This is a genomic window from Capnocytophaga genosp. AHN8471 (assembly GCF_016806945.1).
GTDB lineage: Bacteria > Bacteroidota > Bacteroidia > Flavobacteriales > Flavobacteriaceae > Capnocytophaga > Capnocytophaga periodontitidis.
This window is the reverse complement of sequence record NZ_JAESPJ010000004.1, coordinates 115,343-173,013: the sequence shown is the minus strand read 5'-3', so window position 1 is coordinate 173,013 and position 57,671 is coordinate 115,343. Positions and strand designations below refer to the sequence as shown.

The window sequence follows — 57,671 nt, the reverse complement described above, 5'->3', positions numbered from 1 at the left end:
GGGCATTGCTTGGCTTTCTATTCTTATAAAGATGTAGAAAAACTCGAAAAATTTATGATAGGCAAGCCTATAGCCGAGCAGGAAATAGGACAAGCGCTCTTGCAGGACATCGTAGCTTACGCCGAAACCTCTAGTTCACGTCGTAAATTTATCTTGCATTACTTTGGCGAAGAGTTTGACGAGGTAAATGGTGAAGGTGCCAATATGGACGACAATGTGCGTTTTCCTAAAGAGAAGAAGGAAGCTAAAGATGATGTAGTAAAATTGCTCAACGTGATTATTGCTACCAAACAAAAGTTCAAAGCTAAAGAAATTGTAAATACACTTATCGGTAAAGTGAGTGCTCTTATCAAAGCGCATCGTATTGATGAACAAGAGTTCTTTGGCATTGGTAAAGATAAAGACGATGCTTATTGGATGGCTCTCCTTCGTCAGGTAATGGTAAACGGACTCATACGCAAGGATATAGAAACTTACGGAGTAATGTTTATCACCGATAAAGGAAAGGAATTCTTAAAAGAAGTGCCTTCATTTATGATGACTGAAGACCATAGTTATGAAGAAGAACCGGAAGATATCAATAGTGCTAATGCTGTAGCTGCAGACCCTGTACTTCTTGATATGTTAAAAGATTTGCGCAAAAAGGTAGCCAAACAGAAAGGGGTGCCTCCGTTTGTGGTATTCCAAGACCCTTCACTCGAAGATATGGCACTCAAATACCCTATTACCATTCAAGAACTTACCAATGTACACGGGATTGGAGAAGGCAAAGCTAAAAAATACGGTAGTGAGTTTGTAAAACTCATCGAGCGTTATGTAGAGGAAAATGATATTGTACGCGCTGAAGATTTAATTGTAAAAACTACAGGGTCTAACTCGGCTCTAAAATTGTTTATCATTCAGAATATAGACCGCAAATTGCCATTGCCCGACATTGCCCAAGCCAAAGGGTTGGAGATGGACGAATTTCTCAAAGAAATGGAACAAATCGTATACAGCGGTACCAAGCTAAATATTGATTATTGGGTAAACGAAATCTTTGATGAAGAACAACAAGAAGAGCTTCACGAATACTTTATGGAAGCTGAAAGTGACAAAATATCTTTAGCTTCTAAAGAATTTGCCGGTGAATACGAAGATGATGAACTAAGAATCTACCGATTGAAATTTATCAGTGAAGTAGCAAATTAACAGAAGTACACATAAAATAAAAAAAGAGAATTAGGCAAAAATGCTTAATTCTCTTTTTTATCGTTACACTTTGCCAAAGTTTAAAATTGTCTGTGCGAATCGCACCTTTGGCAAAACCCATTAATTTGATTATCAATAATTTTTGTAGTATGTTATGGGGCGTTTTGCAAACGCCCACATAAATAAAACTTTTTGGACACCCTCTTTTTTATATCTTATAAAAACAATAAATGTAGTGGTTTACAAGGCAATCCAAACCATTCTGAAACAGTACTATGGGTAAGGATTCCGTGGTAAGAATAAAGTCCGTTTCTAAAACCTTTATCTATTTGTAAGAGGTTTTCTACTCCTCCCTCCTCTCCTATTTTCAGCAGGTAAGGCAATAAAATATTACTCAACGACGTTGAAGCTGTACGGGCATAACGTGAAGAAAGATTAGGTACCCCGCAATGTACAACTTCGTATTTAGTGAAGGTGAGTTGTTCTAAAGTTGTAAGTCCGCTTGTTTCCACACAACCTCCATTGCCTATACTTGTATCTACAATCACAGCGCCTCGTGACATCTGTTGTACCATATCTTCTGTAACAACTATAGGTGAGCGATGAGTTCCCGTCATAGCTCCTATAAGTACGTTACAACGCTTCAAGGATTCACAAAGTAATTGAGGTTGTAAGGTTGCGGTATATACTGAGGGAGGTAAATGTGTGCGTAGTTTCCTTAAATCGGTGAGGGAGGAAGCAAATATCTTTACATTAGCACCTAATCCTAAGGCAGCTTTAGCAGCAGCTTCTGTGATATTATTAGCTCCCAAAAGTACCACCTCTATAGGAGGTACTCCTGTAATATTTCCAAATAGAAGTCGATTTTCTTCTGTGATGAGTTCTGAAGCAGTAAGCACAGCAGCTATACCCGTAAGCTCATCCACCGATTGTTGTATAGGATAGTTTTCAGCCTCATCTTTGATATATTCAAAAGCTAAAGCAGTAATCTGCTTTTGTGTAAGCATCTCAAAATAGGATATATCTTGTGTATTGAGTTGTAAAGTTGAAAACAATACTGTTTGAGGATTGAAGTAAGCGAGTTCTTCAGTAGTAGGAGGCTCAACCTTCAGTACCATTGGACAAGCAAAAACTGCTTCGGTATCATACACAATTTCGGCACCTGCCTCGCTGTAATCAGCATCAGGAAAGTGAGCTTCTTCACCTGCCCCAGCCTCTACGAGAATTTGGTGACCATTAGTTACTAATACCGCCACTTCATCAGGCGTTAAGCAAATTCGTTTCTCTTGAAAAGTGCGTTCTTTAGGAAGTCCTATTTTCAACGATTGTTGCTCATTGCTCACCGCTAAGCGTTCTTCTTGTGGTAATAGTTGAGATATGGTTTGCATTAGTCTGAGAATTTAGTTTCTAAATCACTCACATATTTCTTGAAAGCGCGATCGGTTTCTATTAAGTTTTCCACTGTTTTGCAAGCGTGTAGCACTGTGGCGTGATCACGTTGCCCTATCTGGCTTCCAATGGTAGAAAGTGAGTTTTTAGTGTATTTCTTCGAGAAAAACATTGCCAATTGTCGAGCTTGTACTACATTGCGTTTACGGGTCTTGGAATGTAGTGATTCGATATCTAAATTGAAGTAATCGGCTATAATTTGCTGAATGTGGTCAATAGTCAAATCGTTTTTATTATTTTTCACCGATTTATCGATAATGCTTTGTGCGAGTTCTATAGAATATTCTTTGCGATTAAACGCTGCTTGTGCAATCAATGAGTTGCTCACCCCTTCTAATTCACGTACATTCGTACGTATATTTTCAGCCAAATAAGCAATTATATCTTCTCCTATTTCGGCTCCATCATTATAGAATTTATTTTCTAAAATCTTGTAACGTGTTTCGTAATCAGGAGTTTGTAATTCAGCCGAAAGCCCCCATTTAAAACGAGAAAGAAGACGTTGTTCTATATCAAATAAATCTACAGGAGCTTTATCCGAAGTGAGGATTACCTGCTTGCCGTTTTGGTGTAGGTGATTGAAGATATGAAAGAAAGCATCTTGAGTTTTCACCTTCCCCGAAAGGAATTGAATATCATCTACGATAAGTACATCGATGAGCTGATAGAAGTGAATAAAGTCGTTAAGAGTATTTTTATCCTTGTCTTTAGCTGTAGAAGCACTGATAAACTGTTGAGTAAACTTTTCAGCAGAAACATAAAGCACTTTTTTCTTGGGGTATTTTTCTTTAATATCCACCCCTATAGCGTGAGCTAAGTGAGTTTTTCCTAAGCCTACCCCTCCAAAAATAAATAGTGGATTAAAAGCCGTTCCACCAGGTTTATTGGCTACTGCCATACCTGCAGAACGTGCCAAACGATTAGAAGCACCTTCTACAAAATTATCAAAGTTTTGATGTAAATTGAGTTGAGGATCAACAGTTATCTCACGAATTCCAGGTATTACAAAAGGATTTTTAAGCCCAGGGTCTTTGGTCTCAGTAGCTAAAGTCAAAGTCTGTTTTGCTAATTCTGGACGATTTGTACTTGGAAGTTGTTCTTTAGTAAGTGGATTATCAACAATATACACAAGGCGGGAGTTTACTCCCAAAGTAAATGTCATTGCCGATTTGAGAAGAGAAATAAAATTTTCTTCTAACCATTCATAAAAGAATCTACTTGGAACTTTGATTTTCAAAGCATTTCCTTCTAATTCAACAGGGACAATAGGAACAAACCAAGTATTAAATTGTTGCTCAGTGATGTTGTCTTTTATAAATTCAAGACACTTACTCCAAACTTTTTCAGCTGCTTCTTTCATTTTTTAGGGTGCTACTTTTTAGCTAAAAATTTGATTATTAGATTTTTTTACTAATTTTGCCGGTGATAAAACTGTTCTTTTTTCAGTCAGCAAAATTGTGAATAATTTTTGAATAAAAAAAATATTTAACATTTGTTTTTCTGAATTTATTTTATAAGGGAACGATGTTAATCTTTTGTTAATGTTTATATCTATCTAATTATGAAAGAATTATACTTCGATTATGTACTGCGTACTCGCTATGCAGAAACCGACCAAATGGGGGTAGTGTATTATGGAAATTATCCTCAATACCTCGAATTGGGAAGAGTGGAATGGTTGCGCTCTATTGGTTTTACCTATAAAGCAATGGAAGAAGAAGGAGTTATGATGCCTGTGGTTTCTTTGCAAATTCAATATAAAAAACCAGCCCTATATGATGAGTTGATTACCATTCGCACCAAACTAAAAGAATTGCCTTCTACAAAAATTGAGTTTGATTATGAAATTCTTAATGAAAGAGGAGAGTTACTTTCCACAGCTAACACCATATTAGTATTTGTAGATGCAAAAACTTTTAGACCAGTGCGCTGTCCTGAAAAGGTATTAAAATTAATTGAAGAGAAGATGAGTAATTAGTCACTAATAATGAATCGTTAGTCGTTAGTATCTCACTACTAACGACTAACGACTAAAAAGCTAAAGACTATCTGTAGTTTTTAATGAGATTTTTCACTAAAAGAATTACATTAGGCATAGCTATATTTGCTGCGTTAAGTACTTCTTCGTGTGATACATCTGGTGAGATTTCTGGACCTCCTAAATCGGTGATTACTGAAAGGGCACACACCTCCATATTTTGATGACGTGCTACAATCACTTCAGGCACAGTACTCATCCCTACTGCATCACCTCCTAAAATACGCACCATACCATATTCGGCTGGCGTTTCAAACGAAGGTCCTTGCAACCCTACATACACGCCTTTTTGAAGTTTGATATTGTGCTCTTTAGCTATTTTTTCTAATTCAGCTATCATAGCGTGATTATAAGGTTTGCTCATATCGGGAAAACGCGCCCCAAACTGGTCTAAGTTCTTACCACGCAAAGGGTGTTCTGGAAACATATTGATATGATCGCGAATCACCATTACATCTCCTATAGAAAAATTAGGATTCACACCTCCTGAAGCATTAGAAACGATGAGACGCTTGATACCTAATTGTGCAAACACACGTATCGGAAAAGTTACCTCTTGCATTGTATAGCCTTCGTAATAGTGCACACGCCCTGCCATCATCAACACATAACGGTTCTCTATTTTGCCATAGATAAGTTTGCCTTTGTGTCCAGCTACAGTCGATTTAGGAAAGTTGGGAATATTGTTATATTTAATTTCCGAAATCACTTCCACTTCATCTTCTAATTTGTGAAGTCCAGACCCTAAAATAATAGCAAACTCTGGAGTGTGTTCTGTAATGTACGACTGTATGATGCGAGCCGTCTCGTTAATTTTGTCGTAAATTTGTTGCATATTTCTTTATTTTTTTGTCGATTTTGTAGATTGTCTGCCTTTGGAGGAATGGGAACTATTGATAAATTTACTAATTATTGAAAATTAGTAACACCAAATTTAGCAGCTTCTGCTCTTGCTTTAGGCACTAAGGCGGTAAGATTTTTAATCCGTGAAGCATCAGAAGGGTGCGTACTAAGTAACGAACTGGTTGATTTACCTCCTTTTAATGCTGCCATACGTTTCCATAACTCAGGAGCTTCAGAAGGATCATAGCCTGCAATTGCCATAATTTGAATACCTATAGCATCAGCCTCTGTTTCATTGGAACGGCTGAAAGGCAACATCACTCCTAAATTAGAACCTAAGCCATAAGCCAGCATAAACTGGTCGGTATAAGCGGCATATTTGCTACTTTGTAAAGCTATAGAACCTGCTATAGCTCCTATCTGCTGCAAGGTAGAGGCACTCATACGTTGTGCACCGTGATCAGCTAAAGCATGTGCTACCTCGTGCCCCATAACCACGGCTAAACCTGCTTCAGTTTTTGTTACAGGTAAAATCCCTGTATAAACTACAATCTTGCCCCCTGGCATACACCAAGCGTTTACTTCAGGACTATCTACTAAGTTGTACTCCCAGCGATAATCATCTAAATAACCTTGATAACCATTGGTATCGAGCCATAATTTGGCTGCTTTGGCTATACGTTCCCCCACTCGCTTTACCATAGCAGCATCATTAGTGCCTTTCAACACCTTATTTGAATTTAAAAAGGTGGAATATTGACTAAATGCCATTGGAAAAACTTTGCTATTAGGCATAAAGTTAAGGGTACTCTTCCCTGTAAAAGGATTTGTTTTACAAGAAGAGATCATCAAAAGTAATGTAATTAAAATTAATTTCTTCATAAAATTTTATTTGAGGGCAAAGATAATAATAATTTAATAATTGACAATCACCGATTAACATTATTTAACAATATTGTAAATTATTCTATTCCCTATCCCTATCTCCCAATCCCTAATTTTTGTCCATTGTTACTTGCTAATTGTTAATTAATTTGTACCTTTGCACGCAAATTAAATAGAAATGGCAAATACCAAATATATATTTGTAACTGGAGGGGTAACCTCTTCTTTAGGAAAAGGCATCATTGCAGCTTCACTTGCTAAACTCTTGCAAGCTCGTGGCTATAGGGTAACCATACAAAAGTTCGACCCTTATATCAATGTCGACCCTGGTACTCTTAACCCTTATGAACACGGCGAGTGCTTTGTGACTGAAGACGGAGCTGAAACTGACCTCGACTTAGGTCATTACGAACGTTTCCTAAATGTATACACTTCTCAAGCAAACAATGTAACTACTGGACGCGTTTACCAAAGTGTAATTGAAAAAGAACGCCGCGGTGAATTCTTAGGCAAAACAGTACAAGTAATCCCACATATTACCAACGAAATTAAAGAACGTATTCAGATACTTGGCAAAACAGGTGAGTATGATATTGTGATTACAGAAATTGGAGGCACAGTGGGTGATATAGAATCTTTGCCTTATATAGAGTCTGTACGTCAACTTTTATGGGATTTAGGAGAACATAATGGTATCGTGATACATCTCACTTTAGTACCTTATCTCGCAGCTGCAGGTGAACTCAAAACCAAACCTACGCAACACAGTGTAAAAACCTTGATGGAAAGCGGTATCCAAGCCGATATATTAGTTTGTCGTACTGAGCACGAACTCTCCGATGACCTTCGTTATAAGTTAGCGCTCTTCTGTAATGTAAAACGTGAGGCTGTAATCCAATCTATTGATGTACCTACAATCTATGATGTACCAAATGTAATGCTCTTAGAAGGCTTGGATAAAGTAGCTCTCAAGAAGTTAGACCTCCCTTGTAAAAACGAACCCGACCTCACCCAATGGAACACTTTTTTGCAACGTTACAAGAATCCTAAACACCGCATAAAAGTAGGGTTAGTAGGTAAATATGTAGAATTACAAGATGCTTATAAATCTATTTTAGAAGCTTTTATACACGCTGGAGCTGCTAACGAAGTGCGTGTAGATGTAGAGAGTATTCATTCCGAACATCTCAACGAAGAGAATATTGAAGCTAAATTAGGTCATTTAGATGCTGTACTCGTCGCTCCCGGTTTTGGCGGTCGTGGTATTGAAGGTAAAATAAAAGCTATTGAGTATGTACGCAAGCATAACATTCCTTTCTTGGGTATTTGCCTTGGAATGCAAATGGCAGTCATTGAATTTGCACGCCACGTAGCAGGACTTAAAGACGCCAACTCTACCGAAATGAACGAACAAACGCCTTACCCTGTGATTAGTCTGATGGAAAGTCAGAAGGAGATTACTCATAAAGGTGGCACTATGCGCTTGGGCGCTTGGGATTGTGAACTTACCAAAGGTAGCAAGATATACGAAGCCTATGGTAAAAAAGATATTTCTGAACGCCACCGTCACCGCTATGAATTTAATAACGACTACAAAGAACAACTTGAGAAAGCAGGTTTACAATGCACCGGTATCAATCCTGATACAGGTTTAGTGGAGGTAGTAGAATTACCTAATCACCCTTGGTTTGTAGGGGTACAATACCACCCTGAATACAAAAGTACTGTTGCCAATCCTCACCCACTATTTGTGGCTTTTGTAAAAGCTGCTTTGAACAATAAACTAAAAAAGAACTAAATAACAGATAAAAACAATTATATGGACGAAAGAAAATTCGATGTAAAGAGTATTATAGGTTTTGCCTTAATTTTTGTACTCTTAATGTGGTTTATGAACAATAATAAACCTTCTCAAGAAGAATTAGCTAAGCACAAAACTCAACAAGAACAACAAGCTAATAAAACTGCTGCCAATACTCAAAATAATACTTCTACTGTTCAACCTACTGATTTAGGAAACTTTGCCTATTCAACTACCTTGCCTTCTGCTAAAAATGAGGTAACTGTATTAGAAAATAAAGACCTTAAAATCACTATCAGTAACCGTGGCGGACAGCTTAAAGAGGTGTTGCTCAAAGAATTCAAAACCTATGATTCTTTGCCTGTTTACTTAGTAAAAGATTGGAATGCTACTTTTAGTCTTAACTTCACTACTGCTCAGGACAAAAAATTAAACACCAAAGATTTGTATTTTGAGCCTACCCTAAGTGAAAACAATGGTAGACAAGTGCTTTCTATGAAGCTTAAAACTTCCGAAAATACTTATTTAGAATACGTATACACCTTGCCTAAAGAAGGATATATGCTCGATTTAGTAGTGCGTTCTCAAGGTTTAGCTGGAGCTGTAAACACTTCTAAACCTATGAACATCGATTGGAAATTACAAGCTCGCCGTATGGAGAAAAGTGTAACCTATGAAAACCGTTATACTCAAGCTGCTATACAATATGAAGGTGACCGTATCAATCGTATGAGCCAAGCTGGTAACGACGAACAAAAAGAAGAAAAAGTTAGTTGGGTGGCTTATAAACAACACTTGTTTACTTCTGTTCTTATCTCCGACAATCCGTTTGAGAAAGGTGATTTCGTTTCTCACAATATTGCTATGAATGAAGGAAAAGAAGTAAAATACACTAAAAACTTCCTTACTTCTTTACCTGTAAAAGCTAAAAGTGGAGAATTGAGTGAATCACTGCACTTCTATTTCGGACCTAGTGATTACAACGTACTCAAACAATATAACAATAAATACGAACTTACTGAGCTCATTCCGTTAGGTTGGGGTATCTTCGGTTGGTTGAACAAATGGTTGTTTATTCCTCTTTATAATTTCCTTGCTGATTATTTTTCCGTAGGATTGGTGATCATCTTGATGACCTTTATCGTGCGTATATTGCTATCACCTATCGTTTATAAATCGTATGTTTCTCAAGCTAAAATGAAGGTATTACGCCCTGAAATTGACGAAATCAATAAAAAATACGACGAACCTATGAAACGCCAACAAGAAACTATGGCTCTGTATAGCAAAGCAGGAGTGAACCCACTCAGTGGTTGTATTCCAGCCCTCTTACAATTGCCTGTGTTTTTAGCGCTCTTCAACTTCTTCCCTACCGAATTTGGATTGAGACAAAAGAGTTTTTTATGGGCTCACGACCTATCGTCTTACGATGCTATCTTTGAACTTCCTTTCTCTATACCGTTCTACGGAAGTCACGTAAGTTTGTTCCCTTTGTTGGCTTCTATCGCTATTTTCATCTACTCAATGATGACAATGGCACAGACTGCACAACCTCAGCAACCTGGTATGCCTAATATGAAGTTCCTCATCTATCTATCTCCTATAATGATGTTGTTCTTCTTCAACAACTACGCCAGCGGACTCAGTTTATACTACTTTATATCTAACTTATTGACTATAGGCATTATGTTAGCTATCAAGTATTGGATTATAGACGAGAAGAAGATTCACGCTCAAATACAAGAAAACAAGAAAAAACCTAAAAAAGAAAGTAAATTCCAAGCTAAAATGCGTGAGATGATGGAACAAGCTGAAGCGCAACGCAAAGCTCAACAAAATAAACGTTAGCCTATAGATTTAACAACTAAAAAACAAATACACTTTGCCAAAGTTCTCTATTGCTATTGCACTACGATCTTTGGCAAAGTTTTTATATAAAACTATATAATGGCATAGTTTTTGCTGCTAATGTTTTCAAACTATGAAAAGAAAATTTATCAACATATTATTATCTGCACTCATCTTGTTCTCTAATTCAGGATGGGCTATTTCTTTTCATTATTGTCAAGACCACTTATCGTCAGTTTCTTTAGAATATATCACTTCTTCTGTAGATGAAGAAGTAAGTGATTGTGCTGATATGGACTCTTGTTGTGCTTCTGAGGACGACGATAGTGATGAGAGTAAAACAGAAACTTCACATAAAAAATGCTGTGACAATACAGCTATATCATCTTCTATTTCTGATAGTACTTCAGTAGTAAAAGCGTTGGAACTGCAACTACAACCTTTTGTAGTAAATTCTTTGGTTTTTCCTACTTTGGAAGTGGTAAGTATTCCTCAGACTGTAAAGAAAGCCATTACGAGAGATTTCTTTTTGCAGTTGAATGCGCCTCCTCTGTATGAATTGTACTGCCAGAGGGTGTTTTATTCAGGTAAGAGATAAGAGGTAAGAAATATACCTCTGTTTTCCAATCCTTAAATTCTAATTTCTAAACTGAATAAAACAAGACAATAATGTACAAAAAATATATCTTTTTAATAGGGCTGTTGTTGCCCTTGTCTGTCTTTGCTCAACATTTTAGCAAAGGGAAAGTGGTAGACGAAAACAACGCACCTCTTATAGGGGCAGATGTGTATTGGGAGGGTACTGAAATAGGTGTATCTACTGATAATGAAGGAGCTTTCACGCTGAAACGCACAGATGCTTCTAATACTTTGGCAGTAAGCTATATTGGTTATAAAAAGAAAACTGTAAAAGTAAGCGGTAATGCGTCTTTACATATTCAATTGGAACCAGAAGCGGCTTTGGGAGAGGTGGTAGTAAGCCAGAAGCGTGCTAACACGATGAAATCGCAATGGCAAGTAGCTGATGTGCACACAATGAGTAGTGGGGAATTACTGAAAGCAGCTTGTTGCAACCTATCGGAGAGTTTTTCTACTAACCCATCAATTGATGTGAACTTCTCGGATGCTGTTACGGGTAACAAACAGATAAAGATGCTGGGGTTAACCAGTCCGTACATACTAATGGCAGAAGAGAATATCCCTACAATGCGGGGCGCTTCGCAAGCCTACGGACTCTCATTTGTACCAGGTACGTGGATTGAGAGCATCCAGATAACCAAAGGAGCAGGGAGTGTGATTAATGGGTATGAGAGTATTTCGGGGCAAATCAACTATGAGATAGAAAAGCCTATCAGTAGTCGTCCTTTCTTCTTAAACTTGTATGCTTCAGAAGATAATCGTTATGAACTCAATGCTCATACCAATCAAAAATTATCTGATAAGTGGGCGACTACTCTTTTTGCACACGGCAATGTACGTCAGCAGAAAGCCGACCACAATCACGATGGTTTTATAGATAACCCCATAGGTAATCAAATCAACTTGTTGAATCGTTGGCAGTATGCGAATGCAGAAAAAGGGTGGGTAGGTTTTTTGAATCTTCACTATATGAAAGATGAGCGCCAAGCAGGAGAGTTGCGTTTTAATCGGCTAACGGACAAAGGAACTACCAATGCGTGGGGTAGTGAAGTAAACTCCGAACGTTTTAGTGCTTCAAATAAAATAGGGTATGTATTTCCTGACACACCTTATAAGAGTATAGGGTTGCAGAACTCTTTTCAGTCGCATCGTCAAGATTCTTATTTTGGGTTGAACCGCTATGATATACAGCAAAAGAGTTGGTATGGTAATTTGATATACAATTCTATCATCACCGATACCAAACACAAATTTGCCACAGGACTCAACGGAACTTATGACGATTATAATGAGGTGCTCACTACTTCGGCTCTTGCGGGAGATTTCTCGCGTGTAGATCGCTCCATAGGTGCCTTCTTTGAATATACTTATGACAATTTGAGTAACTTCAGTTTTGTGGCAGGAGTACGCGCTGATAGTCATAATCATTTAGGAAACTTCATTACGCCACGTTTACACGTGCGTTATAATCCTTGGAAACAAGCGACTTTCAGAGTATCGGCAGGGCGAGGCAAACGCGCTGCTAATGTGATAGCAGAGAACCAACAACTCTTGGCATCCGCACGCAAGCTTGCTATTATAGGAGGTGATGGAGGCAAGCTCTATGGTTTGAATCCCGAAATTGCTTGGAACTACGGAGTGAGCTTTTTGCAAGCGTTTAAAGTATTCGGTAAAAGTGCAGAGTTCTCGGTAGATTTCTACCGCACAGATTTTGATAATCAAGTAGTAGTAGATTTGGATAACTCACCCCAACAAGCCTTGTTTTACAACCTCAATGGGAATAGTTTTGCGAACTCTCTACAAGCGGAATTTAGTATTACTCCTGCCAAAGGGTTGGACTTCAAGGCTGCCTATAAGTATTATGATGTGCAAACGCAGTTTACTAAAGGACAAATGGAGAAGACCCTTACCCCAAAGCATCGCTGGTTTGCCAATGTAGCTTACGAGACTCCTGAGCGCCACGAGAACAAGAATTCTCAATGGAAGTTTGATGTAACCTTCAACTGGTTAGGAGAACAACGCTTGCCTACAACCGCTACGAACCCTATAGCCTATAGGTTAGACGATTATGCGCCATCATTTACTACACTCAATGCTCAAATCACCAAAGTATTTTCTAAGACATTTGAGGTATATATAGGAGGTGAAAACATCACCAATTATAAACAAGAGAATGGTATTTTGGCAGCCAACAATCCTTTTGGCGCATATTTTGATAGTACAATGCAGTACGCTCCTGCCTTTGGACAGATGTATTATGCAGGATTAAGATTTAAATTATTATAAAATGAAAACACGTATTTTATTATGGATAGCTTTGAGTTTTTTTGGACTCACTATCGCAAGTGCACAACAAGCACCTAACAAAAGTAAGAAAGTAGAGTTTGCTGTAGGAGGCAACTGTGAACAGTGTAAGGCGCGTATAGAAAAAGCGGCTTATAGCGTAAAGGGCGTAAAGAGCGCTAATTGGAATATCAAGAGTGGCAATATGACCCTTATTTTTGACGAGCGTAAATGTAGTGAAAGCGATGTGCAGAAAGCTATCGCCAAAGTAGGACACGACGCTGGCAAAGAACGCGCTGACGATGAAGTGTATAAAAACTTACACCACTGCTGTTTATACGAAAGATTACCTTAAAATATAGGGAAGTCTAAAAAGCTTTTTGAAAATATGATTAAGGTATACTGATAATCAGATACTTTTAGTGATGTTGTAGAGGGGATTTATAAATCACTTTTACAACATCACTTTTTTAGATAGCCTCATTTCGGTATAGATTTTGCTGTTAAGAAAGAAACACTAAATCACAACAAAATGAAAAAGATAACTATTCTACTAATGTTAGCAGTAGCTTTGGGGCTTAGTTCTTGTGCGAGCATTTATGTAGCTACTGATTATGATCGTCAAGCCGATTTTTCAGCGATGAAATCTTTTGCTTTTTTTAAAGAAGGTATTGATAAAGTACAAATATCCGACTTGGATAAGAAACGTATTTTACGTGCTATAGAGCAAAATCTTACTACTAAAGGGCTAACACTTTCTGAGAACCCTGATTTTTTAGTAAACATATTCACTCGTGACCGAGAGAATGTAGATGTGTATGACAACAGTCCTTATTATTGGGGCTGGGGAATGGGTTGGGGTCCATTTTGGGGAGGCGCCACTTATAATGTAAGCCGAAATACTGAGGGTACTCTTTACATTGAGATTATTGATGCGAAGAAGCGTGAATTGGTATGGCAAGGAAAAGGCACAGGCTATTTGCCACAATCGATGGATAAGAAGGAAGAGGCTATCAAAAATTTTGTAAACAAGATATTAGAACAATATCCTCCTTCAGCAGATAAAAAATAACAATCACTAACTTTGTCAGAGTCTAATGACCCCGACAAAGTTTTAATTTTTCATATAGTAATTTGTAACCTATGTTTAAAAACCCTTTTTCTTTTGATGGACGTATCAGGCGTACTGAATTTGGACTCTCCCTTATCATTTTCTATATAATTTTCAATTTTTTAGATGAAGTGTTCAATTTTAATCGTTCATTTTCATTAATCTTTTTTATTCCTATTTTCATCTTCTATTTTGCACAATCAGCAAAGCGTAGTCACGATATAGGTGAAAGTGGATGGCTATCTTTGATCCCTTTATATAACCCTTTTCTTTTGTTATTTAAAGAAGGAAGTGCAGGAGAAAATGTGTATGGTGGAGATCCTAAAAAACGTGTAAATAACACATTTTTCAATAATCCTTCTACAACTACCCCTCCACCCATTATATTTTCTCCCATACAAGTAACTCCTTCTGTTCATACCGAGAAGAAAATCACCCAACAATATCTTCTCAGCGAGGATGGCAAAACTTTACTAAAATGGTTTGATACTCAAGTTACTGCTATAGATATGCAAGCTGATCCCATTTTGAGAAATGTTACAACCATAGGCAGAGATGCTTTCTACAATTGCAACAAACTCAGCAAAATAAACTTCAATGGACAGCTCACTACCATACAAAAAGCCGCCTTTGAAGATTGTGACCAATTGCGCCACCTTAGCTTCCCAAGCCGTGTGAGCTTTATAGGTGAATTCCTCTTTGGTAAAAATTGTATTGAGTCTATAAGTATTGAAAGTGAAATACCTCCACGATTAGAAGGTGACTTTTCCTACAACGACGAAAAACTACAAGCTATTTATGTTGCCACAAGTGATATAAGTTTGTATCGCAATAGTGAAAATTGGAGAAAATATGTACACCTTATAAAATAAAACATACTGATTATCAGATATATAAAAAGTTACACAGAAATATTTTTACAAAAACTTTTGGCTATTTAGAAGATTATCACTACATTTGCCACGATTTTAGGGGAGATAGAGTATTTATTTTATCAATTAAGTTTAACTCTTTCCTATAGTAATCCTCTTATATAATACTCTAATTACTATCAGGAAATACAAATTTTATCATCAGCAAATGGCTGAAAACACTCAAAATCCAGAAGAATTTTTACAAAACTTCAACTGGGAAAAATACCAAGAAGGTATTGACAGCGTACAAGAAGACCAATTAAAAAACTTCGAAGAATTGGTTAAAAACAATTTCGTTGACACTCAAGACAATGAAGTAGTAGAAGGTGTTGTAACTCGTATTACCGACAGAGAAGCAATTATCGACATCAACGCTAAATCTGAAGGCGTTATCTCTCTCAACGAGTTCCGCTACAACCCTAACCTCAAAGTAGGTGACAAAGTAGAAGTGCTTATTGATATCCGCGAGGACAAAAACGGTCAGTTAGTACTTTCACACCGCAAAGCACGTACGCTTAAGGCTTGGGATAGAATCAACTTAGCACACGAAAACGGCGAAATCGTAAATGGTTTCGTAAAAAGCCGTACCAAAGGCGGTATGATTGTAGATGTATTTGGCATCGAAGCATTCCTCCCTGGTTCTCAAATCGATGTGAAACCTATCCGCGATTACGAGCAATTCGTAAACAAAACAATGGAATTCAAGATTGTGAAAGTAAATCACGAGTTCAAAAACGTAGTGGTTTCTCACAAAGCGCTCATCGAAGCAGATATCGAAGAACAAAAGAAAGAAATCATCAGCCAACTCGAAAAAGGTCAAGTACTCGAAGGTGTTGTGAAAAACATCACTTCTTATGGCGTATTTGTAGACCTTGGTGGCGTAGACGGATTGATTCACATCACCGACCTTTCTTGGGCTCGTATCAACCACCCAAGCGAAGTGGTTTCTGTAGATCAAAAATTAAACGTAGTAATCCTCGATTTCGACGACAACAAATCTCGTATCCAATTAGGCTTGAAACAGCTTAGCAAACATCCTTGGGATGCTTTAGCCGACGATCTTAAAGTCGGTGATAAAGTAAAGGGTAAAGTTGTTGTTATTGCCGATTATGGTGCTTTTGTAGAAATCGCTGATGGCGTTGAAGGTCTTATCCACGTTTCTGAAATGTCTTGGAGTACTCACTTGCGTTCTGCTCAAGATTTCGTAAAACTCGGTGACGAAGTAGAAGCTGTTATCTTGACTCTCGACCGCAACGAACGCAAAATGTCTTTGGGTATCAAACAACTTACCCCAGATCCTTGGATCAATATCACTGAAAAATATCCAGTAGGTTCTAAACACACAGGTACTGTTCGTAACTTCACTAACTTTGGTGTATTCGTAGAACTCGAAGAAGGTATTGATGGTCTTATCCACATCACCGACCTTTCTTGGACTAAGAAAATCAAACACCCATCAGAATTTGTAAACTCTGGTGATAAAATTGAAGTAGTAGTACTCGAATTGGATGCTGAAGGACACAAGTTGTCATTAGGCCACAAACAAACCACTCCTAACCCTTGGGACAAATACGAAGCTGAATTTGCCGTAGGCACTGTACACACTGGTACCATTTCTAAAATGGTAGATAAAGGTGCTACCGTTCCTTTCAACGACGATATTTTAGCCTTTGTTCCTTCACGTCACTTAGAAAAAGAAGACGGAAAAAAATTAGGCAAAGGAGATACTGCTGAGTTCAAAGTAATTGAGTTCAACAAAGAATTTAAACGCGTGGTAGCTTCTCACACCGCTATCTTCAAAGAAGAAGAAGAAAAAATAGCTAAAGAAGCTGCTGTAAGCACCAATTCATCTACTGTTGAAAAATCAACCCTTGGAGACCTTGAAGTATTACAAGAGTTGAAAGACAAGATGGAAAAATAGAAGTAATTTAGTTTTTTTCATAATTTTTTGTTTTAATGAGGAAAAGTCGTTGCTGGGAAGTAACGACTTTTTTTATTTAGCAAGCTGACTCCTCAAAAAAGCAATCTCCTCTTCTTTCATAGCAATAATACGCTCATACAACTTCCTCTCTTCTTCAAATCCTTTGTTATTACAAATGAGATTTCCTCCCTTATTCTTTGTAGCTGTATCATTAAAGTTATTATGAAGTACACTACCTCCTTCATATTCAAAAATTTCAGGTAAAGAAGTGTCTAATATCTTTATAATTTCAAACAAACGTTCTACAGTAAGTTGTGTTTGTCCATTCTCAATACTACTATAAGCGCGCTGAGAAATATTTAGTTTCATTGCCATAAACTCTTGCTTGTAGTCTTTAGCTTCTCTAATTCTTCTTATTTTATCGTGATAATTATACATATAGAAATATTTTTTCTGCAAATGTACGAAATATTTCTAACATAGAAGAAAAGTATACTAAATATTTGCAAAAAATATAGTTACTTTGTCCCCAGAAAAAATAGTATAAATTTTTCTTGTAATAGGACACACTTTGTCCTCTACTCATAGTATTTTTGCAATGTAAATAACAATCAATAATTTTTATCAAAACAAATGAAGAAAATAATTTTAATGGCAGTAGCAGTGCTGGGAGCATTAGCTATAAACAGTTGTAGAAAAGAAACTGAAACAATTATCGAAAGAGTGGAGGTTCAAAAAGGCAATCAAATCCTTTCTGGAATAGGAGCGCCTACAGAAACTCTTGGAAATGTAGGTGATTACTATCTAGACCTTTCTAATAGCAATCTCTATGGAGCTAAAACTGCACAAGGTTGGGGAAATCCTATCAGCCTAAAAGGTATACAAGGAGATAAGGGAGAGAAAGGCGATACTGGTGCTACTGGACAAAAAGGAGACAAAGGTGATACTGGTGCTACTGAACAAAAAGGAGACAAAGGTAATACCGGTGCCACTGGACAAAAAGGAGACAAAGGTGATACTGGCACTCCGGGTCAAAATGGCTCTAAAATCTATGCAGGAATAGGAGCCCCTACTATTAATATAGGTGTAGTAGGAGATTGGTATATCGATAGCCAAAACAAACGTCTTTATGGACCTAAAGAAACAAGTGGCTGGAGCAATGAATATATATCTTTATTTTCATCTTACACATTAAGTGAAGATAAAAAAACTCTATTGCAGTGGAATGATATGAGTTATACATCTATCAATATGAATGACTTTAAAGAACTCAAAGATGTTACCATTATTGGACCAGAGGCTTTTAGCGGAAATAAAATCTTAACTTCTATTGTTATAGGAAATAAAGTTAAAAGAATTAGCAATAAAGCATTTGAAAATTGTAAACGCCTAAAATTTACTACCCTTCCTAATGGTATAGAACGTATAGGTGAATATTCTTTTGCAGGTTGTATAAGTTTAGAATCCTTAACTGTACCAAGTAGTATTATTTCATTTGCTACAGGTACCTTTGAGAATTGTCCTAAACTAAAAACTCTTATCATTGAGAAACAAACCCCTCCTACTTATAGACGTTTCATTGGTGATAATGGTTCAAGTTACTATGTTTTTGAAAGTAATTTATTTACAGATAATAAAACTACAAATATTTTAGTTCCATTAAACAGTATTGAAACATACAAAAAGACTGAAGATTGGAAACAATATGCTAATAAAATTCAAGCTATACCTTAAAATTAAACTAAAGGCGGAACCCGAAAAGCCTATAACAGAGTAGGGATAATATCTGTTAATAAGCTCAATAATAATGAAAAGTATTAAAATCCTAATTACATTATTAATGATGTGTTTTGTTACTAATATTTTAGGGCAAACTAAAGCACCCCATACCTATAAAGCTTTTGAAATAAAAAAACAAGCTATTGAAAATAAAGCTTTACAAAAATTAGGTATTTCTCTTGCTGAAATCAATAAGCTGAGAAAAGATAAGTCTGGAGAATCTCTTTATAAAGCTAAAGAAAATGCTAAAAAATCCTACATAAAAAAGAAAGGAGAGATTAAACTTTCCTTTGATGTATTGATAGATGAATTTAGCGCAAAAAACGACGCTATAAATAAGTACAAAGATGTCATCATCAAGAAAATATGTAAAGACTTAACTGAGTTAGAAAGAGCTAAATTGTGCATAGAAGTTTCTTTTAAAAAATGGGCTGAAAAAGGTGAATATGAGAAAAAAGAAGAATACGAGGCTCGAATGGCTAATAAGTACAAAATGTTAGAAAAAATTAGTCAGAACATCATCTTAAGTTTTGTAAATAAAGAAGTAATACTCAAAACAGGAAAATATAATATTGATAAAGAAATATATAATATTTCCTTAATGAAAAGGTACCCCTTCTACTTGTTCAATACAAGAAATGCTTTATTAAACGAAGTTTATACTTATCATAATACAATATTTAAGGATCTCTATCCAAATGACCAAGCAGACTCAGAAATCCAAGAATCGTACGAAAAAAAAACTCGGAACTATTCTTTACAAAAGGACTTTTTAGGAGAATATGTTATAAAATTCCCTACTTATATAAAGAAAATAGGAAGAGACATTGCTAAACATTATAAAACTGAAGAAGAAATTTATTCAGATGAATTTTGGAATGGAGAAGCATATGTTACCACCTTTGATAATTGTATAGTGTATGAAGGATATTTTCTACCTAATAAAATAGAAATAGAAGGACAATTATACGAAACAGGATTGTTTGATACATATATTAGTGATTGGACTTTAAACAAAGAAGAAGTACAAATCATTGCTAAAATGCAAAAAAAAGCTAATTTAAAGTATCCAACTGTAAGTGAACTTAATTTTAACACCAATGAGTTAGGACTTTCAAAATATTTCCCAGAAAACTATACTTTTAAAATAACAAATAATTAAAATGAAAGTAATTTTTTAGTATTCTAAAATAAGACTATCTAATAAAACAGATAAATGTCTATTGCAAAATATTTTTACTCTATATCCTAAAATCTATATACAATTGATAATCTAATAGTACTTCTTTTTCATCAGGATACACTTTTTTTATACAAAGCTAGCTGAAAAAGAAATTATTATAAGAACTAACAATTAACAAATATTGTACTTACTTTAAAAACTAAAGGCAGATCCGAAAAGCCTATAACAGAGTAGGAAAAACTTAAATTATTTAAACAATGGCACAAGAAATTAACTTTGGTACCAAATTCATTAGAATTTGCCCTACCGACAACAACAAAATTGAACATTCCAGTAATGGAAAAAGCTGGTCTACAAGCTATAAAGGCTCTTCATATGGTTGCTTTTATGACTTAGCTGTTTTTGGAGGTGAAATTTTTGCTATTACCTCTAAAGGAATTTATGCCTCTAAAAATGGAGGAAGTAGCTGGTCTACTCGTTATACAGGTTCATCCTATGGTGAATTTGAATCTATCCAAGTAATTGGAACAGAACTCATTGCCCACACCTCTAAAGGTACCTATGTTTCTAAAAACGAAGGTCGTAGTTGGTCAAAAAGGAATTAACCTACAGAATGAGGCTGTCCGAAAAGTCTCAAAATCACTTTTGCGTTGCTACACTTTGCCAAAGTTTCAGACTTTAGCAAAGTTGATTATACTGATAATCAATAACTTTTGTAGTATATTATGTAGGAAAGCCAGCGATAGCTGGGTATATGCTGCAAACGCCCACATCAATAGAACTTTTTGGACACCCTCATTCTCTAAATAAAAAAATAAATGTCAAGAAAAATATATATTGCCTTAGGAGCTTTGTTTGTAATCTCTCTTAGTATTTTTATCTTTAATACTATTTACCAAAATCAGCTCCCTAAAATTGTTGAAGAAATTAATAACTCAGCTATTGGAGCTATACTCACAGCTATTGTTACCGTTTTCCTTTTGCAAGGACAAACTGCCACTGAAGAAGAACGCGAGAGAAATCTTTCTGTATTCGAGAAAAAACAAGAAGTATTTCATAACTTCTTAGAAAAACTCAAAGAAATAGTACAAGATGGTAAAATTACTATTGCAATGCGTGATGATGCACAAGGAGGTGAAAATGTAGATGAACTCAAAGAACTACTCTTTCAGCTCTCATACATTCAAATGCACACACACGAAGACAATACCGATAAAATCTTCAAACACATTGCAAATATCATACAGCGAATGAATGAATTTGAAACAGCTGGCAATGACAAACAAGCCTTAATGGCTGAGTTTTATACTAATTTTTCACAAGAGTTATTTGGTATCATCACTGTACTAAAAAGTGACTTGTACAAAGTAGACTCTAAACCTATCCCCCCTGAAAATATTAAAAGCATTTTAGAAAAATGTAATTTATTCGTTGAAGGTGGCGAAATAGATAAATACGAAATGCAAAACTACTTTTGGAATGAACTACAAAATGAACTTATAGCAAAAGGTTATAAGTTTGAAAAATTCAATTTTGAACAAGACGTAAATAAGTATTACAGGGGAACTAGGAACAGACATAAATGGTTTGGATTTACTATTCCTATTTATACCACTCAAACTAATGAAGAAGTTAACTTTGATATCGAATTAGAAAATGATTATTATTTTGGTTTTCATAAAAATGGGAACCCTAGTAGTGAGTTATTTGTAAAATGTGTTAGAGAAACTTATGCAGGTTTCAAAGAAAGTAATAGTTGGTACGGTTGGACATATTCAACACGATACAATTTAGACTTCTGGAATTTAAATAGTCCAAGTTTTGAATCGTTAAAACACCCTCAACGACGAAAATTACTCATAGAAAACATAGCCCGTGAAATGGATACTTATATTCAGATTTTTATTAGAGTAGCCCACGAAAACAATTTGTAGCTATAACTTTTCATCAAAAAATACCATAAAAAACAGGTTATCCTAACAACCTGTTTTTTTTATTTGCTTTTCTTTTTGATTTACTATATCTTTGCCCTCTGAAATACAAAATCTGTATTTAACTACTCCGTGAATTCTAACAGCGTTAGTTACAAATCCGTACGTATCACAACTACTAATAGAGATTTATCCGTATTAAACCTGTGAGATCTGTGCGAGACTTTTGTAGCGGAGTTGTCTAATCATTAATCATTTTATCACTAACCGTTTTTCAAAATGCTTAGAATAGAAAATATCAGTAAACAATACGGCAACTACACCGCGCTCAACGATGTATCGCTACACATCCCTAAAGGCAGCATCTTTGGATTGCTCGGGCCTAATGGGGCAGGAAAAACTTCTCTTATACGTATTATTAATCAAATTGTACTGCCCGATGCAGGGCAAGTTTTTTTTGACGGTGAACCTTTGCAACCCAAGCATACAGCTCAAATAGGCTATTTGCCCGAAGAACGCGGTTTATATAAATCGATGAAAGTGGGCGAACAAGCCTTGTATTTAGCACAACTCAAAGGATTGAGCAAAGCTGAAGCTAAGGAACGACTTAAATTTTGGTTCGAACGCCTCGATATTGGCGATTGGTGGAACAAAAAAGTACAAGAACTCTCCAAAGGGATGGCTCAAAAAATACAGTTTTTAGTAACCGTACTCCACAACCCCAAACTATTGATATTTGATGAGCCTTTCAGCGGATTCGACCCCATCAATGCCAATGTTATCAAGGACGAAATTCTCTACTTGCGTGACCAAGGCGCTACCATTATCTTCTCTACTCACCGAATGGAATCGGTAGAGGAACTGTGTGACCATATTGCACTCATCAATAAATCACGTAAAATATTAGATGGTAAACTTATTGATATCAAACGTGCTTATAAAAACAATTCTTACGAAGTAGGTTTAAAATTGCCTGAAGACCAGAAACCTGCTCTCTTGAACGAACTGAAAATGCATTTTGAACTAAGTGAAGCGCATTTCAAAACATTGTACGACGAATTAAAACTGCATATCAAGCAAAAAGAAGGACAAACCGCTAACGATTTGTTGCAATACCTTATAACTCGTGCCGAGGTAACTCATTTTGTAGAGGCTATCCCTACCGTTGATGAGATTTTTATCTCAACCATTAATAAATTGTCAAACTAAAAACTGCCCGTGAGGCTCATATTATGAAACATTTAGGAATTATTATTCAAAGAGAATACTTAAATAAAATACGTAATAGGTCATTTGTGATAATGACGTTCGTAAGTCCACTTATATTCGTTTTGTTTGCTTTTATCATTGGCTTTTTAAGTGATATGAACCGAAAGAGCAAGGCTAAGGATATTGTGATTGTAGATGAAAGCGGACTCTATGCTAATACTTTTGAGAATACCGAGACAACTCAGTTTCAATACCTCAATAATATTTCACTCAAAGATGCCAAAGCTAATGTATTAGAAAAAGGTCAATATGGATTGTTATACATTCCCGCTAAAGGTGACCAAAATATTGCTTTTTATAGTGAAGAATCACCCTCCTTATCACTTACTAATGAGATGACAGCTGCAATGGAGCGCACTCTTTTCCAACATAATCTCACTCAAAAAGGGATTGACAAAAAGGAAATAGACGCAGCTAAAGCTCATATTGATATCGAGTTACAGAATTTCACAGGGGAAAAGAGCTCCGAATTTGACAGTGTGATGAAAATAAGCATTGGAGGAATTGCTGGTTATCTAATTTTTATGTTTATCATCATCTATGGCAATATGATTATGCGCAGCGTAATAGAAGAAAAAACCAATCGAATTATAGAAATTATCATTTCATCTGTCAAACCTTTTGAACTGATGTTAGGAAAGATTTTAGGTACTTCGTTAGCGGGCATCACTCAATTTGTAATATGGGTTGCTATAGGGGGGATATTGTTAGCATTAGCTCCTTCTTTTTTTGATGTAAACACTTCTACACAAGCAGTACAAGGAGCAGGTAACTTATCGGATATCAACAATATAGTAAATTCTTTATATCATTTCCCTTTTGCCGAAACCTTCGTAGTCTTCCTCTTGTTCTTCATAGGAGGCTACTTGCTATATAGTTCGCTTTATGCAATGATTGGCGCAATGGTTGATAACGAAACCGACACTCAGCAGTTTATGATGCCTATATTAGTCCCTTTAATGTTAGGCTTCTATGTAGGAATGTTCTCTGTAATCGAAGAGCCCCACGGCACCATTTCGGTAGTGTTTTCGTACATTCCTCTCACTTCACCTATAGTAATGCTAATGCGCATACCATTTGGGGTAGCGTGGTGGGAAGTAGCAATTTCCCTTGTTATTCTGTATCTTTCTTTCTTCGGAATTATCAAATTGGCAGCCAAAATATACCGCATTGGAATCTTGATGTACGGCAAAAAACCTACTTATAAAGAACTGTGGAAATGGCTTAAAATGAAATAAAATGAAAACAGAAAATCAATATATCAACCGCGAATTGAGTTGGCTCAGATTCAATGCTCGCGTACTCCAAGAGGCTGCCGATGAACGCGTGCCTCTATTAGAGCGCTTGCGCTTTGCGGGTATTTTTTCTAACAACTTAGATGAGTTCTTCAAAGTGCGTTACGCTACAGTGAAACGTGTTGTTATGAACGAAACTTCCGACAAAGAATTAGGAGTACACGCTAAAGAGCTTTTAGAAGAAATTACTAAAGAGGTAATTCTTTTGCAAGATGAAAGTTTGAAAATCATTGACTCTATCACCAAAGAATTAGAGAAAGAGCAAATTTTTATAGTAGATGAAAAGACCTTATTACCTGAGCACGAAGCCTTTGTAAATACGTATTTCTACGACAAAGTGCGTCCTGCCCTCTTTACTATTATCCTCAACGATTTGGAGATGTTTCCTCAACTGAAAGATGATGTGGCGTATTTGGCAGTAAAAATGACACTAAAGGAAGAGGACGAGAAAGCTTCAGGTGTAGAAAAATTCTTTTCATCACGTGTCTACAAAGAAAAAATACAATATGCACTGATTGAGTTACCTACTACTCTCGACCGCTTTATAGAACTACCTCAGATAGGTGACAAACACTATATCATTATGCTGGATGATGTAATTCGTTTCTGTTTGCACAAAATATTCAACATCTTCAATTACGAATCGCTTACAGCAAATATGATTAAAATCACCCGTGATGCCGAATTAGACATCGACGATGATTTGAGCAAAAGTTTCATCGAAAAAATCTCTACCAGTGTGGAAGACCGGCGCAAAGGGGAACCAGTGCGTTTTGTATACGACAAGATGATTGATAAGGACACCTTACAATTCTTATTCGAGAAGATGGGGATTGCAAAAACTGATAGTGTAATACCTGGAGGGCGTTACCACAACCGTCGCGACTTTATGAGCTTTCCCAGCTTAGGCCGTAAGGATTTGACCTATGCTCCTATACAACCTCTACCCGTACAAGGACTTACCTCTGAAGAGAGTTTACTAAAGAAAATTGCCGAAAAGGACTATTTACAATACACACCTTACCATACTTTTTCTAACATTATATGGTTTTTGAGAGAAGCTGCCCTTGACCCCAAAGTGAAGTCGGTAAAAATAACCATTTATCGTTTGGCAAAGAACTCGCAAGTAGTCAATTCACTCATCAATGCAGTGAAAAACGGTAAACAAGTAACCGTTCAGATAGAACTGCAAGCACGCTTTGATGAGGAATCAAATATACGATATGCTGAACAACTAAAAGCAGAAGGTGTAAAACTCATTTTTGGCGTACGCGGACTCAAAGTGCATAGTAAAATATGCGTAATTGAACGCAAAGAAGGTAAAGAACTGAAACGTTATGGTTTTATCAGTACGGGTAACTTCAACGAAAGTACAGCTAAAATCTATACTGATTATACACTGTTTACTGCAAATCAAGAGATTCTCAAAGAGGTAAACAAAGTGTTCAACTTCTTTGACACCAACTATAATGTGCAAAAATTCAAGCATTTAATAGTCTCTCCTCACTATACCAAAAAACAACTTAAACACCTGATAGATGAGGAAATCAAGAATGCTAAAGCGGGCAAAGAGGCATATATCAAGCTAAAGATGAACAACATCACCAGCTACAAGATGATTGATAAACTATACGAAGCCAGCCGTGCAGGAGTAAAAATACAAATGATTGTACGCGGCATTTGTTGCTTAGTACCTGGTATTGAAGGAATGAGCGAGAATATTGAGGTAATTAGTATCGTCGATAAGTTCTTAGAACACCCACGTTTGTTTATATTTGGCAATGGAGGTACCCCTAAAGTATATATCTCCTCAGCCGACTGGATGACGCGCAACATTTCTTTCAGAGTAGAAGTAGGTTGCCCTATTTACGATAAATCAATACAGCAAGAGTTGATAGATACCTTCGAAATAAGTTGGGCTGATAATGTAAAGGCGCGTATCATCAACAAAGAGCAAGACAATACTTATCGTCCTCACACCACTCCTGCCTTGCGCTCTCAAGTAGCCCTATATGAGTATTATCAGCATAAAAACAAGCTCACCGAATAGATGAAAAGACCACAAATTAAACTAGCTCAACACGTAATAGAAGCCTGTAAAGCCAAACAAATAAAACACATTGTCATCTCTCCTGGGTCGCGTAATGCCCCTCTAACCATTGGTTTCGCCAATGATCCTTATTTTAACTGTTATAGTATTGTAGATGAGCGTTGCGCCGCTTTCTTTGCCTTAGGCATTGCTCAACAACGGCGTGAGCCTGTGGCAGTAGTATGTACTTCAGGATCTGCTTTACTCAATTACTATCCTGCTTTTTCAGAGGCTTTTTACAGTAATATCCCTTTGGTAGTTATCTCTGCCGACCGCCCATCAAGCAAAATAGATATAGGTGACGGACAAACCATACGTCAGGTGAATGTACTGGCAAACCACAGTGCCTACAATGCCAATCTATCAGATGAAACGCATAGCGATAAAAGCAACTTTTATGAACTAAACAGAGCGTTGAATACAGCTATAGAGGAGCAATTACCAGTGCATATCAACGTACCTTTTGAAGAACCCTTATATCTCACTACCGAAGAACAGTATCCTTTTGAGAACATCGTTGCAGAAATCAAAAATCCTATTATTAATGAGGATAAAGCTATTAATTTCGTGAAACATTGGAACTCTTCGGCTAAAAAAATGGTATTAGTAGGGGTATTAACACCCAATAGTGTAGAATCTCAATATGTTGAATGGCTTGCCAAAGACCCCTCCGTAGTGGTACTCACTGAAACTACATCGAACTTGCACCATTCGCATTTTATTCCTTATATCGATAAATTACTCACTTATACCGAAAAAGACCCTACTCTAAAAGAAGCCTTACGCCCTGATCTATTACTTACTTTTGGTGGTCTGGTAGTTTCCAAAAAGATAAAACAGTTCTTGCGTTCTTATCAACCTGCCTATCACTATAATGTAGATTTACACAAAGATTATAATTCATATTTCTGTTTAACAGCTCATTTTAAAGCAGATATCAATACTTTTCTGAAAGAGGTTACCCCTAAATTAATGAGTGTGTCTTCTAACTATCAACAACAGTGGTTGGGGGTAAAAAACGAGATACAACAAACTCATTTAGAGTATATCAATCAAACCCCTTTCTCCGATTTAAAAGTGTATTGTGAAGTATTTAAGAGTATCCCTAATGATTATATTGTGCAAATAAGCAATAGTTCAGCTATCAGATATGCCCAACTGATGAAAGCACACCCTTCTTGGAAAGTGTTTTGCAACCGTGGCACCAGCGGTATTGATGGTAGTATGAGCACAGCTATTGGGGCTGCTGTCGGGAGTGCATCGCCTACCGTTTTTATCACGGGTGATTTAAGTTTTTTCTACGATAGTAATGCACTTTGGAACAAGTATATTCCACAAGACTTCAGAATAATTCTTCTCAACAATCAAGGGGGAGGTATCTTTAGGATACTCCCTGGTGATAAAACTGATCCTAACTTTGAATATTTCTTTGAGACACCTCACAAACTCACAGCCGAGCATTTTTGTGAAATGTACAACATCAATTATCAGTTAGCTACCAATATCACTGATTTACAACGAAAAATAAGTGATTTTTATGAAAAATCGGATGTACCTAAGCTCTTAGAAGTACATACACCACGAAAAATAAATGATAAAGTTTTGTTAAAATATTTTGAGGTATTGAAAAAATAACTACCTTTACCGCATTAATAATTTTAAATATAAAAAATTATGAGTAAACGTGATGATTTAATCGCTTTGTACACCCAAGATTTGAAAGAAAAATGTGGTGAAAAGAACCCAGATGTAGAGTTCTTAACAAAAGTAACGGTAGGCTTAGGCCCTTCTATCTACAACAACGATGCTTCTAAAGTATCTGGCTCTGACCAAACTGAGTTAGACCGTGTAAAACAAAATTTCCTAATCAAAAAATTAGGCTTGAAAGATGGTCCTGAGTTAGACAAAGCTATTGATGCTGTACTTGAAAAGTATGGAAAATCTAACAGAAATAAGTACCGTGCAGTTGTGTATTATTTGTTAGCTAAACACTTCAAAAAAGAAAGCGTTTATAACAAATAAAAAATCAAAAAAGGCTGTTCATCTATTGAGCAGCCTTTTTTATCAGATAACAAGTAATAGAATAAATGGAGGATAAAAAAAGAAAACTACAACACCACAAGAATATAGCTACGGGGCTCTTTGTTTTGATGCTCATCATTTATATGGTAATGGTGGTATGGCATAAAAAAGATCCCGAACTCACTTTTATAGGTTATATAAAGGCTTTTTCTGAAGCTGCTATGGTAGGAGCGCTTGCCGATTGGTTTGCAGTAACAGCGCTCTTTCACAAGCCTTTAGGATTAAACATTCCTCATACTAACCTCATTGAGGAACGAAAAAATGATATAGGTGAAAACTTAGGTGATTTTGTAGTGGAGAACTTTTTGAAACCTAAACAAATACGTCCTTATATTACCAATATTAAAGTCTCTACCTTTATAATAGAACAACTTTCAAAAGAAAGTACACTAACTAAGATTAAATCTTTTGTAAAGGACATTCCTCTCAATAAAAAAGTAAGTGAAGCTCTAATTTCCTTTTTAGATGAAAATAAACACCAAGAATTTCTCCAATATGTTTTTGAGAAAATAGCTACATATCTCTTTGAAAATGAAGAACTCATACATCAAGAAATCAAAGAACAGTTTTCTTCTCTTACTCCTTCATTTCTAAAAAACAAAATTGCTAAAAAAGTTGCCAATGGACTTTACTTATTAGCTTTAAAAGCATCGGAAGATGAAACACACCCTATCAGGGCTGAAATTACAGCGCAATTATATGAATTTGCTGAAAAACTCAATACTCCTGAGTGGGAACAACATCTTGCAAAGCTACTGCGTACCGCTACGGAGCGCCTCACCGATGAACTCCGCCAAAATGCCCAGCTGCAACACCAAATAGACGCTTGGGTACAGAAAACTGCCTATCAGTTTGTGCTAAAAAACAAAGAGGAAGTGGGAAAACTCATCAGTCATACGGTGGAGAACTGGGAGGGACGCGAATTGAGTGAAAAACTTGAATTGGAAGTAGGTAAAGACCTTCAATTTATCCGTATCAATGGCACTTTGGTAGGCGGATTAGTCGGTTTGGCTATTTACGCCTTTACTCAGTTATTCTGAAAGAGATATTAGCCTATTTGCTAACTTTTCTAATTTGTTAATTTGCTAATTCTTCCCTACCTTTGCGCCCGAAAATGTTTCAACTATGGATTTTGAAATACTAAAAACAGACGAACATACTAAAGCACGTGCTGGGAAGATTACTACCAGCCACGGCGTGATTGAAACCCCCATTTTTATGCCTGTGGGAACGGTGGGAAGCGTGAAAGGAGTGCACCAACGCGAACTGAAAGACGATATTAATGCCGATATTATCTTGGGGAACACCTATCACCTCTATTTGCGACCTCAAACACCCATTTTGGGAAAAGCAGGAGGCTTACATAAGTTTATTAATTGGGATAGAAACATACTTACCGATAGCGGTGGTTATCAAGTATATTCATTGGCTGCCAACCGAAAGATAAAAGAAGAAGGTGTAAAGTTCAAAAGCCATATCGATGGCTCTTTTCACGTCTTTTCACCCGAAAAAGTAATGGAAATAGAGCGCAGTATAGGTGCTGATATTATGATGGCTTTTGATGAATGCACGCCTTACCCTTGTGAATATGGTTATGCAAAACGTTCAATGCATCTTACACATAGGTGGCTCGATAGATGCATTGCTCACCTCGAAAAAGTACCTCCTAAATACGGTTATCATCAAAGTTTATTCCCGATAGTACAAGGGTCAGTCTATAAAGACCTTCGTACACAGTCTGCCGAATATATTGCAAGCAAAAATGCCGACGGAAACGCTATCGGGGGGCTATCAGTAGGCGAACCCGTAGAACAAATGTATGAAATAACCGAACTTGTATGCGATATTCTCCCCAAAGACAGGCCCCGATACCTTATGGGAGTGGGTACACCCGTTAATATATTGGAAAATATTGCTTTGGGAGTAGATATGATGGATTGTGTAATGCCCACACGCAATGCTCGCAACGGAATGCTCTTTACTGCAAAAGGAATTATCAATATTAAAAACAAAAAATGGGAAGATGATTTCTCGCCCATAGACCCTGATGGGCATACTTACGTAGATACCTATTACACGAAAGCCTATTTACGTCATTTATTCGCTGCTAACGAGTTTTTGGGCAAACAAATCGCTTCAATTCACAATCTTGGTTTCTATTTATGGCTTGTGAGAGAAGCTCGCCGACAAATTGTAGCGGGTACTTTCCTTACGTGGAAGACAAAAATGGTTGCTGATATGTCAAATCGTTTATAAAAAAAACAAAAAAATGAAAATACTCGACTGGTACATCTTAAAACGTTATCTTCTTACCTTCTTTATGATGATAATTCTCTTTATTCCTATCGGAATTATCGTAGATTTATCTGAAAAAGTAGATAAGATGATACAAAAAGGCGCCCCGATGAACGAAATACTGTGGTATTACCTCAGTTTTATCGTTTATTTTGCCAATATATTGTTTCCCATCTTGCTATTCCTCTCCATCATCTGGTTTACATCAAAGTTAGCCAATAATACCGAGATAATCGCTATCCAGAGCTCAGGTGTATCGTATATGCGCTTCTTGCGTCCGTATATCGTGGGTGCGAGTATCATTTCGGTGATAGTGTTTTTTATGGGAATGTTTATTGTACCCGCTGCCAGCACTGTGTATAATGATTTTTGGAATAAGTATATACGTTCTTCGAAGGTGGAAAGCGTTTCAGACCTCTACAATCAGTTTTCTGATAACGATTACCTTTATGTAAGCTCGTTTAACTACCAAGACAAACGCGGGTATAACTTTTCAGTAGAACATTTTGATGGTATTAAGATGACGGAAAAGATAAATGCCGAAACGATTCAGTGGATAGACAGCACGAAAACCTATCGGCTTACCAATTACTCCAAAAGAAAGATAGGGGAGGGCGACGATGTGATAGTGAAACGCGACCAGTTAGACACGATATTCAATTTCAAGCCTGATGACCTAATGCCGATGGAATATACAGCGGAAAATAAGAACTTGTTTGAGCTAAACAAGTTCATTGAACGCGAAAAGATGAAAGGTTCGCCCAATTTAAATATGTATCTATTGGTAAAATACCGCCGTTGGGGCGCAATAAGTACTGCCTTTATCCTTACGCTTATCGGCGTGGCTGTTTCATCGGTGAAAAAGCGCGGAGGAATGGGAATCAACTTAATGGTGGGGGTAGTTGTAGGGTTTAGCTTTGTGTTCTTCGACCGTGTGTTTGGAACCCTTGCCCAAACCTCAGGAGGCTTATCTCCATTGATGGCTGTCATCTTGCCTAACCTTATTTTCCTTACCTTAGCTATTTTGTTACTCCGAAAAGTAAGAAGTTAGATTTATGGAATTAGTAAAAGCAAAAAAACATTTAGGGCAACATTTCTTAAAGGATTTAAACATCGCTCAAAAAATAGCAGATACACTATCACTAAAAGGTTATAATAAAGTGATAGAAATAGGGGCAGGAATGGGAGTACTCACTCAGTTTTTACTCAAAAAAGATGTTGATGTACACATCGTTGAAATTGATAAAGAATCAGTAGCTTATTTAGAAACGCATTACCCTGAGCTCAAAGGAAAAATCATTGCCGATGATTTCTTGAAATACAATATAACTGATTATATAGGGGAGCCCTTCGCTATTATTGGTAATTTCCCATACAATATTTCTACTCAAATTGTTTTTAAATTGCTTGAATTGCGAGAGTATGTTCCTGAGTTTAGTGGAATGTTTCAAAAAGAAGTAGCTGAACGTATATGTGAACACGAAGGTAGCAAAACGTATGGTATCTTATCAGTTTTAGTACAAGCCTTCTACGATGCTTACTACTTATTCACTGTTTCTGAAGGAGTTTTCAACCCTCCTCCAAAAGTAAAAAGTGGAGTGATACGATTAGTACGCAAAACTGACTTTCATTTAGATTGTGATGAAAGTTTGTTCTTTACGGTGGTAAAAACAGCATTTAATCAAAGGCGAAAAACCCTTCGCAATAGTCTAAAATCACTGCTTATAGATGAGAATTTAAAACAAGACTCTATATTTGATAAACGCCCTGAACAATTGCCTTGGCAAGATTTTGTGCGTATTACTAAAGTAATAAGTGAGCAACATTAATTTGTTAGCTCACTTTTTTTGCCAAATCTCCCACGATTTTTCAGCTTGTAACACTAACATCTGCAAACCATTACAAATGGTAGCCCCTCGCTGTTTCCCTTTTTGTAAAAAAGTAGTTTCTGCAGGATTATAGATGAGATCGTAGAGCAAGTGTTGTGGAGTGAGATATTCATAAGGAATTGGAGGACAATCTGTAATATTTGGAAAAGTTCCTAAGGGAGTACAATTTACAATCAAAGTATACTTTTGAAAAAGTTCAGGGGTAAGTTCATCATAAGCTAACTGACCTTCTTTAGGAGTACGGGATATAAATTGAGCTCTAATTCTTAATTGCTTAAGAGCGTACGCTACAGCACTTGAAGCCCCTCCTGTACCCAATATAAGAGCAAAAGTGTGATGGGGTTGTAAGAGCGGACGTAATGATTCTCGAAAGCCATAACAATCAGTATTGTAGCCTATAAGTCCTTTAGGCGTTACTTGTATGGTATTTACAGCTCCTATATCATAAGCAGTAGGATCTACCGCTATTAGGAACTTCATAATATCACGCTTATAAGGAATGGTTACATTCATCCCTCTTAAATTAGGTGTAGCACGCAATAAATCTGTCAGTTCATCAATATTTTGGATGTCAAAATTCACATACTGACTGCTTTTCACATCTTCGTGTTTAAATTTTTCGGTAAAATAATTTCTTGAAAAAGAATAATCTATATTCTTACCTACTAATGCATATATGTCATTCATTTCTTTTTTTGGCAAAGATAAGGATAATTAATTAATTTGCCAATTTGCTAATTGACAAATTATTCTTACCTTTGCCTCTCAAAATTAAATTATAATGGAAGTAAGTAAACGCTATGCACAACGTGGAGTTTCGGCTGCGAAAAACGAAGTGCATAAAGCTATCAAAAATATCAATAAAGGATTGTTCCCCAAAGCTTTCTGCAAAATAGTCCCCGATTATCTTACTGGTGATGACCAATATTGCCTTGTAATGCACGCTGATGGTGCAGGTACTAAGTCCGCTTTAGCTTATATGTATTGGAAAACCACTGGCGATCTAAGTGTGTGGAAAGGCATTGCTCAAGATGCTCTCATAATGAACATAGATGATTTATTGTGTGTAGGAGCAGTAGATAACATTATGCTTTCTTCTACTATAGGGCGCAACAAAAACCTCATTCCTGCAGAAGTTATTTCAGCAATTATCAATGGTACTGAAGAACTTATCAATGAATTGGCTAACTTTGGGGTACATATTCACTCTACAGGAGGTGAAACTGCCGATGTAGGTGATTTAGTCCGCACTATCATTGTCGATTCCACTGTAACAGCACGTATGAAACGTAGTGAAGTGATTGATAATGCAAACATCAAAGCAGGCAATGTAATTGTAGGATTGGCTTCTTATGGGCAAGCTACTTATGAAACTTCTTATAATGGTGGTATGGGTAGCAACGGACTTACCTCAGCTCGACACGATGTTTTCAACAAATCATTAGCAAATCAATTCCCTGAAAGTTTTGATCCTTCAGTTCCTGATGAGCTTGTATATGTAGGAACTAAACACCTCACTGATAGTGTTGTAGGTTCTCCTATAGACGCTGGAAAACTTGTCCTCTCCCCTACCCGCACCTATGCTCCTATTATCAAAAAAATATTAGAAAAATATGACAATACCCAAATATGTGGAATGGTACATTGTAGTGGAGGAGCACAAACTAAAATATTGCATTTTATAGATAATTTGCATATTGTTAAAAACAATCTCTTCCCCGTTCCTCCTCTCTTTCAACTTATTCAAGAAGAATCTAAAACCGATTGGAAGGAAATGTACCAAGTATTTAACTGCGGTCATCGTATGGAACTCTATGTACCTGAAGCTATTGTCGAGGATTTGATAGCTATCTCAGAATCTTTTGGCGTACCGGCTCAAGTAATAGGATATGTAGAGGCTTCTGATAAAAAATGTCTAACTATAAAAAGCGAATATGGTACTTTTGAATACTAAATTAAACATACGAACTGATGTACGATGGGCATTTACCTATTTCGTTATAGTAGTGTGCTTGGGTATCTTTATGCGCTCAGTACAAGTAGCCGACTATCCTTTTGTATTCAATTATCGGAATATTGTGCACACCCATTCACACTTAGCTCTTTTAGGTTTTGTATACATACTACTTTCGGCTATCTTAGCGCGAACTTTTATCCCTTTCAACAATCAACTACACAAACGCTACCGTTGGCTATTCTACATCACCCAATTTTCAATATTAGGTATGCTCTGTAGCTTCCCTTTTCAAGGATATGGAGCCATTTCTATCAGTTTTTCATCAGTATTTATCATTTGTACCTACTTCTTTGCGAGATTCTTTATAAAATATGCAACCTCCCCTTTTGTAAAGATGGGTATCTTTTATCTTATTTTATCAAGTTTAGGAATATGGTTTATGCCTGTAACTATCGTAAAATTTGGTAAATTTTCTGAAATGTATATGTGTTCCATTGCCTTCTTTTTGCACTTTCAATACAATGGATGGATGCTTAGTAGCCTAATGGGACTCTTTGTGAAAAAATATGGTTGGGATATACAATACCCTCAACTTATCAAGCGCATATTTATCCTATTTCAAGCGGGAATTATAGGGTCGCTTTTTATCTCGTGGGTAGGCTATTTTAGTTATCCTATCTACTATATCGTTGGGGGAGTTTCTGTGCTTATTTGGCTTACCTCTGTAATAATGATATTGCGCCTATACCTAAAAACTCAACCAAAGAGCTTTTTAGCAACGGTTTTTATCAGTTTTTTTATTGCCAAAGTAGCAATGATGTTCACTGGTGCTTTCCCTGTGCTTACCCCCTATTTATTTAAAAACATCGACCTGTTAATTAGTTATTTGCACTTCAATTTTCTGGGGATTGTAACCATAGGTCTTCTGCTGTTTTTAGAAGATGTTTATAAAGTAAACCGTTGGCTTATTTATCTATTTCTCTTTTGTTTTATCACCACCGAAGGATTAATCACCTATAAGGGATTTTCAGTTATTGGAAACTACCCTATTTTTAGCAATTTTTATGAGTATTTGTGGTTATTCACTGCTCCTTTTTACTTCCCTGCAATAGGGTGGCTCATCGGTAGTTTTAAAATAAAATAACGTAGAATGTTTCATTTTTCGAATATAAATACTACTTTTGCAAATTAGTTAGTGCAATTAGGCACATCTTTTGATATGGTAATAGAACGTTTAAAGTTAATAACAAAGTTTATGAATAAAACAAAAATTTGGTCGGTTCTTGTAATGTTGTTGTTTTCCACTCCATTTTTTGCCCAAAACAACGAGCGTAAAAAGGTAGATGGCGTGGCAGCTGTAGTAGGTGATTATCTAATTTTAGAATCGGATATCGACAAAGCGTATATTGATTTGCAACAACAAGACGTAGATACCCGTGAAATCAACCGTTGCCAGATGTTAGGCAAACTGATGGAGGATAAACTCTATGCTCACCAAGCTGTGCAAGATAGTGTGAAGCTCACCGATAGCGAAGTACGCGACCAAGTGAACCAACGTATTGAGTTTTTAACTGCTCAATTAGGGGGTGACATCAAAAAACTATTACAGTTCTACAAAAAAGATGACGAACAATCTATGCGCGACGAACTTTTCAACCTTTTAAAGGTGAGTATGCTCGCTCAGCGTATGAAACAACAAATTATAAAAGATGTAGAAGTAACTCCTGAAGAAATACGCACCTTCTTCAATGCTATACCAGCCGATGAGCGTCCGCATTTTGGTACTGAATTAGAAATAGCTCAAATTGTGGTAAACCCAGTTGCCCCCAAGAGTTCAGTACAAAAAGTAATAGATCAACTCAATGATATTAAAAAGGATGTAGAGGAAAATGGTATGAGTTTTTCTACCAAAGCCATTCTTTACTCTCAAGATCGTGCTACTGGCGGACAAGTCCTTACTTTCAACCGTAATTCTGCTTTCGATAAAGCTTTCAAGGATGTAGCTTTCTCCTTGCAAGAAGGCGAAATATCTAAACCTTTTGAGTCAAGTTTCGGTTGGCATATTATCCAAATGGACAAGATTCGTGGTAAAGAAGTGAGTGTACGCCACATTTTATTAATGCCTGATATCCCTGAGGAAGCTCTCAACGAAGCTAAAGAAAAAATAGCTAAAATACGCGAACGCATCATTAACAAAGAACTTACTTTTGATGAGGCTGCACGTAATTTCTCTGATGAAAAAGAAACTCGTAACGATGGCGGTCAGCTTATCAACCCTGAAGATCTTTCTACTCGTTTTGAACTTACCCGTATAGAGCCTACCCTTTACGCACGTATTTCAGACCTAAAAGATAATGAGGTGTCAGTACCTTTCCTCGATGAAGACAGAACAGGTAAAAAGACTTATAAGATTTACCAAATTACAAACCGTATTGATGAACACCAAGCCGATTTTGTAAAGGACTACGTAAAAATACAAGATTTAGCCCTCAAAGAAAAACAGCTAAAAGCTATCAACAAGTGGATGAAAGAACACATTGAAAAGACTTACATTTCAGTAAATGGAGAATATAAAAATTGTAAGTTTGAAAATAACTGGCTGAAGAAATAATTTCCTCTTATCTTCAATGGGAAAATATCTAAAAAATAAAAAGTGAGAAACAAAACTATCATAAGTTTTATTTCTCACTCTTTTATTACCAATATAAATACTTTATCAAGAAATTCTAAACACTAAAGACTCCAAAGGGGTTATATCTACTCGCAATCTTCCTTTGCCATTTTCTATATATAGGGTAGTTTGCTTTTCGTGGTAAAGAGCATCGCTAAGGGTATATGTACCGTCATTCAAGAACCAACTGCCTAGCAAATAGGCTGGCAATTGCAAATCAAAACCATAGCTTTCGTGTTCACTAAAATTGCACACCATCACCCATTGCTCTTCTTCATTCCCTCTCGCAAAACTATACACTTTGTCGTTGTAATAAACGGTGTGCTCTCGATTGTATTGATGCAAATCAATATAAGCACCATTGACCTTTAAATTGAGTAATCGCTGATAGAAATCACGTAATGCTCGCTCTGAATTACTAAGCTGACCTCCATCATACTGTTTGTTGTTCACCCACCGTTGATGAGCAGGGACTCCTATATAATCAAAAATAGAAGTACGCGACGGACTGCCAAAACCTGCCCATTCTGCCGCTCTCTCTCCCACCTCCTGACCAAAATACACCATCACCGGTGACTCGCTAATGAGGGTAGAAACTACCATTGCAGGTTTAGCCTTTTCGGCATAGCCTGCAAATTCTGGTGAGGCTATACGTTGCTCATCGTGGTTTTCTAAAAAATGCAACATACGGTCTGAAATATCAGAGAGGTTGTTTTGTATAGGGGCAATTGCATCAGTGGTATGTCCGTAGCTAACGATAGCTCGTAGTGTATCATATAGCTGTACTTTGTCATAGAGGTAATCCATCTTGCCTATGTGCAAGTAAGGGCAATATTCATTGGGGTTGTATACCTCAGCCAGCAGAAAAGCCTCTGGGTTATGATGTTTTATAGTCGAATTGAGATAACTCCAAAACTCCACAGGTACCATTTCAGCCATATCATAACGAAATCCATCTACACCTTTCCCAAGCCAATACAAAACAATATCTTTGAACTTTTGCCAAGTATTAGGCACAGTTTTGTCTTGCCAAAAATGGTAATGCACTTCTGTATCTTCACTCTCAAAACCTATAGGTAGTTCTGGAAAATCCTTAATACCGTCAGGGCGTACGCCATAATTGAGCTTTACGGTTTCATACCAATCATTGCGATCGGGCTGAGAAGCACGCGCCCCATTACCTGTCCATTTAGCAGGAAACTCGTGATACTCGCCATAAATACCTTCAGGTAGTTTAAAAGCCTCGTTGGGATTATAATAGAAATTGTTATTTATAGTATAAGTTACCGAAACATCATCATCTTCCCCAAAACCTCTTACTCCCTCAGGTTTAGCAATACTCTCATAACGGCGTGCCACGTGATTAGGCACTATATCCATAATCACTTTCAGTCCGCACTGGTGCGTACGTGCAATAAGGGCTTCCCACTCCTCCAAACGTTGTGCGGGATTGTCAGCAAGGTCTGGGTTTACAGTGTAATAATCCTTTATGGCATAAGGAGAACCCGCGCGTCCTTTTACTACCGCCGGAAAGTCATTACTGATGCCATAAGCTGTATAATCAGTAGTGAGTGCGTGATGTAACACCCCTGTAAACCATATATGTGTAGCTCCTAATTTTTTTATTTCTAATAGAGCCTTCTCAGTAAAATCCGAAAACTTACCCACTCCATTTTCATCTTTAGTGCCCCACGCTTTATTGGTAGTATTAGTATTCCCAAAAAGCCTTGTTAACACTTGGTAAACTACTATTTTTTCGTTCATTTTAAACTGTTTTTAGCTTCTTCTAATAACTCAATAAATACATCATAGTCAATCTTATGACTTATCATATCCTTATTAATTAGCTTGATAGTAGGTGTTTCTACAAAGAGATTACCATTATCATCATAACTAACTAATGCTATATATTTATCATCTATATAAATCTCAGCTACTAAATTGTCATAATTACAATCGCTACATATTAATATTTCTTTCTTCATATAGCAACTCTTCTTCAAAAAATCTTCTACTGCTACCTAATAAAATGTAAAAAGGCTTACTATCTTTAAAATGCCAATATCGATCTTTTATAATAGCTTGTTTTCCACTGGCTACTACCGATACCAAAGTACCTATTTCTAAAAAACTACCTTCTATAACTTTCATAGCTTCTTTTCGTATAATGAATACTTTATCACCATAAGATATTTTATAATATGTACTTAAATCTTCAAGGATAGTAAATAACTTTCCTTGCGGATTTAATGCTTCAAACATTTCTATTCCACTGTTATCTAATAAAATATTGTCTTTATTCTTGTTCAACAACCAAAAACAAATTCCATATAGCATCACTAAAATAGTTTTAATCGTTGTATCTCTTTTTAATCTAATCGTATTGTATCTTACCTATATCGGGAAATCTCTCCAAAAAGTTTCTTGTTTCTTTCATCGTTTTGAGTTTTATTGTAATACTTTCCAAAAAAGGAAATATTTCAGGAACAAGCCAAGACAAATCTTCTGATCTAAACGAATTGGTAGCAATACGTAAACGGCGCAGTTGCTTCACCTCTTTGATACTGAAAATATCAGTGAGTTCTTTCATATTCATCAACGAAAGATAGGTAAGTTGTTTTAGTTTGGCAAGTGAAGGGAGTCTAGCAATTTTATTAGCTCCCAAAAACGATAAACTTTCTAAATGTATTAACCCCGAAATAAAACTGATGTCTTCTAACTTATTGCTATTAAATAGCAACAACTCTTTCAAATTAGGCATCTTCTTGTCGAGATCTGTACTTTGTAGCCCTTGAACTTCCAAAAACTCCATAGCGGGCATTGCTTGAACTAAATCTGTTTGTAAGCCTCTCACATTCATTTTCTTTAATGATTGCAACATTGATAGCTCTTGATGTTGTTTTTTTGTTAGAGGAAGTTCTAAGTTAATCTTTTCTAATTTATGGCAAGCTTCCAAAGGTGTAAGACTTAGATTTTTATCATACCGAAGTGCCAAAACTAATTCTTTTAGATTTTGAAAATATTCAATACCTTTGAGCGAATCAAATCCCCAATCTCTATTGCTAATAAACACTTGCTCTACATTCCATACACTTTTAAAATCCTCTATATTTATCCAAGCCTCTTGATTGTTTTCTCTTAGCAATTGCAATATAAACACCGATTTATGAGGCTGTGCGAGCACCTCTGATAGCACTTGTAACTTCTCAGATTTAGGAGATTCCTCAAAACGAAGCCTAATAATATGATTCTCTATTTCTTTTAGTTGTAAAATAGTTTTATCACTCGCGTTATTTATCTCTAATAAAGCGAGATTATTTCCATCATAATCTAAATAAAATTGAATTTCTTTGTTCATTATCAACTTTCATCTGGTATTATCCAAAGTGCAATATCTCGTTTCTCTATTTCATCTATTATTTTTAGAACCTTATGTTTTTCTATTTCTAATACTTTTAAATTCTTAATAAGCGATATATCATCTATTTCTTTGATAAAATCATTGTCATACAAACAGAGCCTTTTTAAATTTGGCAATTGCTCTAAGCCTTCTAAACTTTCTATTTCGGAGCCATAACTCACATCCAAATGCTCAAGAGATTTCAACTTGCTAAACGGAAGAAAGTTTTTAAAAGGACAAGATAGCATCTCAATATATTTTAATTTTTTGCGTACCTCCAAGCCATCAAAAGTTTGAGGGTCATCATAATAAGTATGAACTGCATACAATTCTCGCAAATTAGGAGTATTTTTAAATGAAGAAAAATCAAAACCTTTTAACTTTATATGTAATTTTTTGAGCTTGGGCAATGTAACATCTATTTCTTTAAAATGTTCAGCATCCAATTTCTCAAGCAAAGGAATATAAGCTCCTTTCAAACTATTAACCGAATAAGGCAATACCAACTCCCGTAAAAAAGGTAAACATACATCTTTTAAACTATCTGTTTCAAAATCTCCTATATCTAAACTCCTCAAAGAAGGCAAATGAGCCTCTGCCAACGAATATACATAAGGATTTTCTTCTGGATAGTTTTGATTAGAAATAGTCAATTCTTTTAAAGAAGGTAACTGAAGAAATTGACAAAATCGCTTTGATTGGATAATGCCATCATAAATAAATAATTCCTTGAGCTTTTTAAATTTACTAAGTGCACTCAAATCATCTAAAGTGCACCTCAAAAAATTTATACTTTTTACAGTATCAGCAAAAGGCAAAAAATCATCAAATGATTTTATATCATTTTCTTTTAAAAATAATTCCACAGGTATTCCTCTGTATAATCGTATGAAATTGCCATACCCTTGATGGGAATAAATAATTTTTAAATTGTATTTATCGGTAAAATAGCTGTACATAAATAGCTGTATTATTAAAAAATACTTTGCCAAAGGTTTTATAGCCTGTTGTGCTACAACCTTTGGCAAAGTTATATTCTATTAATCAGTATCGCCCGTGCGACTTGTGCCCATAAGCATTAAGTAGGCTTTAAGAAATTCGTCGAGTTCGCCGTTCATTACGCTATCTACATCAGTAGATTCGTAATTAGTGCGTACATCCTTCACGAGTTTATAGGGGTGCATCACATAGTTGCGTATTTGTGAACCCCACTCTATCTTCATCTTGCCTGCCTCTATCTCATCGCGTTTAGCCTGACGCTTTTTGAGTTCTATCTCATACAACTGCGATTTGAGCAATTGCAACGCCTTGTTTTTATTATCAAGCTGACTGCGGGTCTCGGAGTTCTCAATAATAATTCCCGTAGGGTGGTGACGTAAGCGCACTGCTGTCTCTACTTTGTTTACATTCTGCCCGCCTGCTCCACTCGAGCGCATTGTCTCAAAGGTAATATCCGCAGGGTTGATTTCTATTTCAATAGTATCATCTGCCAGCGGGTATACATATACCGAGGCAAATGAGGTATGGCGTTTAGCATTGCTATCAAAAGGTGAGATGCGCACCAAGCGATGTACACCATTCTCTCCTTTGAGATAACCAAAAGCATATTCACCTTCAATTTCAATAGTAACTGTTTTAATACCTGCTACATCACCTTCTTGGAAGTTGAGCGTCTTTACCTTATACTTTTGGTTGTTGCACCACATTGTGTACATTCGCAAGAGCATTGAAGCCCAGTCGCAACTTTCAGTACCGCCTGCTCCTGCAGTAATTTGCAGTACAGCACTCATCGCATCGCCTTCATCAGAGAGCATATTGCGAAATTCCAATGCCTCAATAGCGTGTAGGGCTTGTGCGTATTGCTGGTCTACCTCGTCGGCAGTAGCTTCACCTTCTTTAAAGAAGTCAAGTAATACCTCCACATCCGAGGTAAGACTTTCAGCTTCCTCATAATCTTCTACCCATTTCTTTTGAGTGCGAAGTTCACGCATCACCTTTTCAGCCTCTTTGGCATTATCCCAAAAGTCAGGTGCAAAAGTCTTCTCTTCTTCGTTACTTATTTCAATACGTTTGGCATCTATGTCAAAGATACCTCCTTAACGCACCCAGGCGATTCACTAAATCCTTAACTTGTTCGTTATTTGTCATTTCTTATTTCTTATTTCTTATTACTTATTATATTACTATACCCTATCCCCTCTTATCTCTTACCTCTTATCTCTTATCTCTTACCTCTTATCTCTTACCTCTTACCTCTTATCTCTTACCTCTTACCTCTTACCTAAACCTAAACTTTTAGTATCTCAGCTTCTTTTGCAGCTAATACTTCCTCTACCTTTTTGATGTATTTATCGGTGAGTTTTTGTACGCGTTCTTCGGCATCTTTCTTGATATCGTCAGAAGTTTCTACTTTTTTGATTTCCTTATTAGCATCTTGTCGAGCATTGCGCACACTGATTTTAGCATCTTCGCCTTCACCCTTAGCTTGTTTTACAAGTTCACGACGACGTTCTTCGGTAAGTGGTGGAACAGTGATAATCACCATTTCGCCATTATTCATTGGGTTAAAACCTAAGTTAGCTATCTGGATAGCTTTCTCAATAGGTTGAATCATTTTCTTTTCCCAAGGCTGAATAGAAATGGTACGTGAGTCGGGAGCTGACACGTTAGCTACCTGACTAAGAGGGGTTTGCGCTCCGTAATAATCTACCATTACGCTGCTTACCATTTGCGGACTTGCCTTACCTGCGCGAATATTGCCCAAAGCCTTGTCCAAGTGTTGCAACGCCTCTTGCATCGCCTCGTTTGTAGTGTCTAAGATAATATTAATTTCTTCGTTCATTGTATATTGTTTTATTTATTAGTATTAGTTTTATTAGATAATAACTTTTTAATTTTCATTTGTAGATTATTGTTCTTCTTATGAAAGAAGAAAATACCGACAATCAATAAAATTGTCAATAATGGTTGTATAATCACAAACAAATAGATGTTCACTGCTTCATAAGTAGTTCCAAAAGAATCTGCTAATAAATACAAGCCTTCCACTGCAAGGTCAAAACATCTATGTAATAGATTTTGTTCCATTAGCATTGTGCTTCTAATTCTTTAATAAAGCGCCTTTTCGCTCTGTATTGTATGTATTTAACTACAAAAAGTAGTAAAAGAGCAATATCTACCATAGGCATTAGAAAAATAAAGACAATAACATTCACTTCTTTATAGGTAAACCCTGTAAAATTTGCCAATGATTGCATTACTTCACAACACCAATTGAATAATACTTCCATTAATCATTTTAATCATTAACCATTAACCATTAATCATTAACCATTAATCATTAACCATTAATCATTAACCATTAATCATTAATCATTAACCATTAATCATTAACCATTAATCATTAACCATTAATCATTAATCATTAACCATTAATCATTAACCATTAATCATTAACCATTAATCATTAATCATTAACCATTAATCATTGTCCTTATTTCTTCTTGTATATTTCTTCAAAAGGCAGTCTAAAGCGTTCTCCCCTAATGCCTTGATCTTCACGCAGTCCGCAAGATACGAGCATATTCACTTCTGCTCCATAAGGCAGGTGTAATATCTTTTTTACGCGTCGGCTATCAAAGCCTTCTATAGGACAGGTGTCATAGCCTGCTTCTGCCATTGCCAGCATAAAGGTTTGCGCTACCAATCCGCAACTCTTGTGTACATTCACCCGCATATCACTTTCAGAAACGAGTTGCATCATAGGGCGAAACCAACTGCTAACTACCCCAAAAGTCTTGCGCAAAAGACCCAAAAGACCAAAACACCTGCTAAAGAGAAAAGGCATCAGCTGGTTGTAAAACTTCTCTTGTTCCTTGATGCGCTTGGCTTGTTTCTCTGGCGGACTATTGCGCTGTATATTACCGCGTTCAAACTCTAGAACCTTCTTGGCGTGCAGACGGTGTTTGTCTTGTCGGGCAACGAATACTACCATTTGCTGTGCTGTAGTAGCCGTTTCTTGGTCAAGGCAAGCGTGTCCCAGTTTTTTGAGTAGTTCCTTATCGGTGATGTGATATACTTCATACAACTGCATATTATACGTGGTAGGAGCCAGAGTAGCCAATTTAAGGCACTCCCGCACCTTCTCTTCACTAATAGGCGTAGGAGCGTAATAACGCACTGCCCTTCTAAAATCTAAAATGTCTTTTAACATATTGTTTATTTGTTGTTACTTGTTAGAGAATGATGAGAAACTCAGAGGACTTGGAGTTTTATAAGGGGCTCCGAGTTACTTATCACTACACTTTGCCAAAGGTCGTAGCACGACAAGCAATTATAAACTTTGGCAAAGTTTATATCAAAATCTAATCATTAATCATTAACCATTAATCATTAAAATCTTCACCCTAAGTGAAACCTTTAGCTTCTTATAAAAGAGCTAAAAGATCATACAACACACGGGATTATTGCTCTAATTGTCTCCATACTTGTATCAATCCAATTGCGTGAATACCTCCAATGATTATACAAATAGCAGAACTATACCACAAAAAGGCTTGAGTATTGTCTATATCGGGTTTTATGAAAAAACCTCCTATTCCCCGTATAAGATATACTGATGTAATGCAAAGAATAACCCAACGAGTATAAGGGAGAACGAAAGAATGATAAGCTCCAGCAAACGCATATATACCCCATCCAAATAATAATAAGGCAATTGCTAATGTGAGTAGATGAGGAAAAATACGTCCCTCTTTTACCATTTGTACCATAGATTGCCCTGCACCAAAAAATTGATACCAAGATGCACCAAAGATTATAACTCCTATATGTAGAAAACCAACAAGAATATTTACCAATCCTCCTGCTAATAACCAATAATTCATAGTTGTAATATTTTGATAAAAAATTAGTGTTTTTATATGTTACCCCCTTGTTGGAGTATTTATTTTTAGAAAGTGATGAGAGCCTCTGAGAAGCTTAGGGCTTTCAGAAAATCTCCAATTCACTTATTCAACAATCATTAACCATTAACCATCAATCATTAACCATTAACCATTAACCATTAACCATTAACCATTAATCATTAACCATTAATCATTAACCATTAATCATTAACCATTAATCATTAACCATTAATCATTAACCATTAATCATTAACCATTAATCATTAACCATTAATCATTAACCATTAATCATTAACCATTAATCATTAACCATTAATCATTAACCATTAATCATTAACCATTAATCATTAACCATTAATCATTAACCATTAATCATTAACCATTAACCATTAACCATTAACCATTAACCATTAACCATTAACCATTAACCATTAACCATTAACCATTAATCATTAACTACGGTTCCTACATTTTCCCCTGCTACTACTTTAGCGAGATTGCCTTTTTTGTTCATATCAAATACAATAATAGGCAAATGGTTCTCTTGGCTAAGAGTAAAAGCCGTCATATCCATTACTTTAAGGTTTTTATCAATACATTCATTGAAAGAGACGTGACTAAACTTCACTGCATCAGGGTTTTTCTCAGGGTCTGCAGTATAGATACCATCTACGCGAGTCCCTTTGAGGATTACATCCGCATTGATTTCAATAGCGCGAAGTACAGCTGCCGAGTCAGTTGTAAAGTAAGGATTACCAGTTCCTGCCCCAAAGATAACTACACGCCCTTTCTCTAAGTGGCGTACAGCACGACGTTTGATAAAAGGCTCAGCGATAGCTTCCATCTTAATGGCTGTTTGCAAACGGGTGAAGATACCTTCATCTTCCAACGCACTTTGTAGAGCGAGCGAGTTGATAACAGTCGCAAGCATTCCCATATAGTCGCCTTGCACCCTGTCCATACCATTGCTGGCACCTGCTACCCCACGAAAGATATTCCCGCCACCAATCACGATAGCTACTTCTACTCCTTGTTTTACTACCTCTTTTATCTCGGTAGCGTATTCTTTTAATCGAGCAGGGTCAATACCGTACTGGCGACCCCCCATAAGGGCTTCCCCACTGAGTTTAAGTAAAATACGTTTATATTTCATTTCAATTGATAATTGACTTAATTCACTAATTTTGAGGGCAAAAATAAAGAAAATAGAAGTATTACACAAATTATTTTAAGGATTTATAGAACACTTTGTCAAAGACTTAGATCTTTAATAAAGCATCTATAAGTCGAAAACAACTGATAATCATTCAATTGTTATAATTTTATCTGGGGTTGCTATATGAGTAAGACGAACATCAGTAGGAAGGGAAATAGACGAAAAATTTTCTTCAGGTAAAAAAAATGAAAGCCCTATTTTAAGAGTTTCTGGGAGGCATTCTGCTAAAAATCGGTCATAGTAACCTCCTCCGTAACCTATACGATTACCATAGAGGTCACAAGTGAGAAGGGGGACAAACACTACTTCTATTTTATGTGCAGAAATAGCAATTCCATCTTTAGGTTCTGGCACTCCCCAACTATTTGTTTGTAAAATAGTGTCTTTAGTAAATGGTATAGAAGTAAGAGTTCGCATTTCGGAGTTCATTTTTGGCACCACTACTTGTTTGTTTTTTTCATAAAGAAGTTGTAGAATAGGGGTTGTATCAACCTCATTGAGTTTTTTAATAGATAGGAATAGGTGATAACAATTATATTTCCATATATCACATAGTGAAAGCTGCTGAGCGATTTGTAGGCTCATCATCTCTCGCTTAGCTACCGATAAGGCTGTGCGTTTTTGTTTGTAGAGTTGCCGTAATTCTTTCTTGGTCATTTGATTAAAAGGGATTGTATTTCGGTAATGTCTCCATTGAAAACATTAAAGTCTATCTTCACTTTAGCCCCTGCAGTAATGCCATTTTCAGTAAATTGCCACATCTTCCAAGTAAATACCGAAGTAGGCACCGATACATTGTTGTAGTTAGCTACCCAAAGATGATAACTCTTAAAAGTAGGGTACAAATAATCTTCATAAAAACTGATATAAGTATAAAGTATAGGTTTGCGTTTGTAGCGTTTTTCAACGAGGTCTAACCACGTTTGTATATCTTTAAGGAACTGTTCTTTTGTTTTTTTCTTAGGCAACTGTTCTACATCTAATATAGGCAGGAAATCACCCTTTTCAAGCGTAGTGTTTTTGAGGTAAGATTGAGCTTGTAACACAGGATCTTCATCGGGACGATAGTAGTGATAAGCTCCTCGTATCAGTTGATGTTTTTTAGCTTCCTTCCAAAAGTGAATGAAGTTTTTATCGGTAGCTTCGTTGCCCATTGTCGCTCTAAAAATAGTAAATTGCAAGGGGTAACGAACTGTTTTGTTTTTGATGTAAAGGCTATCCCATTGTATTTCATCGCGTTCCTGATAGTGAGAAAGGTCAATACCGAATACTTTGTCGTAATACAAACTCACTATGCGTTCAATACGCGCACTCTCATAAGTAGAATTCATTTTGCGAGAAGTGAGTTTATTGAGGATTTTTTGATAAAGGGCTGGATAATAGTTTCTAATATAAAAAGCACCTCCTACCCCCAACAACAAAAGACACGCTAAAAATACACTTAAGTATTTGAAAGCGTTAGACTTTTTTCTTCTGAGGGCACGAGGTGCCTTTCTTTGTTTTTTTCTCATTTATATGATAGAGAGGTTATTATTTTATAGGTGTTTTAGGTAGGGTTACCTCTCCAGGGTCTTTCCAAAGACCATCTTTAATAGCGCGTTTTTTAGCAGCTTCAGCACGTTTTTCGCTATCGGGGTGTGAACTCATCATTTTCTGAAATTTGCTTCGAGTGTCACCCCCTGAAAGTAAAGCCATTTTTTTGAATGCAGTGTAAACAGCTACTACGTTATAACCGTGTTTTTTCATAAAGTTATAAGCGTATTCATCAGCTTGTGATTCTTGCTTTTTACTATGTTTAGCATCAAGCATAGCATTAGCCATCTCTCCAAGTTCGGTGTCGCTCAAAGCTCTCACTGCTCCTGAAGCTGCTCCTGCAGCATCTTGGGCTGCTGCACGCATATAAGCTGATTTAATGGCATCTTTAGTATCTTCATTTTTCACATGACCTATTTCGTGACCAATGATTGCCAAAAGTTCATCATCAGTCATCAAATCCATCAATGAAGAGAATACACGCACACTACCATCAGCACAAGCAAAAGCGTTGATATCAATCACGTGATACACTTTGTAGTTAAGGTTGAGTCCATCTTCGCTCTTGTGCTTGCCAAAAAGGCGATTTAAACGCTTGGTATAAGGACTTTTACTATCGGTCACTGGATTGTGCTTATCCATCCATTCTACCGATTCTTTCGAAAGTTTTTTAGCATCTTCGTTGCTAAAAGCAAGTGCTTGAGCGCCTTTAGAAACAGCGCTTGCAGCCTTTCCTAAATTAATTTTCTGAGCTTGGCAAAAACCAAATACTCCTACGCATAACGCAGTTAAGATAATTTTTTTCATCGAAAAATTCTTTTTAATTAATGCGACAAATGTAATACTTTTTTAATACACTACAAAATGTTTCTCATTTTTTTATTTTTTTAATCCCCTCTTTTTTACTAATTTTGCCGCAAAATTTGAAAAAATGCTTATCATAGGAATTACAGGCGGTACTGGTTGTGGTAAAACTACCGTTGTTAATCAAATAATTAAAGAACTTTCTGGCGAAGAAGTGACCGTTATTTCACAAGATTCTTACTATAAAGACTTGAGTCATTTATCGTTTGCCGATCGCACTAAAATAAATTTTGACCACCCCAATTCTATAGATTTTGATTTGCTAAAAGAACACCTTTTGGCTCTCAAAGAAGGTAAATCTATTAAAAGTCCTACCTATTCGTTTGTAGAACACAACCGCACTCCCGAAACTGTTTTGGTAAACCCTACAAAAGTGGTAATTGTAGAAGGCATTCTCATCTTTGCCCATCCTGATATTCGCCAATTATTTGATATTAAAATTTTTGTCCATGCCGACTCCGATGAGCGACTTATCCGCCGTATTAAACGTGACATTACTGAACGCGGCAGAGATGTGAGCGAAGTACTCAACCGTTACCAAACTACTCTCAAACCTATGCACCTCGAATTTATAGAACCTGCTAAAGAATTTGCCGATATTATTATTCCTAACAATCGCCGCAATACTGTAGCTATAGAAATCCTCAAAACTCTTGTTCACAATCGTATTTTTCAACAATAATGAAAAAAACAGCTAATTTTTCGTCTATTTTCAAAGGATACAAAAAATACCTCGTCGTAGGGGGGGTATTTACTATCTATATGCTTTTTTTTGACAATGCTTCCTTTTTGGTACATCGGAATATGAACAGTGAATTAGACAAACTCACACGACAAAAACAATTCTTACAAAAAGAAATTGAAAGAGATAAAAAAGAATTAGAAGCCCTCTATACTGATGAAGGTAAAGAAAAATTAGGACGTGAAGTGTATTATTTAAAACATGACGATGAAGAAGTTTTCATCATTGAATATGACACCATTAATTAGGTGTTAGAAATTAGTACAATAATTCTATCTGTTTGAGAGAAAATTTTTTAATTACCTCTTCAGTTGCTACTATCAACTCTCCCATAGAAGTAACACCTTTTATAATTCCCATAAAATGTATTCCTTCAGGCAACCTAAAAGTTGATACTTTTTCTAAACGAAACAAATACTTTCTGTATACATTATATATCTCCTCAAAGGAAATTTTCTCTATTACTCTTAATTCTTTCTCTAAATTACTAACAATGCGCTTCATTAGCTGTTCTATATCTAAATCCTTCTTGACAATATTTTTCAATGAAGAAGCTTTAGGCAAGCCTTCAAACTCTATTTGATTCACATTCAACCCTATACCTATGACACTCTTAGCTATTTGTTGCCCTTGTAATACATTTTCTATCAGTATTCCTCCTATTTTTTTATTATTAATTAAAATATCATTAGGCCATTTGATGCAAGGCTTTTCAGTGAATAAATGTTCTCTTAAAACATCTTCTACTGCCCTCACCACAGCTATAACAACCGACATATTTAGCAAAAAAGCGTGCTGTAACAATAGCTTTTTAGGGATAAAAAGCGTACTAAAAGTAAGATTTTGATAAGGCTCTGTTTGCCATTTTGCCCCATACTGTCCTACCCCTGCCGTTTGTTGGGGCGTCCACACGGTGAGAAAGTTAGGTAAAGAGGTTTCAGAATGTACGAGCTCTTTAAGATAGCGATTTGTAGAATCTACAGTTTTTAATTTGATAATATTCATAGCGCAAAAGTATAAATAATTTGTCAATTTATCAATTTGTTTATTAGTAAATTAAAAAAATATTACTACTTTTGTCCTCTCTATAATTTGTTAAAATGAAAACACCTATTTCTTACTATACTTTACAAGGTAATCTCTCTAACAAAACACTTGTATTTCTTCACGGTTTCTTAGAAGATAGTACTGTGTGGAATGCACTTTCTAAATCGCTTTCCGATACTTATAAGATATTGTGTATAGACCTTTTAGGACACGGAAAAACCCCTACTATTGCCCCCGTACACACTATGGAAATGATGGCTGATGAAGTAAAAGCTGTTTTAGACTATGAGAACATTTCTAAATGTATCTTAGTAGGACACTCTATGGGAGGCTATGTTGCACTTGCTTTTGCTGAGCGTTTCCAACAAAATATTGAAGGTTTAGTATTGCTCAACTCTACTCCCCTACCCGACTCTGAAGAAAAAAAAGCCAATCGCGACCGTGTATTGAAAGTTATTGAAAAAGAAAAAGAACTATTTGTACGTACAGCTGTTACTAATTTGTTTAGCGAAAAAAACCGCACTACAATGACAGTTGCTCTACAACAACTCATCAACATTGGTATCACAACACCTAATGAGGGGATTGTAGCCGCTTCTTTAGGAATGAAAGAGCGCCCCGATCGTACCTCAGTACTTCAACATCTTTCAGCTAAAAAACTCTTTATCTTAGGAAAAGAAGACACTTTAATTCCTTACCAAAAAATGACAGCTTTAGGCGAATCTATAGGAATGCAAAGTGCTGTATTAGAGGGCGGACATCTGGTATATATTGAAAACGAAGCAGCCACCATAGAGGTATTGCGTAACTTTATGAAACAAATATGAGAAAATACTTATTATTGATAGGCTTATTGACTGTAGCTTGTAACGAGCCTTCACCTAAAACAACTACTACACAAAGTAGTACAACAACTTCAAAAGACACTACAACAACTGTTGCAGAAGAAAAGTTAGCTCCTGTAGAAACACTCACTACTGATAATGTAATCCCCTTTCTCAATCAATATGAGAAAGAAAACAAAGAGCGTTTTGTACGCATCATTACCGATTATGGAAACATCGACATTGAATTGTTTAACGAAACTCCCTATCACCGCGCTAATTTTATCTTTCTCACCAAGCAAAAATATTTTGACGGCACTGTTTTTCACCGAGTGGTAAAAAATTTTGTCATACAAGGAGGCAATTCCGAAACTTGGGAAATAAGCCGTCGGAGAGCTGCCATAGGGTCTTATTTATTACCTCCAGATACCAAAAAAGGTTTCAAACACCATCGTGGCATTGTTTCTATGCCTAGTAGCGACATCGACAATCCACACCAATTCGCTTCACCCTATGAGTTTTTTATCGTAGTACAAAAACCTGGTGCATATCATTTAGACGATAACTATACGGCTTTTGGTAAAGTAATAGCAGGTATGGACGTGGTAGATAAAATCAATCAAGTACCTACCGAAGGTAAAGATGATTGGCCTACTAAAGATATCAAAATGAAAGTAATAATCCTTAATAAATAAACAAATGAAATACTATATTATCGCTGGAGAAGCATCGGGCGACTTGCACGCTGCTAACTTAATGAAAGCCCTTTTTGCTAAAGACCCTCAAGCAAACTTTCGATTTTGGGGAGGCGATCGTATGCAAAACGTGGGAGGTACCCTCGTAAAGCACTACAAAGATCTTGCCTTTATGGGTTTTTTAGAGGTATTGCTCAACTTGCGCACTATCCTCAAAAACATTAGTTTTTGTAAGAAAGACATCTCTGAATTTAAACCCGATATACTCATTTTTATAGATTATCCTGGGTTCAATATGCGTATTGCCAAATGGGCTAAACAGCAAGGCATCCCTACTCATTACTATATATCTCCTCAAATATGGGCATGGAAAGAAAATCGCATCAAAGCCATCAAACGCGATATAGATGCTATGTACGTCATTTTGCCTTTTGAAAAAGACTTCTATGAAAAGGAACATCAATACCGTGTACATTTTGTAGGACATCCCCTCCTTGATGCCATTGCTCAACGACAAGAAGTAGATGAGGTTACTTTTAAAGCTGAAAACGGCTTAGACCATCGTCCTATTATAGCCTTACTCCCTGGGAGTAGGAAACAAGAAATTGCTAAAATGCTAAAGATAATGCTCTCTATAGTAGACGACTATCACCAATATCAATTCGTAATTGCAGGCGCTCCTTCTATTGACTATCACTTTTACCAACGCTTTATCAAAGAGGAAAACGTACATTTTGTAAGCGGAAAAACCTACGATTTACTATCAATTTCGTATGCTGCTTTGGTAACCAGTGGTACAGCTACCCTTGAAACAGCCTTATTGAACATTCCCGAAGTAGTATGTTACAAAGGAAATTGGATTTCTTATCACATCGCTAAACGTATTATCAAACTAAAATATATCTCATTAGTGAATCTCATTATGGATAAACCGGTTGTAACTGAACTTATTCAAGGAGATCTTACTAAAAAGAACCTGAAGATAGAATTAGATAAACTCTCTACCTATCGCCACCGATATGAAGTATTTAAAGACTATGTTCAACTTAGAGAGAAATTAGGAGGTGAAGGTGCTAGTGAAAAAACAGCATCACTCATACTAAAACAACAACAATGAATTCCTTATCACAAAAATTTAATGCCGCTAATAAAGTGATTATATTCACACTAATAGCTTTTGGTATCACCCAAGGGTTAGTATATGGAGGAATATTCTCTCAATCACAACTGAACCAATGGCTATGTGTACCTCAACAAATATCCCTATTTTTAGAACGACCTTGGACACTGCTCAGTTATGCTTTCTACCACGTGAATATAGAACATTTGTTTTGGAATATGCTTTTTTTGTTCTTCTCTGGACACATATTTTTCCGTCTTTTCAAAGCTAAAACTTTCATAAGCGTTTATTTTTTTAGTTTGATAGGAGGAGGTATTGCATTTTTATTATGGGGTTATATCACTCCCGAAATAGCTAACAACAAAGCCTTGTTAGGAGCTTCGGCAGCTGTTATAGGTCTTTTGTTCTTCGTAGTTACTATTTTCCCCTCATATAAAATATATGTCTTTAGTTTTAGAATCCGATTATTGTTTTTCCTTCTCGCCCTTATATTATTTGATTGTATAGATATTTCTAATAATTTTGGAGGAAAAATAGCCCATTTTGGAGGAATTTTAAGCGGAATATTAGTCGGTTTTAGTTATAAACACCTCTTTTCTCCCAAGAAAAGCCCCAATACTCTTTCTACACCTTCTATTATAGAACCTCAAACGCCTCATATATCCGAAAACCAAAGAATTAAACAACACCAAATTCAAAAATTATTCAACAAAATTAATACCAGTGGCTATGATAGCCTTACCGACGAAGAAAAAAAATATCTTTTTCAAGCCACTAAAGAAAATGAGTAATTGTATGTTAAAAAATATCTATAAAAGTTAATTAATGTTAATATTTCACGTTGACTATTTATTTAACATGCTTTTAACTTTTTAGATTAGATAGTTTTTGTACTTTTGCCACAAATAGTTGAATGATTTTTTGATTTATGACGATGAGAAAACTTTTATTATTAACCCTTATCATTACCTTAGTAGGCTGTAAAAAACAACCTACAAATAGTACTTTTTTTACAGGTTTCTTTCCAAACTCTAAAGATTCATTAGTGGTTTTATATGCTAATGATACTCCTATTGACACCACCTTCCTGAACAAAGATAAGAACTTTACTTTCTCTTTAAATATCAAAGAAAGTAAATTGTATAATTTTGAAATAGGAGGAAAATATCAATATGTATTTTTAGAACCTTTGGATAGTTTAGTGGTTTATGCTAATACTTTGCGCTTTGAGGAGAGTATTTCTTTTTCAGGAAAAGGATCGGCTATCAATAACTTTTTGCTTTCACAGCTAAGTAACATCGATATCCAAAGTGATGAATTGAAAAAATATCATTCCCTCCCTCCTATAACATATAAAGAAAAAATTGATTCCATTTTGATAATAAAGAAAAAAGAGTGTGATAATTTTATAAAAAATCATCCTTATCTCTCTGAAAAAGCTAAAAATATAGCCTTAGTGAGCAGTATATTCCCTCTCTATAAAGAGATTGAAATATATCCATTTATATATCAAGATAAGAATAAAAATCTTACAAACCACCTTTTACCCTCTGATTTCTACAACTATAGGAGACAAATTGACTATAATAACTCCTTTTTAGAATACTACCGACCTTATTATAGCTATATGGTAATGTATGTGAATAACTTAGCCTTTACAAAGTACACTCACAACAATAGTACCTTAGTAGATCTAAACCGAGAGTTAGGTTTTCACTTAGAGAAAATTAAAATTATTGATAGCTTGTTTAATAAAGGAAGTTTGAGAGATAATCTATATCGAAATGCCGCTTATGCTTATATCTTTAACATTCAAGAACATGCTCAATATCAAGATTATTTTGATAAATTTGCAAAGTATAATAAGGATAATGAACACAAAGCTGAATTAGATAAAGTGTTTAAAAATGTAATCGCTTTGCAAGCTGGACAAATCCCCCCCGATTTCGATTTGATAGACACCAAAGGCTCTCTCACTAAGTTTTCAGCAATACAAAAACCCGAAGTAACCATATACTACTTTTGGTCAGTAAACCAAAGAGAACTCTCTAACTTGATTTTTAATAGAATCGCTCAACTGAAAAGTCTATTCCCTAATGTAAAATTCGTTGGTATTGATATAGGGCAAGATAAAAACCAATGGCGCAAGAGAATTTCTGAAAATCAATGGACAGACCAATATCACTCCATCAACTTTATGGATTTGTCTCAGAAATTCCTTATCAACAATATCAATAAATCAGTAATTATAGATAAAAACGGGCGTATCATATCAGCTTTTGAAGATATATTCAGCCCTAACTTAGAAAAAATTTTATTGTATAAAGCATCTTAAATTTATGTCTGACCAAATTGTCAATTTCATTATGTATTGTATCCCTGCGCTTATTGTAGGGGCTATTGCTTTCTATTTCTTTAGAATGCACATTCAAAACGAGGATAGAAAACGTTTTTTCTTACTACAACAAGAAAACCAAAAATACACTTTACCTATCCGTTTGCAGGCTTATGAGCGTATGACACTCTTCTTGGAACGCATTACTCCTCAACAACTCTTTTTGCGCATCCCTCCCCACAACTTTTCTAAACAAGAGTACGAAATACTTCTCGTGAATTCTATAGATGAAGAGTTTGAACACAATTTGGCACAGCAAATATATTTAAGCGGACAATTGTGGCAAATCATCAGAACAGCTAAAATAGCTACTATTCACATAATTCGGAAAGCTGCTCATAATGATGAACTAAAAGATTCACAAGCAATGGTAGAGGGTATATTTAAAGAGTTTGCCGAAAAAGCAACTCCATCAGCTAATGCATTAAGCCACTTAAAAGAAGAAGTAAAACAATTTTTAAGATAAAATTGTCACATAATTAAACGTTATAGAATTAGCCAAAGTTTTTTTACTTTGGTTATTTTTCTTACAAATCAACTAATTGACTAATTGACAAATTATTTAATTGGCTAATTTCAAACCAATGAATATCTTTATTCTTACAAAACCAAGTGTATTGTCGCTTTGCAAAACGCCGTGTATTTTTCTTAATTTCTTCAATAGCAAAATCTAAAGATGTTTTTCCTTCAAAAAAATCAAATAATTCTCTATATCCCACTGTTTGTAAGGCATTGAGTTCCTTATAAGGAAAAAGCCTTTGAGCCTCTATCAATAATCCATTTTCAAGCATTAGTTCTACTCGATCGTTGATGCGATTATATACGACTTCTCGTTCGGCAGTAAGTCCAATAGTGATATTTGTAAAATCTCTAAGAGTTTCCTTCCTATTTAAAAAAGATGAATAAGGTTTACCTGATGCTATACACACTTCCAAAGCTCGCATCATTCGTTGTGGATTTTGAATATCCATTCGTCCGTATTGAATTGGATCTAAATCCTTGAGTTTTGTTTGCAAATAGGTAATTCCTTGTGCTTGATAGTGTGCATCCAATTCTTTTCTAATTTCAGTAGAAACTTCAGGAAAATCATCTAATCCATAAAGCACCGCATCAGCATAAAGTCCACTTCCTCCCACCATTATCACTACATCGTGTTGTTGGAAAAGCTCAGAGAGCAAAGTAATAGTATCACGTTCAAAATCGCCCACTGAGTAGGGGTCAAATATCGATTTGTGTTGTATAAAATGATGTTTCACTTGGGCTAATTCTTCAGCTGAAGGAACAGCAGTACCTATGCTCATCTCTTTGAAAAACTGACGAGAATCACAAGAAATAATTTCTGTATCAAAGTGTAAAGCTAAGTTTATCGCCAAACTCGTTTTGCCTATGGCTGTAGGCCCTATTATAGTGAGAAGTGTTTTCTTATTTTTTATCGGCATCTGTTATAGGTTCATTCAGTGGTGAGCCACATTGGTTACAATATTTTGCTTCAGGAGGATTTTGAAAGTTACAGTGTTTGCAGCGTCGACGCTGGGTTTTCATTTTGGTATATTCAGCAGTAACAA

Annotated in this window: 59 protein-coding genes (2 of these 59 running past the window's edge); 35 read left to right on the top strand and 24 right to left on the bottom strand. The window is 36.0% G+C overall.

The annotated features are described in order from the left end of the window. Positions 1-1,191 carry the 3' portion of a DNA helicase RecQ gene (recQ, locus tag JMN12_RS01240; RefSeq protein ID WP_203136333.1) on the top strand. The gene continues 999 nt to the left of window position 1, outside the view, so only the last 1,191 of its 2,190 coding nucleotides appear in the window; its start codon lies off the left edge, out of view; its stop codon occupies positions 1,189-1,191. A 215-nt stretch (positions 1,192-1,406) separates the two neighbouring features. On the opposite strand, the gene JMN12_RS01235 is transcribed toward recQ, so the two are convergent. Both JMN12_RS01235 and dnaA read right to left on the bottom strand, forming a co-directional pair. Then, on the bottom strand, positions 1,407-2,579 hold the full coding sequence (locus JMN12_RS01235; protein ID WP_198466064.1) for an alanine dehydrogenase: 1,173 nt from the start codon (positions 2,577-2,579) through the stop codon (positions 1,407-1,409). After that, positions 2,579-4,000, bottom strand: a complete 1,422-nt coding sequence (gene dnaA / locus JMN12_RS01230) for a chromosomal replication initiator protein DnaA (protein WP_002678805.1) — start codon at positions 3,998-4,000, stop codon at positions 2,579-2,581. The genes JMN12_RS01235 and dnaA overlap by 1 nt, the downstream gene beginning before the upstream one ends. Positions 4,001-4,201: 201 nt before the next feature. Here dnaA and JMN12_RS01225 point away from each other — a divergent pair, with 201 nt between their 5' ends. Then, positions 4,202-4,618, top strand: coding sequence for an acyl-CoA thioesterase (locus tag JMN12_RS01225; RefSeq protein ID WP_088594151.1), 417 nt, complete (start codon positions 4,202-4,204; stop codon positions 4,616-4,618). A gap of 67 nt (positions 4,619-4,685) precedes the next feature. Here the strand turns inward: JMN12_RS01225 and JMN12_RS01220 are convergent, their stop codons facing one another. Together JMN12_RS01220 and JMN12_RS01215 are read right to left on the bottom strand one after the other, a co-directional pair. Further along, positions 4,686-5,513: a purine-nucleoside phosphorylase gene (locus JMN12_RS01220; RefSeq protein ID WP_009413640.1), complete on the bottom strand. Its 828-nt coding sequence runs from the start codon at positions 5,511-5,513 to the stop codon at positions 4,686-4,688. A gap of 74 nt (positions 5,514-5,587) precedes the next feature. Further along, positions 5,588-6,403 (bottom strand): M48 family metallopeptidase, encoded by an 816-nt coding sequence (locus JMN12_RS01215; RefSeq protein ID WP_088594150.1) that lies wholly within the window; start codon positions 6,401-6,403, stop codon positions 5,588-5,590. 181 nt (positions 6,404-6,584) lie between these two features. On the opposite strand from JMN12_RS01215, the gene JMN12_RS01210 reads away from it, so the two are divergent. The 8 genes from JMN12_RS01210 to rpsA all read left to right on the top strand — a co-directional run bounded on the left by JMN12_RS01210 (position 6,585) and on the right by rpsA (position 16,923). Further along, positions 6,585-8,204: a CTP synthase gene (locus tag JMN12_RS01210; protein ID WP_009413638.1), complete on the top strand. Its 1,620-nt coding sequence runs from the start codon at positions 6,585-6,587 to the stop codon at positions 8,202-8,204. 21 nt (positions 8,205-8,225) lie between these two features. Further along, complete coding sequence (yidC, locus tag JMN12_RS01205) at positions 8,226-10,055, top strand: membrane protein insertase YidC (RefSeq protein ID WP_203136324.1); 1,830 nt, start codon at positions 8,226-8,228, stop codon at positions 10,053-10,055. A gap of 133 nt (positions 10,056-10,188) precedes the next feature. Further along, a complete protein-coding gene (locus JMN12_RS01200) occupies positions 10,189-10,653 on the top strand; it encodes an HYC_CC_PP family protein (protein WP_203136322.1) in 465 nt (154 codons plus the stop codon). 71 nt (positions 10,654-10,724) lie between these two features. Next, entirely contained in the window at positions 10,725-12,980 is a 2,256-nt protein-coding gene (locus tag JMN12_RS01195; RefSeq protein ID WP_203136320.1) for a TonB-dependent receptor, read from the top strand. Position 12,981: 1 nt separating this feature from the next. After that, complete coding sequence (locus tag JMN12_RS01190) at positions 12,982-13,332, top strand: heavy-metal-associated domain-containing protein (RefSeq protein ID WP_002678700.1); 351 nt, start codon at positions 12,982-12,984, stop codon at positions 13,330-13,332. A 177-nt stretch (positions 13,333-13,509) separates the two neighbouring features. Next, entirely contained in the window at positions 13,510-14,049 is a 540-nt protein-coding gene (locus tag JMN12_RS01185) for a DUF4136 domain-containing protein (protein ID WP_009413633.1), read from the top strand. Between the two features lie 71 nt (positions 14,050-14,120). Beyond that, on the top strand, positions 14,121-14,960 hold the full coding sequence (locus JMN12_RS01180; RefSeq protein ID WP_203136318.1) for a leucine-rich repeat protein: 840 nt from the start codon (positions 14,121-14,123) through the stop codon (positions 14,958-14,960). A 208-nt stretch (positions 14,961-15,168) separates the two neighbouring features. Further along, the gene (rpsA, locus tag JMN12_RS01175; RefSeq protein ID WP_002678834.1) at positions 15,169-16,923 is read left to right on the top strand and encodes a 30S ribosomal protein S1; all 1,755 of its coding nucleotides are present in this window, start codon (positions 15,169-15,171) and stop codon (positions 16,921-16,923) included. A 72-nt stretch (positions 16,924-16,995) separates the two neighbouring features. On the opposite strand, the gene JMN12_RS01170 is transcribed toward rpsA, so the two are convergent. Continuing rightward, a complete protein-coding gene (locus tag JMN12_RS01170) occupies positions 16,996-17,361 on the bottom strand; it encodes a helix-turn-helix transcriptional regulator (RefSeq protein WP_009413630.1) in 366 nt (121 codons plus the stop codon). A 195-nt stretch (positions 17,362-17,556) separates the two neighbouring features. Between JMN12_RS01170 and JMN12_RS01165 the strand changes: the two genes are divergently transcribed. From JMN12_RS01165 to rsmA, 13 genes are all read left to right on the top strand, one after another. Continuing rightward, positions 17,557-18,657 (top strand): collagen-like protein, encoded by a 1,101-nt coding sequence (locus tag JMN12_RS01165; RefSeq protein ID WP_203136316.1) that lies wholly within the window; start codon positions 17,557-17,559, stop codon positions 18,655-18,657. A gap of 73 nt (positions 18,658-18,730) precedes the next feature. After that, positions 18,731-19,864 carry a hypothetical protein gene (locus JMN12_RS01160; RefSeq protein ID WP_203136314.1) on the top strand — a complete coding sequence of 378 codons (1,134 nt, stop codon included), beginning with the start codon at positions 18,731-18,733 and terminating at the stop codon, positions 19,862-19,864. 278 nt (positions 19,865-20,142) lie between these two features. Continuing rightward, entirely contained in the window at positions 20,143-20,490 is a 348-nt protein-coding gene (locus JMN12_RS01155) for a WD40/YVTN/BNR-like repeat-containing protein (protein ID WP_009413624.1), read from the top strand. 213 nt (positions 20,491-20,703) lie between these two features. After that, on the top strand, positions 20,704-21,819 hold the full coding sequence (locus tag JMN12_RS01150) for a hypothetical protein (RefSeq protein ID WP_088594137.1): 1,116 nt from the start codon (positions 20,704-20,706) through the stop codon (positions 21,817-21,819). A 276-nt stretch (positions 21,820-22,095) separates the two neighbouring features. After that, positions 22,096-23,025, top strand: coding sequence for an ABC transporter ATP-binding protein (locus JMN12_RS01145; protein ID WP_203136311.1), 930 nt, complete (start codon positions 22,096-22,098; stop codon positions 23,023-23,025). Between the two features lie 23 nt (positions 23,026-23,048). Then, a complete protein-coding gene (locus tag JMN12_RS01140) occupies positions 23,049-24,323 on the top strand; it encodes an ABC transporter permease (protein ID WP_203080603.1) in 1,275 nt (424 codons plus the stop codon). Position 24,324: 1 nt separating this feature from the next. After that, the gene (gene ppk1, locus JMN12_RS01135) at positions 24,325-26,430 is read left to right on the top strand and encodes a polyphosphate kinase 1 (RefSeq protein ID WP_203136302.1); all 2,106 of its coding nucleotides are present in this window, start codon (positions 24,325-24,327) and stop codon (positions 26,428-26,430) included. After that, positions 26,431-28,104, top strand: coding sequence for a 2-succinyl-5-enolpyruvyl-6-hydroxy-3-cyclohexene-1-carboxylic-acid synthase (gene menD, locus JMN12_RS01130; RefSeq protein WP_203080601.1), 1,674 nt, complete (start codon positions 26,431-26,433; stop codon positions 28,102-28,104). 39 nt (positions 28,105-28,143) lie between these two features. Beyond that, entirely contained in the window at positions 28,144-28,491 is a 348-nt protein-coding gene (locus tag JMN12_RS01125; RefSeq protein WP_088594132.1) for a DUF2853 family protein, read from the top strand. A gap of 65 nt (positions 28,492-28,556) precedes the next feature. Further along, on the top strand, positions 28,557-29,591 hold the full coding sequence (locus JMN12_RS01120) for a DUF445 domain-containing protein (protein ID WP_203136293.1): 1,035 nt from the start codon (positions 28,557-28,559) through the stop codon (positions 29,589-29,591). An 85-nt stretch (positions 29,592-29,676) separates the two neighbouring features. Next, the gene (tgt, locus tag JMN12_RS01115; RefSeq protein WP_203136291.1) at positions 29,677-30,807 is read left to right on the top strand and encodes a tRNA guanosine(34) transglycosylase Tgt; all 1,131 of its coding nucleotides are present in this window, start codon (positions 29,677-29,679) and stop codon (positions 30,805-30,807) included. 13 nt (positions 30,808-30,820) lie between these two features. After that, a complete protein-coding gene (locus JMN12_RS01110; RefSeq protein WP_203136285.1) occupies positions 30,821-31,897 on the top strand; it encodes an LptF/LptG family permease in 1,077 nt (358 codons plus the stop codon). Between the two features lie 4 nt (positions 31,898-31,901). Continuing rightward, positions 31,902-32,675, top strand: a complete 774-nt coding sequence (rsmA, locus tag JMN12_RS01105) for a 16S rRNA (adenine(1518)-N(6)/adenine(1519)-N(6))-dimethyltransferase RsmA (protein WP_088594128.1) — start codon at positions 31,902-31,904, stop codon at positions 32,673-32,675. 9 nt (positions 32,676-32,684) lie between these two features. Here rsmA and JMN12_RS01100 read toward each other — a convergent pair whose 3' ends face one another. Then, positions 32,685-33,422: a shikimate dehydrogenase family protein gene (locus JMN12_RS01100; RefSeq protein WP_088594127.1), complete on the bottom strand. Its 738-nt coding sequence runs from the start codon at positions 33,420-33,422 to the stop codon at positions 32,685-32,687. 94 nt (positions 33,423-33,516) lie between these two features. On the opposite strand from JMN12_RS01100, the gene JMN12_RS01095 reads away from it, so the two are divergent. The 3 genes from JMN12_RS01095 to JMN12_RS01085 all read left to right on the top strand — a co-directional run bounded on the left by JMN12_RS01095 (position 33,517) and on the right by JMN12_RS01085 (position 37,303). Continuing rightward, positions 33,517-34,689: an AIR synthase related protein gene (locus JMN12_RS01095; RefSeq protein ID WP_203080599.1), complete on the top strand. Its 1,173-nt coding sequence runs from the start codon at positions 33,517-33,519 to the stop codon at positions 34,687-34,689. Continuing rightward, positions 34,670-35,836: a hypothetical protein gene (locus tag JMN12_RS01090; RefSeq protein WP_088594125.1), complete on the top strand. Its 1,167-nt coding sequence runs from the start codon at positions 34,670-34,672 to the stop codon at positions 35,834-35,836. The genes JMN12_RS01095 and JMN12_RS01090 overlap by 20 nt, the downstream gene beginning before the upstream one ends. A gap of 111 nt (positions 35,837-35,947) precedes the next feature. Beyond that, complete coding sequence (locus tag JMN12_RS01085) at positions 35,948-37,303, top strand: peptidylprolyl isomerase (protein ID WP_034555793.1); 1,356 nt, start codon at positions 35,948-35,950, stop codon at positions 37,301-37,303. Between the two features lie 105 nt (positions 37,304-37,408). On the opposite strand, the gene JMN12_RS01080 is transcribed toward JMN12_RS01085, so the two are convergent. From JMN12_RS01080 to prfB, 6 genes are all read right to left on the bottom strand, one after another. Beyond that, complete coding sequence (locus tag JMN12_RS01080; protein WP_203080598.1) at positions 37,409-39,127, bottom strand: alpha-amylase family glycosyl hydrolase; 1,719 nt, start codon at positions 39,125-39,127, stop codon at positions 37,409-37,411. After that, the gene (locus tag JMN12_RS01075) at positions 39,124-39,348 is read right to left on the bottom strand and encodes a hypothetical protein (protein ID WP_203080597.1); all 225 of its coding nucleotides are present in this window, start codon (positions 39,346-39,348) and stop codon (positions 39,124-39,126) included. Before JMN12_RS01075 ends, JMN12_RS01080 begins: the two co-directional genes overlap by 4 nt. Continuing rightward, complete coding sequence (locus tag JMN12_RS01070; RefSeq protein WP_203080596.1) at positions 39,323-39,700, bottom strand: hypothetical protein; 378 nt, start codon at positions 39,698-39,700, stop codon at positions 39,323-39,325. Before JMN12_RS01070 ends, JMN12_RS01075 begins: the two co-directional genes overlap by 26 nt. Before the next feature lie 37 nt (positions 39,701-39,737). After that, positions 39,738-40,721: a leucine-rich repeat domain-containing protein gene (locus tag JMN12_RS01065; protein WP_203080595.1), complete on the bottom strand. Its 984-nt coding sequence runs from the start codon at positions 40,719-40,721 to the stop codon at positions 39,738-39,740. Between the two features lie 2 nt (positions 40,722-40,723). Next, the gene (locus JMN12_RS01060; protein ID WP_203136283.1) at positions 40,724-41,791 is read right to left on the bottom strand and encodes a leucine-rich repeat domain-containing protein; all 1,068 of its coding nucleotides are present in this window, start codon (positions 41,789-41,791) and stop codon (positions 40,724-40,726) included. A gap of 12 nt (positions 41,792-41,803) precedes the next feature. Further along, a protein-coding gene (prfB, locus tag JMN12_RS01055; RefSeq protein WP_095902361.1) for a peptide chain release factor 2 occupies positions 41,804-42,911 on the bottom strand; the annotation gives its coding sequence in 2 pieces (ribosomal slippage) (positions 41,804-42,850 and positions 42,852-42,911; 1,107 coding nt in all). On the opposite strand from prfB, the gene JMN12_RS01050 reads away from it, so the two are divergent. Then, positions 42,905-43,048: a hypothetical protein gene (locus JMN12_RS01050; protein ID WP_203136273.1), complete on the top strand. Its 144-nt coding sequence runs from the start codon at positions 42,905-42,907 to the stop codon at positions 43,046-43,048. The genes prfB and JMN12_RS01050 overlap by 7 nt on opposite strands. Positions 43,049-43,050: 2 nt before the next feature. Here JMN12_RS01050 and frr read toward each other — a convergent pair whose 3' ends face one another. The 9 genes from frr to JMN12_RS01005 form a co-directional block, all read right to left on the bottom strand. Beyond that, positions 43,051-43,605 (bottom strand): ribosome recycling factor, encoded by a 555-nt coding sequence (frr, locus tag JMN12_RS01045; protein ID WP_002678917.1) that lies wholly within the window; start codon positions 43,603-43,605, stop codon positions 43,051-43,053. Between the two features lie 11 nt (positions 43,606-43,616). Next, the gene (locus JMN12_RS01040) at positions 43,617-43,850 is read right to left on the bottom strand and encodes a hypothetical protein (protein ID WP_198466090.1); all 234 of its coding nucleotides are present in this window, start codon (positions 43,848-43,850) and stop codon (positions 43,617-43,619) included. Continuing rightward, positions 43,850-44,053, bottom strand: coding sequence for a hypothetical protein (locus tag JMN12_RS01035; RefSeq protein WP_203136270.1), 204 nt, complete (start codon positions 44,051-44,053; stop codon positions 43,850-43,852). Before JMN12_RS01035 ends, JMN12_RS01040 begins: the two co-directional genes overlap by 1 nt. 203 nt (positions 44,054-44,256) lie before the next feature. Next, positions 44,257-44,976, bottom strand: coding sequence for a nitroreductase family protein (locus tag JMN12_RS01030; protein ID WP_203136268.1), 720 nt, complete (start codon positions 44,974-44,976; stop codon positions 44,257-44,259). Positions 44,977-45,226: 250 nt separating this feature from the next. Continuing rightward, entirely contained in the window at positions 45,227-45,649 is a 423-nt protein-coding gene (locus tag JMN12_RS01025) for a hypothetical protein (RefSeq protein ID WP_203136258.1), read from the bottom strand. A 466-nt stretch (positions 45,650-46,115) separates the two neighbouring features. Next, positions 46,116-46,823 carry a UMP kinase gene (gene pyrH, locus JMN12_RS01020; RefSeq protein ID WP_203136248.1) on the bottom strand — a complete coding sequence of 236 codons (708 nt, stop codon included), beginning with the start codon at positions 46,821-46,823 and terminating at the stop codon, positions 46,116-46,118. Positions 46,824-46,973: 150 nt separating this feature from the next. Continuing rightward, complete coding sequence (locus tag JMN12_RS01015; RefSeq protein ID WP_203136246.1) at positions 46,974-47,543, bottom strand: 5-formyltetrahydrofolate cyclo-ligase; 570 nt, start codon at positions 47,541-47,543, stop codon at positions 46,974-46,976. Beyond that, positions 47,540-48,397, bottom strand: a complete 858-nt coding sequence (locus JMN12_RS01010; RefSeq protein WP_009413602.1) for a GH25 family lysozyme — start codon at positions 48,395-48,397, stop codon at positions 47,540-47,542. Before JMN12_RS01010 ends, JMN12_RS01015 begins: the two co-directional genes overlap by 4 nt. Before the next feature lie 19 nt (positions 48,398-48,416). Beyond that, complete coding sequence (locus JMN12_RS01005) at positions 48,417-49,226, bottom strand: M48 family metallopeptidase (protein ID WP_009413601.1); 810 nt, start codon at positions 49,224-49,226, stop codon at positions 48,417-48,419. A 124-nt stretch (positions 49,227-49,350) separates the two neighbouring features. Here JMN12_RS01005 and udk point away from each other — a divergent pair, with 124 nt between their 5' ends. Beyond that, positions 49,351-49,965, top strand: coding sequence for a uridine kinase (gene udk, locus JMN12_RS01000; RefSeq protein WP_203080587.1), 615 nt, complete (start codon positions 49,351-49,353; stop codon positions 49,963-49,965). Further along, a complete protein-coding gene (locus JMN12_RS00995) occupies positions 49,965-50,273 on the top strand; it encodes a hypothetical protein (RefSeq protein WP_009413599.1) in 309 nt (102 codons plus the stop codon). Before udk ends, JMN12_RS00995 begins: the two co-directional genes overlap by 1 nt. A gap of 10 nt (positions 50,274-50,283) precedes the next feature. Here the strand turns inward: JMN12_RS00995 and JMN12_RS00990 are convergent, their stop codons facing one another. Continuing rightward, positions 50,284-51,030: a biotin--[acetyl-CoA-carboxylase] ligase gene (locus tag JMN12_RS00990; protein WP_203136237.1), complete on the bottom strand. Its 747-nt coding sequence runs from the start codon at positions 51,028-51,030 to the stop codon at positions 50,284-50,286. 95 nt (positions 51,031-51,125) lie between these two features. Here JMN12_RS00990 and JMN12_RS00985 point away from each other — a divergent pair, with 95 nt between their 5' ends. The 6 genes from JMN12_RS00985 (at position 51,126) to JMN12_RS00960 (ending at position 56,572) form a co-directional block, all read left to right on the top strand. Further along, the gene (locus JMN12_RS00985; protein WP_203136235.1) at positions 51,126-51,899 is read left to right on the top strand and encodes an alpha/beta fold hydrolase; all 774 of its coding nucleotides are present in this window, start codon (positions 51,126-51,128) and stop codon (positions 51,897-51,899) included. Beyond that, positions 51,896-52,591 carry a peptidylprolyl isomerase gene (locus tag JMN12_RS00980; protein ID WP_203136233.1) on the top strand — a complete coding sequence of 232 codons (696 nt, stop codon included), beginning with the start codon at positions 51,896-51,898 and terminating at the stop codon, positions 52,589-52,591. The genes JMN12_RS00985 and JMN12_RS00980 overlap by 4 nt, the downstream gene beginning before the upstream one ends. Positions 52,592-52,595: 4 nt before the next feature. Beyond that, positions 52,596-53,708 (top strand): lipid-A-disaccharide synthase, encoded by a 1,113-nt coding sequence (gene lpxB, locus JMN12_RS00975; protein ID WP_203136231.1) that lies wholly within the window; start codon positions 52,596-52,598, stop codon positions 53,706-53,708. Continuing rightward, on the top strand, positions 53,705-54,502 hold the full coding sequence (locus tag JMN12_RS00970; RefSeq protein ID WP_203136229.1) for a rhomboid family intramembrane serine protease: 798 nt from the start codon (positions 53,705-53,707) through the stop codon (positions 54,500-54,502). The genes lpxB and JMN12_RS00970 overlap by 4 nt, the downstream gene beginning before the upstream one ends. Before the next feature lie 137 nt (positions 54,503-54,639). Next, a complete protein-coding gene (locus tag JMN12_RS00965; RefSeq protein ID WP_203136218.1) occupies positions 54,640-56,046 on the top strand; it encodes a TlpA family protein disulfide reductase in 1,407 nt (468 codons plus the stop codon). A gap of 4 nt (positions 56,047-56,050) precedes the next feature. After that, the gene (locus tag JMN12_RS00960; protein ID WP_203093541.1) at positions 56,051-56,572 is read left to right on the top strand and encodes a hypothetical protein; all 522 of its coding nucleotides are present in this window, start codon (positions 56,051-56,053) and stop codon (positions 56,570-56,572) included. A gap of 61 nt (positions 56,573-56,633) precedes the next feature. Here the strand turns inward: JMN12_RS00960 and miaA are convergent, their stop codons facing one another. Continuing rightward, positions 56,634-57,545 carry a tRNA (adenosine(37)-N6)-dimethylallyltransferase MiaA gene (gene miaA, locus JMN12_RS00955; RefSeq protein ID WP_198466103.1) on the bottom strand — a complete coding sequence of 304 codons (912 nt, stop codon included), beginning with the start codon at positions 57,543-57,545 and terminating at the stop codon, positions 56,634-56,636. Continuing rightward, positions 57,529-57,671, bottom strand: the end of a protein-coding gene (locus JMN12_RS00950) for an ion transporter (protein ID WP_198466104.1). The gene runs 703 nt beyond the window's last position; 143 of the gene's 846 nt are visible here — the last part of the coding sequence; the start codon falls outside the window, past its right edge — the gene reads right to left on this strand; it ends in the stop codon at positions 57,529-57,531. The genes miaA and JMN12_RS00950 overlap by 17 nt, the downstream gene beginning before the upstream one ends.

What these genes read in the sequence shown, in the direction of transcription:
- udk (WP_203080587.1), top strand. Translation starts at nt 49,351, where the DNA reads ATGCTTATCATAGGAATTACAGGCGGTACTGGTTGTGGTAAAACTACC.
- JMN12_RS01210 (WP_009413638.1), top strand. Translation starts at nt 6,585, where the DNA reads ATGGCAAATACCAAATATATATTTGTAACTGGAGGGGTAACCTCTTCT.
- JMN12_RS01025 (WP_203136258.1), bottom strand. Translation starts at nt 45,649, where the DNA reads ATGAATTATTGGTTATTAGCAGGAGGATTGGTAAATATTCTTGTTGGT.
- JMN12_RS01085 (WP_034555793.1), top strand. Translation starts at nt 35,948, where the DNA reads ATGAATAAAACAAAAATTTGGTCGGTTCTTGTAATGTTGTTGTTTTCC.
- miaA (WP_198466103.1), bottom strand. Translation starts at nt 57,545, where the DNA reads ATGCCGATAAAAAATAAGAAAACACTTCTCACTATAATAGGGCCTACA.
- lpxB (WP_203136231.1), top strand. Translation starts at nt 52,596, where the DNA reads ATGAAATACTATATTATCGCTGGAGAAGCATCGGGCGACTTGCACGCT.
- JMN12_RS01160 (WP_203136314.1), top strand. Translation starts at nt 18,731, where the DNA reads ATGAAAAGTATTAAAATCCTAATTACATTATTAATGATGTGTTTTGTT.
- JMN12_RS01030 (WP_203136268.1), bottom strand. Translation starts at nt 44,976, where the DNA reads ATGTTAAAAGACATTTTAGATTTTAGAAGGGCAGTGCGTTATTACGCT.
- JMN12_RS01010 (WP_009413602.1), bottom strand. Translation starts at nt 48,397, where the DNA reads ATGAGAAAAAAACAAAGAAAGGCACCTCGTGCCCTCAGAAGAAAAAAG.
- JMN12_RS00965 (WP_203136218.1), top strand. Translation starts at nt 54,640, where the DNA reads ATGACGATGAGAAAACTTTTATTATTAACCCTTATCATTACCTTAGTA.
- JMN12_RS01005 (WP_009413601.1), bottom strand. Translation starts at nt 49,226, where the DNA reads ATGAAAAAAATTATCTTAACTGCGTTATGCGTAGGAGTATTTGGTTTT.
- rsmA (WP_088594128.1), top strand. Translation starts at nt 31,902, where the DNA reads ATGGAATTAGTAAAAGCAAAAAAACATTTAGGGCAACATTTCTTAAAG.
- JMN12_RS01235 (WP_198466064.1), bottom strand. Translation starts at nt 2,579, where the DNA reads ATGCAAACCATATCTCAACTATTACCACAAGAAGAACGCTTAGCGGTG.
- JMN12_RS01090 (WP_088594125.1), top strand. Translation starts at nt 34,670, where the DNA reads ATGGTACTTTTGAATACTAAATTAAACATACGAACTGATGTACGATGG.
- pyrH (WP_203136248.1), bottom strand. Translation starts at nt 46,823, where the DNA reads ATGAAATATAAACGTATTTTACTTAAACTCAGTGGGGAAGCCCTTATG.
- JMN12_RS01075 (WP_203080597.1), bottom strand. Translation starts at nt 39,348, where the DNA reads ATGAAGAAAGAAATATTAATATGTAGCGATTGTAATTATGACAATTTA.
- JMN12_RS01180 (WP_203136318.1), top strand. Translation starts at nt 14,121, where the DNA reads ATGTTTAAAAACCCTTTTTCTTTTGATGGACGTATCAGGCGTACTGAA.
- tgt (WP_203136291.1), top strand. Translation starts at nt 29,677, where the DNA reads ATGGATTTTGAAATACTAAAAACAGACGAACATACTAAAGCACGTGCT.
- JMN12_RS01065 (WP_203080595.1), bottom strand. Translation starts at nt 40,721, where the DNA reads ATGAACAAAGAAATTCAATTTTATTTAGATTATGATGGAAATAATCTC.
- JMN12_RS00980 (WP_203136233.1), top strand. Translation starts at nt 51,896, where the DNA reads ATGAGAAAATACTTATTATTGATAGGCTTATTGACTGTAGCTTGTAAC.
- JMN12_RS00960 (WP_203093541.1), top strand. Translation starts at nt 56,051, where the DNA reads ATGTCTGACCAAATTGTCAATTTCATTATGTATTGTATCCCTGCGCTT.
- JMN12_RS01225 (WP_088594151.1), top strand. Translation starts at nt 4,202, where the DNA reads ATGAAAGAATTATACTTCGATTATGTACTGCGTACTCGCTATGCAGAA.
- JMN12_RS01125 (WP_088594132.1), top strand. Translation starts at nt 28,144, where the DNA reads ATGAGTAAACGTGATGATTTAATCGCTTTGTACACCCAAGATTTGAAA.
- JMN12_RS00985 (WP_203136235.1), top strand. Translation starts at nt 51,126, where the DNA reads ATGAAAACACCTATTTCTTACTATACTTTACAAGGTAATCTCTCTAAC.
- JMN12_RS00990 (WP_203136237.1), bottom strand. Translation starts at nt 51,030, where the DNA reads ATGAATATTATCAAATTAAAAACTGTAGATTCTACAAATCGCTATCTT.
- JMN12_RS01155 (WP_009413624.1), top strand. Translation starts at nt 20,143, where the DNA reads ATGGCACAAGAAATTAACTTTGGTACCAAATTCATTAGAATTTGCCCT.
- JMN12_RS01120 (WP_203136293.1), top strand. Translation starts at nt 28,557, where the DNA reads ATGGAGGATAAAAAAAGAAAACTACAACACCACAAGAATATAGCTACG.
- dnaA (WP_002678805.1), bottom strand. Translation starts at nt 4,000, where the DNA reads ATGAAAGAAGCAGCTGAAAAAGTTTGGAGTAAGTGTCTTGAATTTATA.
- JMN12_RS01035 (WP_203136270.1), bottom strand. Translation starts at nt 44,053, where the DNA reads ATGGAAGTATTATTCAATTGGTGTTGTGAAGTAATGCAATCATTGGCA.
- JMN12_RS01170 (WP_009413630.1), bottom strand. Translation starts at nt 17,361, where the DNA reads ATGTATAATTATCACGATAAAATAAGAAGAATTAGAGAAGCTAAAGAC.
- frr (WP_002678917.1), bottom strand. Translation starts at nt 43,605, where the DNA reads ATGAACGAAGAAATTAATATTATCTTAGACACTACAAACGAGGCGATG.
- JMN12_RS01215 (WP_088594150.1), bottom strand. Translation starts at nt 6,403, where the DNA reads ATGAAGAAATTAATTTTAATTACATTACTTTTGATGATCTCTTCTTGT.
- JMN12_RS01080 (WP_203080598.1), bottom strand. Translation starts at nt 39,127, where the DNA reads ATGAACGAAAAAATAGTAGTTTACCAAGTGTTAACAAGGCTTTTTGGG.
- JMN12_RS01140 (WP_203080603.1), top strand. Translation starts at nt 23,049, where the DNA reads ATGAAACATTTAGGAATTATTATTCAAAGAGAATACTTAAATAAAATA.
- JMN12_RS01165 (WP_203136316.1), top strand. Translation starts at nt 17,557, where the DNA reads ATGAAGAAAATAATTTTAATGGCAGTAGCAGTGCTGGGAGCATTAGCT.
- JMN12_RS01145 (WP_203136311.1), top strand. Translation starts at nt 22,096, where the DNA reads ATGCTTAGAATAGAAAATATCAGTAAACAATACGGCAACTACACCGCG.
- JMN12_RS01190 (WP_002678700.1), top strand. Translation starts at nt 12,982, where the DNA reads ATGAAAACACGTATTTTATTATGGATAGCTTTGAGTTTTTTTGGACTC.
- JMN12_RS00970 (WP_203136229.1), top strand. Translation starts at nt 53,705, where the DNA reads ATGAATTCCTTATCACAAAAATTTAATGCCGCTAATAAAGTGATTATA.
- JMN12_RS01015 (WP_203136246.1), bottom strand. Translation starts at nt 47,543, where the DNA reads ATGACCAAGAAAGAATTACGGCAACTCTACAAACAAAAACGCACAGCC.
- JMN12_RS00995 (WP_009413599.1), top strand. Translation starts at nt 49,965, where the DNA reads ATGAAAAAAACAGCTAATTTTTCGTCTATTTTCAAAGGATACAAAAAA.
- JMN12_RS01195 (WP_203136320.1), top strand. Translation starts at nt 10,725, where the DNA reads ATGTACAAAAAATATATCTTTTTAATAGGGCTGTTGTTGCCCTTGTCT.
- JMN12_RS01150 (WP_088594137.1), top strand. Translation starts at nt 20,704, where the DNA reads ATGTCAAGAAAAATATATATTGCCTTAGGAGCTTTGTTTGTAATCTCT.
- JMN12_RS01095 (WP_203080599.1), top strand. Translation starts at nt 33,517, where the DNA reads ATGGAAGTAAGTAAACGCTATGCACAACGTGGAGTTTCGGCTGCGAAA.
- JMN12_RS01110 (WP_203136285.1), top strand. Translation starts at nt 30,821, where the DNA reads ATGAAAATACTCGACTGGTACATCTTAAAACGTTATCTTCTTACCTTC.
- JMN12_RS01185 (WP_009413633.1), top strand. Translation starts at nt 13,510, where the DNA reads ATGAAAAAGATAACTATTCTACTAATGTTAGCAGTAGCTTTGGGGCTT.
- JMN12_RS01070 (WP_203080596.1), bottom strand. Translation starts at nt 39,700, where the DNA reads ATGCTATATGGAATTTGTTTTTGGTTGTTGAACAAGAATAAAGACAAT.
- ppk1 (WP_203136302.1), top strand. Translation starts at nt 24,325, where the DNA reads ATGAAAACAGAAAATCAATATATCAACCGCGAATTGAGTTGGCTCAGA.
- menD (WP_203080601.1), top strand. Translation starts at nt 26,431, where the DNA reads ATGAAAAGACCACAAATTAAACTAGCTCAACACGTAATAGAAGCCTGT.
- JMN12_RS01100 (WP_088594127.1), bottom strand. Translation starts at nt 33,422, where the DNA reads ATGAATGACATATATGCATTAGTAGGTAAGAATATAGATTATTCTTTT.
- JMN12_RS01040 (WP_198466090.1), bottom strand. Translation starts at nt 43,850, where the DNA reads ATGGAACAAAATCTATTACATAGATGTTTTGACCTTGCAGTGGAAGGC.
- JMN12_RS01220 (WP_009413640.1), bottom strand. Translation starts at nt 5,513, where the DNA reads ATGCAACAAATTTACGACAAAATTAACGAGACGGCTCGCATCATACAG.
- JMN12_RS01200 (WP_203136322.1), top strand. Translation starts at nt 10,189, where the DNA reads ATGAAAAGAAAATTTATCAACATATTATTATCTGCACTCATCTTGTTC.
- rpsA (WP_002678834.1), top strand. Translation starts at nt 15,169, where the DNA reads ATGGCTGAAAACACTCAAAATCCAGAAGAATTTTTACAAAACTTCAAC.
- yidC (WP_203136324.1), top strand. Translation starts at nt 8,226, where the DNA reads ATGGACGAAAGAAAATTCGATGTAAAGAGTATTATAGGTTTTGCCTTA.